Origin of the sequence: Sorangium sp. So ce406, assembly GCF_051474675.1 — a bacterium.
In the GTDB taxonomy this organism is placed as follows: domain Bacteria; phylum Myxococcota_A; class Polyangia; order Polyangiales; family Polyangiaceae; genus Sorangium; species Sorangium cellulosum_G.
The window spans coordinates 8105890-8162636 of the sequence record NZ_CP150340.1 but is presented as its reverse complement, the minus strand read 5'-3'; the positions used below and the strand labels follow the sequence as shown (position 1 = coordinate 8162636).

Genomic DNA, 56747 nt, shown 5'->3' with positions numbered 1-56747 from the left:
TGCGTGGGTGTTACTCTTCTGGTGAAGAGGGCAGGTTGTGACCCTGCGAAGACGGGTTCGATCCCCGTACGCCCACCCAGGACGGGTCGACAGCGCTCGGTTATCTTTGGCAGATGGACCCGAGCGCGCAGCTCTTATCCGTCCTCTTTTTGCCCGGTTCATCGGGCCGGAGGTGGTGTCATGGCCAATTATCTGAAGCACTTCGCCGCGCTGCTCACGCCGCAGCGGCAGAGGGCCCGCGCCGACCAGGTGAAGAACAGCGCCGGTGGCTACGCCTTCGCCCTCGACGAGTGGGCGAGGCTCGACCGCTGGCTCATCCTCGGCGCCGAGGGGGGGACTTACTACGCGAGCGAGCGGAAGCTCACGGTGGAGAACGCCCGCGCCGTCGAGGCCTGCCTCGCCGCGGACGGGCCTCGCGCCGTGCAGCGCATCGTCGATGTCAGCCGCTCGGGGCGAGCGCCGAAGAACGCGCCTGCGATCTTCGCCCTCGCGATCGCCGCGGCTGACGCGAAGGTCGAGACCCGGAAGGCCGCCCTCGGGGCCTTGCCCGAGGTGTGCCGCACGGGGACGGATCTCTTCCACTTCGCCCGCGACGTGCAGGGGTTCCGGAGGTGGGGCCGCGCGCTCCGGTCCGCGGTCGCTGCCTGGTACAACGAGAAGCCCGCCGACAGGCTCGCCTATCAGGCGATCAAGTACCGGCAGCGCGACGGCTTCAGCCACCGCGATCTCCTGCGGCTCGCGCATCCGGTCGCGCCGAGCCCGCAGCATGACGCCCTGTACCGCTGGATGGTCGGCGGCGTCGAGGCGCTCGGCAAGGCGTCGGCGCGCGGCAAGGCGCTGCGTCCGGAGGCGCTGCCGGACGCGGTGCGCGCGTTCGAGTCGCTCCGCGCGGCGACGAACCGGAAGCAGGTGACGGCGCTGATCCGGCAGCATCGCTTCACGCACGAGATGCTCCAGACCGAGTGGAAGAACGACCCCGCGGTCTGGGAGGCGTTGCTCGAGCACATGCCCCAGACGGCGCTGATCCGGAACCTGGGCAAGATGACCGCGATCGGCCTGCTCTCGCCGATGAGCGACGCGTCCCGCAGGGCGGCGCGGCAGCTCACCGACGCCGCGCGCCTCGCCGCGGCGCGGGTCCACCCGGTCGCCGTGCTCTCGGCCCTCAAGGTCTACGAGCAGGGCCACGGCGAGCGCGCCCGCCGGCGCGACGGCGCGCTCTCGTGGAAGCCGGTCCGCGAGATCGTCGACGCGCTCGACGAGGCGTTCTACCTCGCGTTCCGGGCCGTCGAGCCGACCGGGAAGAAGCACCTCCTGGCGCTCGACGTCTCCGGATCGATGACCAGCGGCCAGATCGCTGGCGTCCCTGGCCTGACGCCGCGCGTGGCGAGCGCGGCCATGGCCATGGCGACGGCGAGGCTCGAGCGCGAGGTCGCCGTGGTCGCCTTCACGACGGCCGCGTCGGGCGGGTACGGCGGCAGGTGGGGCGGGGGAGCTCCCGGCCTCACGCCGCTGTCGGTCTCGCCGAAGCAGCGGCTCGACGACGTGCTGCGCGTGGTCAATGGCCTGCCCTTCGGCGGCACCGACTGCGCGCTGCCGATGCTCTGGGCGAAGCGGAACCGGGTGGAGGTCGACACGTTCGTCGTCTACACGGACAACGAGACCTGGGCGGGGGAAGTGCACCCGTTTCAGGCGCTCAGGGACTACCGGCAGGCGATGGGCCGACCGGCCAGGCTGGTCGTCGTCGGCATGACGTCGACCGGCTTCTCGATCGCCGACCCCACGGACCCCGGCATGCTCGATGTCGTGGGCTTCGACGGGGCGGCCCCCCAGGTGATGGCGGATTTCACCCGGGGTGCTGCGTGACAGACAACGTGACGGACGGGCTCCGCCGGCCCGTCCGTCACGCGCGGGGCGCCGTGAGGGGCCCCTCTCGCGGGACATCGTCATGATGTCCCCACCTTGCCGCTGTAGCTCAGCCGGGAGAGCACCTGACGCCGTTCTCCGCCCCTTTGCCCGTTCCGGGCCGCAGGAGGACGGTTATCCTAATTGGGATGTCGCGGGTTCGAACCCCGCCAGCGGCGCTGTCGTTGCCCTCGTATGCATCTGGTGAGGCAGCCTGATTGTCGATCAGGTGAGGGGAGTTCGATCCTCCTCGGGGGCGCCAGGGTTGTTCCTGTTTCGTGGGGAGAGAGATTTGAACCACAGAGGCACAGAGGGCACAGAGGGGAGAGAAAAGAGAAGAATAAAAAAATTTCTTCTCTCTCTCTCTCTCCTCTGTGCCCTCTGTGCCTCTGTGGTTCATTCTCTCTTTCTCCTCTCATTCTCATGGGTCAGGGGTAACCCTTTGCGCAGTGCCAAGGCGATCGCACCAACGGAGAAAAATGTAAAATGAAGCCAATGCTATCGGTGGAAGGCCGTCCAAGGGACGAGGAGACCGCGATGAAGATCTGACGCGAGCATCATGGGTCGGGGCGATGGTTCAACCGGGAGAATACTGCCCTCGCCGGGCAGGGATCGAGGTTCGACCCCTCGTCGCTCCACCGAACGGGCCGAAGTCCGTGGGTTACCGCTCTCAATGGACTCCCACGGCGCAACTTGCCCGTTCGTTCGTCTCGTTGCCGAGGCGGGCCGCCGTCCGGCGAGCCGCACGTCGTGCGGCCGCGCGGCGCCCGGCGGCCCGCCTCCTTTTTTTCACGTCCCCATCTCGCTAGCGGCCCAGGCGGCCGGATTTTCGCTCCGGAGACGCGGGTTCGAATCCCGCTGGGGACACCGGGCCGCTCCGCTCGCCTGCGTGCACCTTCGGGTGCCCGCGCCCGAGCGGGCGAGCCTGCCATCATTCACCAGAATCCTGGGTGTGGCTCAACCTGGTAGAGCACCGGCTTCGGGAGCCGGGGACTGGGGGTTCGAATCCCTCCACCCAGACCGCGGCGAGGCGACGCCTCGACCGCGACGCGCGGACGTCACCGTGACGGAACGGCATACGTGGCAGGCTGAGATCCTGCGCCCTTCGGGGTATGTGGGTTCGAGTCCCACCGGTGACACCCTGCCCGGGTGGCGAAACGGCAAACGCTGCTGGCTTAGAACCAGCTGACTGGGGGTTCGAGTCCCTCCCCGGGCACCGATCGAATGTGCGCGTCGAACGCACCCGTCGCGCCGTTCGAACGTACGAATTGCACGCAACGTGGAGTCACATCATGAAGAGAAAGAGACGATCGAGGTGAGCCATGACCGCGCAGACGCTGCTCCTGACGCCATGGATGGTGCCCCATAAGGTCATCCCCTGGCAGACCGCTGTCACGATGAGCTTCCTGGGCAAGGTGGAGATCCTCGAGGAATATGACGACGTCATCCGGTCGCCCTCGCTCTCCATCAAGGCGCCCGCGGTGGTGCGGCTGAAGCGGCCGACGCTGCAGATGAAGCGCGGCGTGCGGTTCACGAGGACCAACGTCCTCCTGCGCGACGGATTCCGCTGCCAGTACTGCGGCGTGAAGAAGGAGCCCCGCGAGCTCAACTACGATCACGTCATCCCGCGCGTGCAGGGCGGCAAGACCGTCTGGGACAACATCGTTGCCTCCTGCTACGCGTGCAACTCGACCAAGCGAGGACGGACGCCGGAGCAGGCAGGCATGAAGCTGCTCCGCGCCCCGGTGAAGCCGAAGTGGCTGCCGCCGGCGCCCGTCTTCGGCCTGAGCGAGCGGCGTATCCCGGAGGCGTGGGCAGGCTACTGCGCGAGCCAGGGATGAGCTGAGCGCCGCACGCCGGCGCGCCGCGGACCCGCCACCGCGCGGGTGGGGGTGGCGCGCCGGCGCGCGTCGGGGCTTCCGCCGGCAAACCGGCGGGTGCAGGATGGACGGGCATGGAGATGCGCCCGGCCAGCGACCGCGTCGAGGACGAGCCCGCGCCGGTCCCCGCGGCCCTGCGCGGGTGGCTGATCGAGGGCGAGCTCGGGCGGGGCGGCATGGGGCGGGTGTTCCGGGCGCGGCACGCGAAGACGCGCGCGCGGGCGGCGATCAAGGTGCTGCTCGGCGACTACGCCCGCCGGCCGGACGTCGTGGCCCGCTTCCGGCAGGAGGCGATCGCCGTCAACATCATCAACCACCCGGGCATCGTCCGTGTCTTCGACTCCGGCGAGCTCGAGGACGGCTCGCCGTACATCGTGATGGAGTACCTCGATGGGCGCGGCCTGCGCGACTGGGTGCAGGCGGTGCCGCCCGCGGATCGGCCCCGGCAGGTCGTGCGGCTCGGCTACCAGATCGCGTCGGCCATGGCCGCGGCCCACGCGTCCAGGGTCGTCCACCGCGATCTCAAGCCGGAGAACATCATGGTGGTCGACGACGAGCTCGCGCCCGGGGGCAGCCGCGTCAAGATCCTCGATTTCGGCATCGCCAAGGTCCTCTGGGGCGGTCTCCCCGAGGTCGTGGAGCTCGACGGGACCGGCCCCGTCGCCTCGGTGTCCGCGCCCGCGATCCGCACCGAGCTCTCCGCGCAGCCGGCGCCCACGCTGGTGGCCACGACAGGCGCCGGGAGCGCCGCCGCAGACCTCGACGCGCGCGAGGAGGACGCGCTCCGGAGCCTCCCGCTCGTGAGCCTCGGCAGGCCCGCGATCCTCCCCGCGCCGGTGGAGATCCAGCCCGAGGCGGCGTCCGCGGCGCCGGTGGAGATCCCGCCCGCGGCGGCGTCCGCCGCGCCGGCGGAGCTCCCGCCGGAGGCGGCGTCGTTCGGGGGGGCGCGCGCGTCCATCGAGCCCTGCGCGCCGCGCAGCGGGGGCGCGGGGCAGCCCACGATGCCGTTCACGCAGGAGGGCGTGTGGGGCCTCGGGACGAGGAGCTACATGGCGCCCGAGCAGGAGCGCCACTCCGGCAGCGTCGACGTCAAGGCGGACGTCTACTCGCTCGGCGTCATCCTCTACGAGCTGCTCGAGGGCCAGACGCCCGACGCGTCCACCGGGGCGTGGCCGCCGCCGATGGGCGCCGCGACGCCGCCGGACCTCGTGGCCCTCGTCCACACGGTGCTGTCGTTCGATCCCGAGGCGCGGCCACGGATGGCGGCGGTCGCGGCCGCGCTGCACCGGCTCGGCCGGGCGAAGCGGGAGTTCGACGAGGCGCTCTCGAGGTGGGTCGCCGGCGGGAAGGCGCCGAGGCTCCTGCCGCGCGGCAAGGCGCTGCACGAGCTGGCCGCGTGGGCGCGCGACATCGACGACCTCTCCGGCCCGGAGCGCGGCTTCCTGGACGCGGCCACCGCGGCGGAGGCGCGCCGCGAGCGCCTCACGCGGGCGCTGCTCGCCCTCGGCGTGGTCGTGCTGATGGGCATGGTCGCGACGACCACCGTGTTCTGGATGCACGCGACGCGGGCGCGGAAGACGGCCGAGGCCGCGGAGCGCGCCGCGCGGGAGCACAGCCGGCTCGAGGCGGCCGCGAACGCGTCCGCGCAGGAGGCGCTCGCGAAGATGACCGAGGCGCAGCGCGCCACCGAGGAGGCGCTCGCCCTCGCGATGGAGGCGAGCGACGCCGCGCGGAGCGCCAACTCCGCGAGGGACGCCATGACCGAGGCGAAGCTCCTGGCCGAGCACGCCGAGCTCCGCGCGAGGCGCGCGGCCCAGGCCGCGTCCGCCGCGAAGGCGGAGGCCGACGCGCGCTACGAGCAGTCGAAGAGCGCCCTGGAGCGCGAGATCGCCGGCCTCGAGATCGACCGCGAGCGCCTCCTCGGGCGGCTCGAGCGGACCGAGGCCGACGGCGAGCGGGCGAGGGCGGCGCTCCGGTCGAGGGAGCAGGAGCTCAGGGCCGTGCTCTCGGAGCTGCGGCGCGAATCGGCGCGCGTGGGCTCGCTCGAGCGCAGGCTCGAGGAGGCCGCCGAGCGGATCGACGCGCTGAGGGAGGCGCGGGAGGAGTGCATCGCGAGGCAGCGCAGGGCGCCGCCGCCGCAGCCCGATGTCCCGGCGGACGAGAGCGGCGTCGCTCCTCGGGGAGAGCCTCGGGGAGAGGAGGAGAGCGCGACGCCGCCGGCCGCGCCCCCGCGTGACTCGATGCCCATGCCGTCGCCGCTCCCGAGGTTGCCGCGCGGCACGACGATATGAGCGCGGCGCCGCGCTCGTTCCCGTGCGCGGCGCCGCGCCTCGTTCACGAGGCCGGCTGGACTAGCTGAGGGTCGGTATCTCCTCGCGGCCGCGGTTGCCGCCGCGCGCGTCCACGATCCGCACCGTGCTCGCCTGAGGGCCCTTGTCGCCGTCCTCCTCGGTGTAGGCGACGCCCATGCCGATCTTCAGCTCGGAGAACGGGGCCGAGAGGATGCTGCGCTCGTGGAAATAGATCTCCCGGCCGTCGATCGTCGTGATGAAGCCGTAGTCGCCGAACAGCTTCGTGATCACGCCGGACGTGTCCTGCGCCGGGTGCGCCTTCACCTCGCTCCGCTGCTCGCTCGCGAGCTTCTTGAGCTGCCGACCCGCGCGCTGGAACACGTCGCGCACCGCCGTCGGCAGCAGGTTCCTGGCGGCCCGCTCCTCGCTCACGATCTCCTGCTTGCCGGCCACGTGGAGGTCGACGCGCACGCGGTACTCTCCTCCCGTGCCCTGGCTCGCGTGGTCGCGCTCCACCACCACCGCGCAGCTGTTGATGTGGTCGTTGAAGCGCTGAATCTTGGTCGCTTGCTCCCGGATCAGCTCCTCGAGAGAAGGGCTTTTGTCGATATGTCGGAACGTGAGCTCCAGTTGCATTATCGCTCCTTTCATCCCGCGTCGATGGGACGCGTCACGGCAAGTCGCTGTGGGTCGCTGCGCCGCACCCGCCGATTCCAGGCCACGCGCGGTGCGTCGGACCTGGGCACCAGGGAATGTACCGACCTCGCGACCCGCCGCGCGGTAGCCCGGGGCGGGCGCCGCTCCGGGGCCGCCAGGTCGACGTGGACGGCATCGTGCAGCAGCCGGGCCCCCTCACTTCTGCTTCGCCTGCTGCGCAGGGCCCGCGTGATGGTTCTTTGCGACCATGAAACCCTCGTGTGTGCTCAAACCACACGGGTGCAAGTTCGCTGCCACGGTCGCTCAGCCGTGAGACAGCGCGCTGGCAGCGGGCTCCGCCGTTGACCGACGCCGGGCGCGGTCCTGGCGGCGCAAGCTCTGCGTGACAGGAGCAGGTTCTTGCGTCCCTCGTGAATCTCCAGGCCGGCGCCGGGGATGCGGCGAGCGCGACGGCGCGCGTGCTCCCCTGGGGCAGTTTGCGACACACGGGGCGTCTCGCGCCATTCCGTTGCATTTCATCGCGTTCCACGCGCCCGTCCGGTCCAGGAGCGCGGGGCAAGCGCTCGGCGGACGAGCTCCGCCACGCGGGGCAGCGAGGACCGGCCCCACCGCGGCGCGCCGCCCCAGGACGCCGGCGACGCGGCGGTCCGCCTGCCGTGCCGGGATGCCGTGCCGATCGGGAGCAGTGCGCACGGCGCGTCGTCGGCCCGGCGCCGGGGGGCGAGCACGAGGGCGATCGCTCGCAGCGTCGCCTGGCCCCGGGCGGAGCAGCTGGCGCGTGGGGCATAGCGCCCCGCTCGCCCGGCGTCAGCCGAACCGAGGCGCAACCGAGGCGTGGCTTCAGCGGATATCGAAGACGTAATCCGTATCGTATGTGCGGACGAAGAGCTTGCCTTCCTTTTCGACGAGGTATTCAGGCCCGCTCTTGAGCGGGAGCTTCGAGACCACCTTGCCGGTGGCGCGCTCGAGGACATAGAGGAAGTCCGGCTCCGCCGTGAAGCCGTATCCGCAGAGGAGGTGATCTCCGTGGAGCACGAAGTTCTCGGCGTTGCAGACGAGCGGCGCGCTCTGCCAGAGGAGCTGCCCCGAGGCGAGATCGATCGCCGAGAGGAATGCGTTCTTGCCCTTCGACGAGGCCGCGTACGTCCTGTGGCCCGACGAGACGTAGAGCACACCGTCCCTGGCCACGGCCCAGCCGACGTGACCCTGGACGAACTCGGCCTCCCCGGGCGCGATCTCGGGGGGCGTGAGGTAGCTCTCGAAGTCGAGGAAGGCGACGACCTTGCGCGCGGCGTCGACGATCGCGACGAGGCGCGCGTCGTTGAAGCTCGGGCCGTAGAGCAGCGCGAGGTGGTCTCCGTGATCGATCGCCTTAACGAGCGCATGTTTGCGGTAGCGGGCGGGAACGAAGGAGGGGAGGGCGCCGGCGTCGCTCTGGGGGGCGCTCGGCACCTGCAGGGTCGGCAGCGAGAGGCCATTCCTGGTGAACCATGCCGCCGCGTCCGTGATCGCGTTCTTCTGCTCGGCGACCTTCACGAGGCGCGGCGCGGCGGAGCCTCCGGCCGGCGCGGGCCGCACGAGCGTCTGGCCGAACGGCGGCGGCGCGAGCTTCACGGGAGACCTGCCGTCGAGCGCGATCTCGGCGGCGCCGTCGCCCGCGGCCGCCGCAGGAGGCTGCGCGGCGCCGTCGCCGCCTGGCGGCGGCGCGGGCTGCGGCGCCGGGCCGGCGGCGTCGTGAGCCGCGGGCGGGGCGTCGGCCGCGCTGGAGGGGGCCGGCGCGGCCTCCGGGGGGCGCGCGGGCGCCGGCTGACAGGCGCATGCGGCGAGCGCCGCGGCGGCGAGCAGGAGCTTGCGGGGAGATGACCGGGCTGAACGGAGGGGGGCGAGCACGCGCGCAGCGTAGCTCATCCGCCCCGACGCGAGGGCGCTCCGGGCGCGCCCGTGGCGCGGCGCCGGGGATCAGCGGGCGGGCGTGAACGCGAGGTTGAGCGTGTACCGCCCGGCGTCCGCCACGCTGTACGTGTCGACGAAGATGAAGAGGGGCGCGCCGCCGTCGACATCGAGCTCGAGCCTCTCGACGCGGCCGGCGGCCGCGCTGTCCTCGCACCGGATCTGGGAGTCCGCGTCCGCGCAGCTCGTCCGCACGTAGAGCCCGAGGTCGGTCGCGGAGGACAGCGCCAGCGTCAGCGTGCCGTCGCTCGGCGGCATGTACGTGTGGATCTTCTCCGGCATCCCGCGCGTGAAGCAGGTGCCGTTGAACAGCCTCGTGCCGGTCGACGTGTCGCCCTGGTTGTCGCCGAGGACGGCCGGGAGCGCGTCGGCGCAGGCATCGTCGAGCTCCAGGGTGCACTCGGCCGAGCAGCCGTCGCCGCTCGTGGTGTTGCGGTCGTCGCACTCCTCGGGCTGGCTGATGATCCCGTCGCCGCAGATGGCCGGAGAGAACACGAAGTCGAGCGTGTACGGCCCAGCGTCGTCCGGGGAGTAGGCGTCGACGAAGATCGGGACCGCCTCGTCCCTGTGCACGACGAGCTCGAGCTCCTCCTCCTCGAGACGGGTGTCCGTGGCGGCGTACTCGTCATTGCAGTCGATCTCGGCGAAGCTGTTCGTGCACACCGTGCGGGCATAGAGCCCGTGATCGCTCTCCGACTGGAGCACGACGAGGAGCGTGCCGGACTGGCCTGCGGGCGGCCTGAACAGGTGGAGCTGCTCAGGCCCGCCGCCCGTGCAGCTCGCCTGGAACACGCTCGTGCCGGTCGACGTGTCGCCCTCGATTGTCGTCGTCGTCGTCACGGCCGCGGCGTCCGCGCAGGCTGCGTCGGCGATCGGGCCGCAGGTCGCGCTGCAGTCGTGGTCCGCGCAGTCGGTCAGGCCGTCGCCCTCGTCGTCCACGCCGTCGGCGCACGCCGCCTCGCCCGGCTTGCAGGTGCTGTCGAACGGGTCGCACATGCCGACCTCCGTGCACTGCGCGTGGTCGGTGCACGCCGGGGTGCACGCGGTGATTCCGTCGACAATCTCGCTGCATGTGTAGCCGTCACGGCACGCGTCCGGTCCGCTGCACCTGAGGACGCACAGGCCCACGCCCTCGCCGAAATCGACGCAGACGCCGCCCTCGGAGCACGCGCCCACGGCGGGATCGCACGGGCTCGCGCAGGAGCCGGACGGCCATCCCCATTCGGTCTCCGTGATGCAGTACTCGCCGGCGCAGGCCTCGTGGTCGGCGCACGCGGCGCCGTAGATGGTGGAGGGACCTCCGCCGGTGCCGCCGGTGGGCTCGGCGCCACCAGCGCCGGTGGGCTCAGCGCCGCCAGAGCCGGTGGCGCCGCCGGTTCCCGTGGGCTCGGCGCCGCCAGAGCCGGTGACGCCGCCGGTTCCCGTGGGCTCAGCGCCGCCAGAGCCGGTGACGCCGCCGGTTCCCGTGGGCTCAGCGCCGCCAGAGCCGGTGACGCCGGTTCCCGTGGGCTCAGCGCCACCAGAGCCGGTGGCGCCGGTGGGCTCGGCGCCGCCAGTGCCCGTGGCGCCAGTGGGCTCGGCGCCACCAGTGCCCGTGGCGCCGGTGGGCTCAGCGCCACCAGTGCCGGTGGCGCTACCGGTGCCGGTGGGCTCAGCGCCGCCAGAGCCGGTGGCGCCGCCGGTGCCGCCGGTGGGCTCGGCGCCGCCAGAGCCGGTGGCGCTACCGGTGCCGGTGGGCTCGGCGCCGCCAGAGCCGGTGGTGCCGCCGGTGGGCTCGGCGCCGCCAGAGCCGGTGGCGCTACCGGTGCCGGTGGGCTCGGCGCCGCCAGAGCCGGTGGCGCTACCGGTGCCGGTGGGCTCGGCGCCGCCAGAGCCGGTGGCGCTACCGGTGCCGGTGGGCCCGGCGCCACCGCTGCTGCCGGTGCTGGTCGCGTCCGACCCGCCGGTGCCGCTGCCTGTCACGTCGATGCCACCGGCACCACCGGAGCCGCCACTGCCACCTTCACCGTCATCGTCGCCACACCCGGCGGTCGTCGAGAGCGCGAGCACAAAGAGACCTGCCACGAGTCGTATGTTCATCCACCCGCTCCACCAGAAACAGATTGTCGGGACGCGAGGTGAACCGCACCCCACGCCGCAGCGCCACGCCATCTTCGGCGCAACAGCATCGCCTGCCAACCCCTCTGTCGTGTCCTCCGCAATCTCATCCGCGCTCCCGGACGCGGCGTGTGCGCCGAGCTGCGCCGTGACCCCCGCGGAGAGGCGGCGCGCCGAGCGTGCCAGCGCGCCCATCCGCGGCCGGATCGCGTGCGTTCGGCGGAGCGCTGGCGTACGTTCGCGCACGATGACGCCCGAGAAAACACTGCTCCTCTCCCAGTCCGATGTGGCCTCCCTCCTCTCCATGGAGGCGGCCATCACCGCCGTGGAGGCGGCGTTCGCGGCGTACGGCCGAGGCGAGGCCGCGATGCCGCCGAAGGTGTACCTGGGGCTCCCGGCCCACGACGGCGATCTCCGTGCGATGCCGGCCTACGTCGACGGATCGGCCGGGGTGAAGTGGGTCAATTCCCACCCGAAGAACCCCGCGCGCTTCGGCCTGCCGTGCGTCAGGGGGCTTTATCTCCTCAGCGACCCGGCCACGGCGACGCCCCTCGCGGTGATGGACGCGACCCGCCTCACGGCGGTGCGGACCGGCGCGGCGGCGGCGATCGCGTCGAAGCACCTCGCGCGGCCGAACCCCCGGACCCTCGGCTTCATCGGCTGCGGCGTGCAGGCGCGCTTCCTCCTCGACGCCCACCGCGCCGTTTACGGCGATCGGCTGGAGGTGCTCACCGCGGACGTGTCGCGCGAGGCGAGCGAGCGGTTCGCGGCCGAGGCGGGCGGGCGCGCCGTCTCGACGGAAGAGGCCTCGGGCTGCGACATCCTCTGCACCTCGACGCCGGCGCGCGCGCCGGTCGTGCAGCGCGCGTGGGTCCGGTCGGGGGCGCACATCAACGCGATGGGCGCCGACGCGCCCGGCAAGCAGGAGCTCGATCCGGAGATCCTCCGGGACGCGCGCGTGATCATCGACGACTGGGCGCAGGCGACCGAGAGCGGCGAGGTCAACGTGCCGCTGCACGCGGGCGCCCTGCACCGCGAGCACATCCAGGGCACGATCGGCGAGATCGTCGCGGGCAAGCTCGCCGGGCGCGGCGACGCGGCCATCACGGTGTTCGACTCGACAGGGCTCGCGATCCAGGACGTCGCGCTCGCCCGCGTCGTCTACGCCGCCGCGCGCAGCAAGGGCGCGGGCACGTCGTTCGACTTCTTCGCCTGAGCGCGGCGCGCTACGGCGTCCGCGCGCACCGGACGCCGATGCTGTAGTAGACGGTCGCGGGCGCGACGTTGACGCGCTCGGACGACAGCAGGAAGTTCGGCTTGCCGAACGCGCTCCCGCCGCGGACCACCCGCTCCGCGGTGTCGGTCAAGTTCGCGCAATCGACGCACGGGGACGGGTAGTCGCCGAACCCGTCCAGCACCCACTCCCGCATGCTCCCGCCGAGATCGGCCTGCGTCCACCGCCCGTCGCCCCTCGGCGAGAAGGACCCGACAGGCACGATGTCCGAGAGATCGCTCTGGAACGTGCAGCCCGGCGCCGCGCTCTCGCGGCAATCATACGACGCATAGCTCGCGTCGATGTCCGTCGACTCCGGCGGGCTCGACCACGGATACTGCCGCTGCTCGCTCCCTCCGGCTGCCGCGTAGTTCCACTCGGCTTCCGTCGGCAGCCGGCCCCCGTCCCACGCGCAAAACGCGGCGGCGACGTACCAGCTCACGCAGTTCATCGGCAGGTGATCGTACGCGCCGGGAGCATCGGTCCACGTGGGCATGTCCGGGTTGTCCGGAGCGCACGTCACCGCGGCCCTCAGCGCCGCCGCGTCCGCGGGCAGCTCGCTGCTCCAGGCGGGATTCCACCCGCTGCCCTGGATGCCCGGGTGCGCCCCCGCGTCGGCGACTGGCTGGCTCCCGGGATACGCCTCCACGAACTTCCGGAACCTCCCCACCGTCACCTCGAAGCGATCCAGCAAGAAGCCGCCCACCGTGGCCGGAAACTCCGGATTGTTGCTGCGATCGAAGCTCCCCGCGGGGATCATCGCGGTCGCGCAGCAGCTCTCGGCGCTCCCTGGCCCGCACGTGGAGGGCAGCCCGTCGCAGCTCGGCGGCGCCGTGCACGTCCCCCCGCGGCACACGGGCGCTTCTGCAGGGCACGCCTCCGGTGTGCCCCACTGCCCGAGATCGCTGCACCGCTGCACCCGGTTGTCCGTGCACCGCGCGTTGCTGGGGGTGCACTCTCCGCTGCCGCCATGGCCGCCGCCGCCTGGGCCCGCGCTGTCGTCGCCGCCGTGGCCTGTGTCTCCGCCGCCGGAGCCGGTATCCTGGCCGCCGGAGCCTGCGTCGCCGGTCTCCACCGGGTGATAGTCCGCATCGAGCCCCAAAAGCGCCGTACAACCGCTGGCCATGAAGGCCGACGCCGCCCACCATCGTGCAGCGCGCTTGCTTCTCATCGCTTCTCCTTAGCTCCCTCGGCGTCGATCGCGGGCACCCTCAGCAGGCGAGTCGACGAGATGGGGACGAGCCGCGACGACCGCGCGGCGGCCGCCGGCCTCAGTAACGACCGAAGAGGGAGCTCTGGGGTGTCTTCTTGGGCGGCGTCGATGTCCTGGCGCTCGCGACCGGCTTCGGCGCCGGGGTCGCCGTCTTGCTCGGGCGCGCCGCGGGAGGCGCGCTCGCCGTGGGCGCAGCCGCGACGCGCGCGCTGGGCGCCGGCGTCACCGTCGGCGCCGCGACGGCGACCGGCGTCGGCAGCGCCGCCGCGCCCGGTTCGAGCGCCGCCGCGCCCGGTTCGAGCGCCGCCGCGCCCTGCTCCAGCGCGGTGCCGGGCTCGCGCGCCGCCGCGCTCGGCGCGAGGGCCGGCGCAGCCCCTGCGGGCGCGGCCGTGGCTTGCTCCGGCGTGGTCGTGCTCGCGGCGGCGACCTCCGGGACCGCCGGCACCTCGCCGCCCCCCGAGCGCACCGAGAGCCAGACCCCCGCGGCCACGAGCGCGCCGAGGCCCAGCGCGGCCATCCCGGCGATGAGCGGCGCCCGGCGCGGCCTCGGTGGCAGCGAGCCCATCGCGGCCCCGGTCGACGTCGCCGCCAGCCGCAGGGCCGGCGAGCCGGCGCCGAGCTCGGGCGACGGGGTCATCCCCAGCGCCGACTCGGTCCGCTGGAGGGGCGGCGGCAGATCGGGGTGCGACGGCGCGCTCTGTCGCGCCCCGGGCGAGGGCGGCGAGCTCGGGTTCAGCCCGGGCGGCAGCGCGCTCGCGTACAGCCCGGGCGACGACGGCGAGCTCGCGAACGCCGCGCGCCGCCCGCCCACCGGGATGCCGAACACCTCGCCCAGGGCCTGCACCGCCTCGGTCGCCCTGCGAAACCGCGCCGCGGGATCGACCGCCGTGGCCCGGGCGAACCACGCGTCGAAGCCCGGCGGCAACGCCGCGCCCATCGCGCGCGCGCGCTGCACCGGCGGCTCCTGCGGGCCGCGGATGGCCAGCATCGCGAAGGCGATCACGTCGCCCGCCTCGTTCGCCTCGGGGTCCCAGTACGGCAGCCCCACCAGCAACGTGAACGCCATCATGCCCAGGGCGTGGATATCCGCTGCTCCGGTAAGCTTCTTTCCGACCTGGAATTGCTCGGGCGCCATGTAGAGCGGCGTGCCGAGGCTGCGCGTGGCCCCGGCCGCGGTGGCGCCCTCCGCGACGAGCTTCGCCACGCCGAAGTCGAGGATCTTCACGAGGAACGAGCCGTCCTCGCGCTGCGACAGGAAGAGGTTCGCGGGCTTGAGGTCCCGGTGCACGATGTTCGCCGCGTGGGTCCGGTCGAGGGCCAGCGCAGCCTGGTGGAGGTACGTCACCGCCTCGTCGGGCGGCAGGCGGCCGACGCGCTGGAGCCGATGGCCGAGCTCCTCGCCGCGGAGCAGCTCCATGACCAGGAAGGGCATCCCGGTCGCCTCGTCGACGCCCGCGTCGAAGACATCGACGATGTGCTCGCTCTCGATGTGCGCCGCGATGCGCGCCTCGCGCTTGAAGCGCTCGCGCATTTCCTCGCTCTGGAAGAGGTGCGCGTGCATGACCTTGAGCGCGCGGCGGCGCTCGGTCTCGAGGTGCACCACCTCGTGGACGGCCCCCATCGCGCCAGAGGCGATGAGGCGCACGACGCGATAGCGGCGCGCGAAGACGGTCCCTTCCGCCAGTGTAGTCGACACGATCGGGGAGGGTCGCGTGGCGCGCGGGCGGCGTCAAGGATGCGCGGCCGCGCGCCACGAGGATCGCCCGTGCGCAGCGGACCGTGCGCAGCGGACCCCGATGCTGTCGACGGGCGTCGACGGGTCGTTGTTGCCACGGACATACGTGGACAGGTTCGCCGCCGCGTGGTCCGAGCGAGCTCCCGTCCGCTGGCCTCCCGCCCGGGGGGCCACCGCGCGGAGATCGCGGCGCTTCAAGCTCCCGGGAGCGCCGACGACGGGCGGTTCCGGAGGGCGCCGCCGTCTCTCAGAAGCTCCCTCGCGCGCCGACGACAGCGCCCGTCGGCCCGACCTGCAGCACCCCCGCGCCGACCCACCTCGGGGCCGCGCCGGTCGCCGGGCCCGGCGGCTTCGGCTCGGTCCAGTACAGCACCGCCGCCGCGCCCAGCCCGGCCAGCCCCACCCCGAATCCGATCGTGCTGATCAGGGCCATCGTGTTCCCGCTGCTCGCGGCGTCGACGCCTGTCGCGTCACAGGCCTTCTCGTCGCTCGCGCCGATCGCGCTGCCGCAGTGCTCGTCGACGGCCGCCTTCTTCCCGAGCACGAGCACGCCCATGATCCCGCCGAGCACGATCCCCGCCGCGCCGACCCCGCCCGCCACGTAAGCGGCAGTCCGCCGGCCCCCCGGGGTCGTCGACGCGTCCGGGGCAGCCGGCGTATCCGGCGTCGTCGGCTGCGTCCCGGACTCCAGCGCTCGCGGCGTGGACGTCGGCGGCGGCGGCGCGGAGGCATCGGGCGCCGGCGCTTCCTTGATCTCGAGCGTCAGCGTCTTCGTCTCGCCCTCGGCGAGCGTGATGGTCTGTTCCCACACGGGCCCTCCGGGGGCCTGCGTCGACAGCCGGTGCTCCCCCGGATCCACCGGCAGCGCGACGCCCAGCGCGGCCGCGCCCAGCGTGTTGCCGTTGCGCTTCACGACCGTGCCGGCCGGGGCGCTTGCCGGCAGCGACAGCGCGAGCCTCGGCACGCGCGGAGATAGCCGATCGCGCTCCGCCCTCGCCGCCTCGGGCCGCTTTCCTTGGCGGGCCTTCAGCGCCGGCGTCATCCGGTCGACCCAGGCCAGGTAGTTCCCGAGCTGCGTCACCGCGGTGGCGACGCGCCCCCACCGCGCCTCGCACATGGCCAGCGTGAACAGGGTGCCAGGCTGCGGATCGAGCTGCTCGCTCTCGGCGAGCGCCTTGCAGCCCGTCTCGTAGCGGCCTGCCTCCATGTCGGCGAGCCCTCGGTTGAAGAGCTCCTCCGCGGCCGCGACGTCCTGCGCCCGGGCGGGCGCGGAGAGCGAGAGCGAGCCGAGGACGACGAGGAGCGGCGTGGACCGGCGGAGCCAGGGCGTCATGTTCTAGGGTGTCCTCACGCAGCGGAATCCGATGTAACGGGTGAAGTCATTCTCGGGGTGATAGGCGCGCTCGAACTGTGTCGCCCGATCCTGATTCCAGCCCCCGCCCCGGATCACCCGATTGAGGGTCGCCCCCGGCTCGTCCAGCTCGGCGCAGTTCACGCATGGATTCACGTAATGGTCCCTGCTGATGAACGCGTCGAGCGTCCATTCGCCCATGCTCCCCGCCAGGTCCGCGTGCCTCCACCGTCCATCGCCTTTCGGCGATCTCGACCCGACAGGCGGCATGTCCGCGAACTCGCACGTGCCGGTCCCCGCCCCGAGGCAAGCATACGCCGCGTAGGTGCTGTCGATCGTCGTCGAGCCCGGCGGGACCGACCACGGATAGGCTCGCTGCTCGCTCCCGCCGGCTGCCGCGTAGTTCCACTCCGCCTCGGTCGGCAGCCGGCCCCCGTCCCACGCGCAGAACGCGAACGCGAGGTGCCAGAGGGTGCAGTTCATCGGCAGGCGCTCGTTGGCGCCGGGCGCATCGGTCCACGTGCTGTACTCGGATTCGCACCGGACCGCCGCGCTCAACCTGGCTCGGTCCGCGGGCAGGATCGCGTCCCAGTCCGGGTTCCACCCGCTCCCCGGGATCAGCGGGTGCGCGCCCGCTCCCGCCATCGGCGCGCTCTCGGGGTAGGCGTCCGCGAACATCCGGAACCTCGCCACCGTCACCTCGAACCGATCCATCTCGAAGCTGCTCACCGTGGCCGGAAGCTCGGGGTTGTTCTCCCGGTTGAAGGTCCCCCCGGGCACCTGCAACGCTGCGCAGCAGTTCTCGTTGCCGGTCGGCCCGCACGTCGCGGCGAGCCCGCCGCAGCGCGGCCGGCAGGTGCCGTCGATGCACACGGGCATCGTTCCCGTGCACGGCGAGGTGCTCTGCCACTCGCCGCTGGCGCAGCGTTGCGGTGTGTTCCCGGTGCATCGCCGCTCATCCGTAGTGCACGTCCCGCCGCCGCCGGAGCTGGTCGTCGTGGTGGTGGCGGAGGACGTGGTGGTGGCGGAGGTCGTGGTGGTGGCGGAGGTCGTGGTGGTGGCGGAGGACGTGGTGGTGGCGGAGGACGTGGAGCTGGTTGCTATCGGGCCGCCCCCGCTCGCGTCTCCGCCGCTGGTGCTGGTGCTGGCGGGGCCGCCGCCGCTCGCATCGCCCCCTGTGGTGCCGGAGCTCGTCGTCGCGGTGCCGCCGCTGCCGCCGTCCCCGCCGGAGCCGGTCGTCGTCGGGCTGCCGCCGGTGCCCGCGCCGCCGTCCCCGCCGGTTCCGGTCGCCGTTGCGTCGCCGCCGGTCCCGGTCGCGGCGCCGCCGGTCCCGGTCGCGGTGCCACTGTTCAGGTAGTAGTCGTCGTCCAGCCCGACGAGCGTGCCACACCCGCCGGCCATGAAGACCGATGCTGCCCACCACCACCCCGCGCGCCTGCTGAGCATGTCGCCCATTCCTACAGCCGGCGGACGGGCGCTGTCCACAGCGGTGCGACCGCGGGCGCCCTCCACCCTGGCCGTCCGGGCGTCGGCCCAGTATGGACATACCCATCCGCGCTTGCGCCGCGGCTGGAATGCGCGATGCGGTCGCGCCGTCGCGCCTGGTAAACCATGAACAACGCAGTCTGCGCCAGATCAGCCCCGGAGCTGGATGGCTGACGGATTGCCGGTGATCCTGTCGCGAGGCTGCTCGTGATTCCACCGCCCCCTCGTGTCGAGCGAACCGAGGGCTGCGATGATGCCCGCCGATCAACCCCGGAAGCAGCGCAGGTCGGGCGCGCCGCCCGGCAGCAGGACACGCAGGCTCACGCCATTACGCGCAAGCTGTCACAATGACGTCTCTATTTCTGCTACGCAGTGTCGATTGTTCGAATGCACTCCTTCTGGAGCGCTGATATCACCTCCGCCGTGGGCAACCTCGACGGGGCACGAAGCAGTCCTTCGCCGAGGACACCCCGCGCACTCCGGAACTCGACCGCCTGCGAGTGCTCTCCGCCCTGGCGTATGGCAGCAGCGAGCAGGGCGCGGCGATCGGCGCCGCGGTGCTGCCCGCGATCCGGGAGCTCGAGGAGGACAGGGCCAGGTTCTACGGCGGTCTCCTGCTAAATTCCCTGAACGAGGCGGCCCGCCGGGCGCTGGAGGTGATCATGAAGGGCTATGAGTACCAGAGCGATTTCGCCAAGAAGTACGTCGCGCTGGGACGCCAGGAAGGAGAGCGTGTCATGCTGCTGCGGCTTTTGCGCGCTCGCTTTGGCGAGCTGCCAGACGCCGCCGTGGCCCGGGTCGAAGGCGCCGAGACCGCCGCCCTCGAGCGGTGGGCCGAGCGGGTGCTCAGCGCGAAGACCCTCGCCGAAGTGCTGGACGAACCGAGCTGAGGAAGCAGTCGGGCCGGCCGGCACGCCGGCTCGGCCCAGGGGAGCCCGCGGCGCGCGCCGCAGCCGCTCTTCGCGCCCGCTCGTTCGCGTCGAGCGGACCGAGCGCCGGGATGGTACTCGCCGAGCAACGCCGGAAGCGCCGCAGGTCGAGCGAGCCGCCCGGCAGCAGGACGCGAAGACTCACGCCCTTACGCGCGAGCTGCCACAAGGGTGTCTCTAATTCTGCCGTGCAGCGTCGATTGTTGGAGTGCACTCCTCCCGGAGCGCTGAGTTCACCTCCGCCGTGGGCAAGCTCGACGGAGGCGCGAAGCAGACCGCCCGCCGGACGCCGGAGGCGAGCTCTGCCGGTAACGTGGTCATCGCGGGGCAACCTGGCGCCCACCCCGCCTCGGTGCGCGGTCGCGCGGCTCCGCGGCCGCCCCGACCGCGCGGCGCAGTATCGCCCCGGGCTCCGGGCCACGGTCATCCGCTCTCGCGCACTTGCGCGCATGTGCGCGAATTAATCTCTCTTTATCTGCCATGCAGAGCGCTTGTTCGAAGTGTACGGTCATTCGCTCTCGCGCGCTTGCGCGCAGGCACGCGAATTGATCTCTCTTTATCTGCCATCCCGAACACTTATTCGAAGTGCATCTCCGCAGGTGCGCTGTTATCAACGCCGCCGTGGGCAAGCTGGACGGGTTCGCGAAGCTGACCTTCGCCGAGGTGACCCCGAGCGTCACCGCCGGCTCCGCCGTATGGCACCGGCCGCCCGAGGTCCAGCTCGAGCGCGTCCAGGCTGATGGCTACCTCCGCGTGCTGCGGTCCGATGGCCTTGCTCCCCTCGCAGCGCCCTGGCCGGCGGCGCGCTTCCATGACGAGGTGGTCGTCGAGATCAAGATGGCCGGCGACCACGTCGACATCGTGGAGCTCCAGCGTGCGCTGCTACGCCGTCAGGTGCGCCAGGTCGAGCGCGTCGAGGAGCGCTCGCCGCCTTGGATGGGCGAGGAGCCGCTCTGGGTCGTCGCTCCCCGCCTGCCGTCGTGGCTACACACCGTCCGGGCGCTGAAGCGGTTCGCCCCTGGCTGTTACCGCGTCGGCTCCTCGCCGTTTCAGTTCCTCTGGATCGCGGCCAACGAGCTGCCGCTGCGGGACGAGCTCGTGCCGTTCCTTACTGCCCGCTCCGGAAAGGCCCTCGACGAATTCGCCCGGTGGGTCGCGCCGCGGCGGGATGTGGAATGGGTGATCTCCATGCTAGAATACCTGCCGATGTCACCGAAGACCCGTGAGGACTTGCTGCGACGGTTCGCCCGCGTCGACGACCCGGAGATCGAGGCGCGCAGGCAGTGGATCCTCCAGGCCCTGCTCGCCCACAGCCCGGAGGTCAGCGAGCAGCTCATCGAGCAGGGGATCGAGAAGGGGATCGAGCAGGGGATCGAGCAGGGGATCGAGAAGGGCCAGCTCACCGAAGCGCGCGCGCTGCTGCGCAGGGTGCTGGCTCGTCGCGGCTTCGCGCCGACCGCGGCGATGGAGACCCAGATCGACGCCTGCTCCGAGCTGGGCACCCTGCACCGATGGCTGGATCAGGCCATGACCGCGGACAGCGCAGAAGAGGCGCTGGCGTAGACGCGACGCGCGGCCGGCAGGGCCTCCCTGCCGTCGATCCGTCGCCGTCCGGCGGGCCGACCACGCCTTCGCCACGGGCTCGCCCGGGGGGGCATGAGCCTGCCGTCCTCGGCGCAGCGCCCGGCCATGGCCGCGCCGCCGCCGCGGCGGTCGCGTCATTGCGAGCATGCCGCCGGAATCGTGTCTGTATATCTGCCAGGCAGAGCGGTTATTGGCCATGCATCGCTGCTGGCGAGCTGATACCAGAGCGGCATGGGAAAGCTGGACGGGTTTCTGAAGCGGGCGTTCGCCGCGGCGACACCGCACGTGGACGCCAGTCACGCCGCTCGGCAGGATGCGCTCGCGCTGTGGCGTGAGCGCATGCAGGCCACCGGCTATCTGCGGGTGTCGCGGCCCGAGGGCCTGGCGCACCTGGCGGCGCCCTGGCCGGAGGCTCGGGATCACGAGGAAGTGCTGGTCGAGCTGAAGGTCGCCGGCGATCTCGTCGACGTGGTGGCGGTCAAGAGGGCCCTGCTCCGGCGGCAGGTGCGCGAGGTCGAGCGCGTCGAGGAGCGCTCGCCGGCCTGGATGGGCGAGGAGCCGCTGTGGTTCGTCGCTCCCGACGTGCCGTCGTGGCTGCACGGTGTACGGGTGCTGGAGCGCTTCGCGCCTGGTTGCTACCGAGTCGGGCCCTCGCCGTTTCCATTTCTGTGGATCGCCGCCAACGAGCTGCCGTTGTGCGACGACCTGGTGGTCGGCGCGGCTTGTCGGTCGCATGCCTGCGGACGTGCCGCCCCCTCAGACCGCCAGAAACTCCCTTGCGATCTCGTCGTCGAACTCCTCCACCTTCCCCCGCCGCACGATCCCCCCGTTATCCATGATGAAGTACTCGCTCGCCGTCGCGAGCGCGAAATCCAGGAACTGCTCCACGAGCAGGATCGCCATGTCCCCCTGCTTCCCGAGCCCTTTGATCACCTCGCCGATCTCCTGCATGATCGACGGCTGGATCCCCTCCGTCGGCTCATCCAGCAAGAGGAGCTTCGGCTTCCTCAGCAGCACGCGCGCGAGCGAGAGCTGCTGTTGCTGACCGCCGCTCAGCGTCCCCGCCGCCCGCGCCTGGAACTTCTTGAGGATGGGGAACATCTCCATCATCTCCTCCAGCGCCGCCGGGCTCGGCGTGGGATCGCTCTTCGCCTCGAAGCCCATCAGCAGGTTCTCTCGCACCGTCAGGTAGGGAAAGATCCCTCGCCCCTGCGGCACATAGCCGATCCCCGCGCGCGCCCTGTCGCTCGACGACCTCGTCGTCAGGTCCGTCCCGTCGAGCGCCACCTTCCCGCGCCGCGGCTTCAGCACGCCCATGATCGCCTTGAGCAGCGTCGTCTTGCCGACCCCGTTGCGGCCCAGCAGGCACGACACCCGGCCGGGCGCGACGTCCAGGCTGACCTGCGACAGGATGCAGCTCTCCTCGTAATAGACAGCGAGATCCTCGACAACCAGCATGCTCTTTACCGCTCCTCCGCCGCAGCCGTGGCCGCCGCGCCTCTGCCCGCGCGCGCCGCGTCGTGCGCCCGACCGAGGTACACCTCGATCACCTTCGCGTTGCCCTGGACCTCCTCGACAGGCCCCTCGCACAGCCTCCTGCCGGCGTGCAGCACCGTCACCGTGCTCGCGTAGCGCCGCACGAACTCCATGTCATGCTCCACCACCAGCACCGACCGGTGCCTCGCGATCTCCTGCACGAGCTCCCCCGTGCGGTCCCGCTCGCGCCGCGTCATCCCCGCCACCGGCTCGTCGAGCAGGAGCAGCTTCGGCTGCTGCACGAGCAGCATGCCGATCTCCAGCCACTGCCGCTCCCCGTGCGCCAGCACCGCGGCCCGCACGTCCGCGCGCCGCCGGAGCCCGATCCGGTCGAGCGTCTCGGAGATCTCCTTCTCCTGCGCCGCCGAGAGCCCGCGGAGCAGCCCCGGCGCGCTCTCCCGGAAGCCCAGCGCCGCCTCGAGGTTCTCGAGCACCGTGAGGCTGCCGAACACCGCCGGCGTCTGGAACTTCCTCCCGATGCCGAGCCGGACCAGGGCGTGCTCCGGCTGGCGCTGCACCTCGACGGCCTCTCGCCCCGACTCCCCACCTCCGAAGAACACCACCCGTCCGCTCGACGGCCGCGTCCTGCCGGTGAGGATGTCGAGCAGCGTCGTCTTCCCCGCGCCGTTCGGCCCGATAAGGAACCTGAGCTCCCCGCGCTGGATCGAGAAATCGAGCCCGTCCAGCACCTTGAAGCCGTCGAAGCTCACCGTCACCTGCTGGACCTCGACGATGTTGCCGCGGCTCATCACATCGCTCCTCGCTTGATCCCCGCTCATCTCGGCGTTTCTCCGCATGTTCCCCGTGTCCCGCTCAGCGCCCGGTCGTCGCCGGCGCCTCGGCGCGCGCCGCCTCGACCTCGTCCGCGCTCTCCACCCCGGCCGCCGCGGCGTCGCCCCGCGCGCCCGCCTCGCCGCGCGCGTCGCGGCGCCCGAGCCTCGCCGCGTGGCGCCGCAGGAAGCCCGCCACGCCCGTCGGGAGCAGCATGACCGACGCCGCGAACAGCGCGCCGAAGCCGAGCTGCCACACCTCGGGGTACGACTCGCTCAGCGCGCTCTTGCCCAGGCTCACCAGGATCGCCCCGAGGATCGCCCCGATCAGCGTGCCGCGCCCGCCGACCGCCACCCAGGTCACCATCTCGACCGACGGCATCACCCCCATCGACGACGGCGAGATGAGCCCGACCTGGCAGACGAACAGCGCCCCCGCGACGCCGGCCATGCCCGCCGACAGCGCGAACACCAGCGTCTTCAAGGTGACCGGGTTGTAGCCGAGGAAGCGCACCCGGTTCTCGTCGTCGCGCATCGCCACGAGCAGCCGACCGAAGCGCGACTGCGTGAGCCGCCGGCAGAGGAGATAGAGCGCCCCCAGGCAGAACAGCGTCACGAAGTAGAGCACCGTCTGCGTCCCGGCCGCCCCCCGCGCGAACCCGAAGATCGTCTTCAGGTTCGTGATCCCGTTCGTGCCGCCGGTGATCGCCTGCTGGCCGATGAAGAGGATCGACGCGATCAGCGTGAGCCCCTGGGTGATCAGCGAGAAATACACCCCCTGGACGCGGCTCCGGAACACGAGGTATCCGACCGCCGCCGCGATCGCCATCGGCACGATCACCACGGCGCAGAGCGCCACGACCGGCGACCGGAACGGCTCCCAGAAGAGCGGCAGCGCCGTGAGGCCGCTCCAGCTCATGAAGTCGGGCAGCTTCGCGCCGGACGTCTCCAGCTTGAGGTACATCGCCATCGCGTAGCCGCCGAGCCCGAAGAAGAGCCCCTGCCCGAGGCTCAGCATGCCGCCGTAGCCCCAGATGAGGTCGAGCCCGAGCGCGACGATGGCGAACGTGAGGAACTTGCCGAGCAGGTTCAGACGGAAATCCGAGAGCACGAGCGGCGCGGCGAGCAGCGGGAGCGCCAGGGCGAGCGGCGCTCCCCAGGTCCAGATGAACGTGCGAAGGGTGGAGTCTCGAGGGGCCATGTCCGTGTCCTCTTCTATCGGGTGCGCAGGGCGAGCAGGCCTGTCGGCCGCCACTGCAAAAAGGCGATCACCAGCGCGAACACGAGCGCCTTGCCGAGCGACGCGGTCGTCGAGAGCTCGAGCAGCGTGTTCGCCACGCCGATGACGAGCGCCGCCACCACCGTGCCGGGCAGCCGCCCGAGGCCCCCGAGGATGACCACCATGAAGGCGTCGACGATGTAGTTCGTCCCGAGCGACGGCCCGATCGAGCCGAGCTGCGTCAGCGCGCAGCCCGCGACCCCGGCGAGCCCCGCCCCGAGCGCGAACGTCGCGGCGTCGACCCGGCGCGCGCGCACGCCGAGGCACGCGGCCATCTCCCGGTTCTGCATCACGGCCCGCAGCCGCCGGCCGCCGGCCGAGCGGTGCAGGTACGTGTAGACCGCGGCGATGCACGCGATCACGAGCGCGATGAGGAAGACGCGCTTGTAGGGGAACTGCACCCCGTCCGAGAGCGCGACGCCGCCGCTCAGCCACGACGGGCTGGAGACCTGCACGTTGGACGCGCCGAACAGGCTGCGCGCCGCCTGCTGCAGGACGAGCCCGACGCCCCACGTGGCGAGCAGCGTGTCGAGCGGCCTGCCGTAGAGGAAGCGCACGATCGAGAGCTCGAGCGCCAGCCCGAGCACGCCGGCCACGAGGAACGAGGCCGGCAGCGCGAGCAGGAACCAGACCCCGGCCTCCGTCCCCCCGGCGAGCGGCGCAAGGTGCTGCCCGATGACGTACGTCGTGTAGGCCCCTGCCATGATGAACTCGCCATGGGCCATGTTGATCACGTTCATCAGCCCGAACGAGAACGCGAGGCCCATCGAGATGAGCAGGAGGATCGAGCCCAGGCTGAGGCCGTTGAAGGCGTGGAGAAGGACTTCGTTCATCGGGAGCACCAGAGAGGTTGAGGCCGCGCCGCCGCGCTACTTCGCGGCCAGCTCCTTCGCCCAGGGGAACGCGGTGAGGTACGGGTCCGGCTGGACCGGCTTGCCCGTGCTCCACACCTCGTCGATGAGGCCGTCCTGCCGCACCTTGCCGATGCGCACCGTCTTCCAGGTGTGCTGGGTCTTCCCGTCGAGCCGGACCGGGCCTTCGGGCGCGGCGTACTCGATGCTTCCGGCCTGCACGGCCTCCTTCACCTTGGCGACGTCGGTCGACTTCGCCTTCTCGACGGCCATCTTCCACAGGAAGACCCCGAAATAGCCCGCCTCGATGGGATCGTCCGTGACGCGCGCGGCGCCGTACTTGGCCTTGTACGCCTCGACGAACTTCTTGTTCTCGGGGGTGTCGGTGGTCTGGTAGTAGTTCCACGAGACGAGGTGTCCGGCGATGTTGTCGGCGCCGATGCCGCGCACCTCCTCCTCGGCGACGCTCACCGAGAGCACCGGGAGCTTCTCGGCGGTGTAGCCGGCGTCCTTGAACTGCTTGAAGAACGCCACGTTGCTGTCGCCGTTCAGCGTGTTGAAGATCGCGTCCGGCTTCGCCGCGCCGATCTTGCTGATGATCGTGCTGACCTCGGTCCCGCCGAGCGGCAGGTACTCCTCGCCGGCGAGCTCGCCGCCCTTCGCCGCGAGCTGCGCCTTGATGATCTTGTTGGCCGTGCGCGGGAAGACGTAGTCGGAGCCGAGCAGGTAAATGCGCTTCTTGCCCTTTTCGAGCAGGTAGTCGACCGCGGGGACGATCTGCTGGCTCGGCTCGGCGCCGGTGTAGAAGATGTTCGGCGACTGCTCCAGGCCCTCGTACTGGACGGGGTAGAACAGGAGGCCGTTCAGCTCCTCGAACGAGGGGAGCATCGCCTTGCGGCTCGCGCTGGTCCACCCGCCGAACACGACCGCCACGCCGTCCTGCTGGACGAGCTTCCTGGCCTTCTCGTTGAACGTCGGCCAATCGCTGGCGCCGTCCTCGATGACGGGCGTGAGCTGCTTGCCGAGGACGCCGCCCGCCTTGTTGATCTCCTCGATGGCGAGGAGCGTCGCGTCCTTCACCGCCACCTCGCTGATCGACATGGTGCCGCTCAGCGAGTGGAGCACGCCGACCTTGATGGTGGCGCCGTCCGACGCGGCCGCCGCGGGCGTCCCGGGCGAGGCCCCCGGCGCGGGCGCCTCCTCGCCCTCCTTCTCGCACGCGGAGAGCAGGGCCGCGCCGGCGAGGGCCGCCGCCGCGATGCAGAGCGCCCGCCGCCTCGAGGGGCCCGCCGCCGGCCGCTCCTCAACAACGTCCATCCCAGACGTGAACTTGTTCAACGCATCCTCCTTGGGTGCCGGGAGCCCGTTCAATGCCCTGCATCGACGCGGCGCGGCGAATCGACTGCACAAGAGCCGTTGTGAAGCTCGGGAGTCAGCGACTGCGCTGTGAGACTCCCGGCTGAGCGCCGAAGGCCCGCCCTGCCCAGCAAGGATCGGCCCTCGGACAGGGGGCCAACGACACGACGTCGTGGTGAAATGTCTTATGCCGAGCGCCATGTTTCCTCGAGGTTTCGCCGAGGTGAAATGTCGACCGGCCCGGCGACGCCGCGCGCTTTCCGGAGGCTGTTTGGATTCTCGATCACAAATCGAGTCTCGCGCTCCGTCATCGTCACCGCTCGTCACCGCTCGTCATCGCCTCCGGTTCCGTCGCGAGCGGGGCGCGCGTGGGCGGGGCGGGGAGGGGGCCGCGCGCCCCGCGCCCGGACAGGCCCAGCGGAACAACGGTGTCGCTCGCCGCGCGCCGGTGTGCCGCTGTGGGGAGCTCTGGCCGCCGCGCGCACGAGCGCTGAGCCCTCCGGCGCTGTCGTGATGAGGTGTGCTCTCCAGTGCAGCGAAAAACTTGTATCAAGAGCGGTAGAGGCCGAGTACACTGATGGACGCTGTCTGTGCCCTGTGCTCGGTCGACACGGAGGGCAGGCGGGGTGGAGCGTATGAGAAGCACGAGTCAACTGCCCGGTGAGACGGATCGACGATCTGCGGGCCACGGCGGCGGCGCCGCCGCGGCGCCGAGCAGCGCCGCGTCCGGGCCGCGGGACGAGAATTCGGTGGTGATCTCGCTGAGCGCGCTGCTCGCCGTGGAGGAGGCGGCCGCCGACAAGGCCGCCGGCGCGCGGGCCCATCACGGGGCGAAGGGCTCCGGGATGGTGGATATCCACGGCATGGAGGCCGGCGAGGAACAGCAGCGCAGCAGCTACCTGGATCTCTTTCCGTTCGGCGCCCCCGCCGAGCTGCCGGCGTTCAGGCCGCCGGATCTCACGCCCGTGCCGTCCGAGGTCCCGATCGACCTGCGCTCCCCGCGTCCGAGGCGCGCGGCGATCGTGCGTCTGGGCGCCATGGGCCTTGTCGGCGCCGCCGTCGTCGCCAGCGCGGTGTGGCTCGGCGCCCCGCGCGAGACGCTCCGCGCCGCCGCGCAGCCCGGCGTGCGGCACGCGGCGGGCGCGGCGCTGGCGCAGCTGCCCAGGGTGGAGGAGAAGCCCGCTGCCGCGCCGGCGCCCCCGGTCAGGCAGGCCGACAAGGCGCGCGATCGCGCCGCGCGCGGCGCCAAGGCGCGGCCCGCCGCCCCGTCCGGCGGAGACAGGGCGACGGCGAAGCGCCCCGCCGAGACCCGCGCCCCGGCGGCCGCGGCCGCCGCGCCGCCGCCGAGTCAGGGCGGCGCGCGCACGGCGGGCGACCCCTGCAGGGGCGATCTCGACTGCGCCATGCGGCGCGCCCTCGGCGGCTCGTAGCCGCGCCAGCGGCTCTCGGCGGCTCGTCGCCTCGCCGCCCCATGCTCTCCACGCCCGCCCGAGTTCACACCAGCGACGCCCGATACCGCACCAGCGAGCTCTGCTGCCCCGCTCCTGAGGAATCCCCTCAAATTCTGCGGAGAAATTCACAGGGAGGCGGGGAGGCGGGAAGGAAAACTCTCAAATACTCCCCGCCTCCCCGCCTCCCTGTTGAATTTCTCCTCTGGAAACGGCTGCAAAATAAGGGGATTCCTTGGCCCCCTTCTGTCGTGCCCTCTCGGCTGTCGAGCTCGCCTGAGCTCGCCAGTCCTCTGGAGAGCAGGTCATCCACGCCGTGGCGCTCGATCCCCCGCGAAACGACGGTGCTGACGTGTGTCTCTGCTGGAAAATACCGTTGATGGCCGAATTGTGCGCACGCGCGCCTACCTCACGCACAGCTTGCGTGAACGTGCGCACCTCGCGTGTTCCGAGCGGCGCATGGGCGCAGCGGTGAGCACGCGGCAGATACCATCACGAAAATTTATGGTGTAGGAACAGAACCCGGCGCCCACGGCGGCGCTGAAGTGCAGAGGAAGGGCTGCCGGGCGGCGTCGCGCGGCGTGTCCTTCATCACGAGCAGCGCAAATCTTCTTGGTTGGAGGATGAACTCATGAAGACCCTTGGTTTTGCGGCGATCCTGGTCAGCGTGTGCGCGATGGCGGCTTGTACGGTCAATGGCGGCAGCGGTTCGGGCGGCGCCGGCGGCGACGACGGCGAGGGCGGCTCGGATGCCTCCTCGACCACCTCTTCCACCACCACGGGCGGTGGTGAGGGCGGTGAGGGGGGCGGGGATGCGACCAACGAGTGCACCCCTCTCGCGTTCGACGAGTGCGTGACGTGCTGTCAGGACGCGAACTCCGCTGAGGTGGAGGCCCTCACCACGCTGACCTTCTGGCATTGCGGTTGCGAGGCGACCAGCCGGTGCGCCCAGTACTGCGACACAACGGATGAAGCGACCGACGTCTGCGGGGAAGACGGTGTGGTGAACATGGAGGTGGACAACCTCGACTGCGAGACGTGCGTCATCGAGGAGTCGTCGCCGGAGGACTCCGAGTGCTACGACGCCGCCTACACGGCCTGCGGCGAGGCCGACGACTGCCAGGCGCTCACCGCGTGCTCCGACACCTGCGAGTGATCTCCCGCGCTCCGGCGTGACCTGGCACGACAGGCGGCCTCTCCCAGGTCGCCTGTCGTGTTTTGTGGGCCTCACGCGACGTGGGCTCCGGCCCCGGTCGCGCTCTCCCGCGAGTTGCCGGCGCCGCGCGGCGCTCCGGGCGCGCTACGGCGCCATCCGGACCAGCAGGATGTCGGCCGCCGCCGACGTCGCGGCGGCGCCGTCGAGATCGACGCTCCCCTCCACCGTCCCCGCGAGCAGGACGTGGCCGCGGTCCGCGAAGGCCGTGACGCCCGCCGCGGACCGGCTCCCGCCGCTCGCCCCCGCGCCCGGGCGGAGCCGCTTGCTCCACACGTGGCGCCCCTCGGCGTCGAGCCGCGCCACCACGATGTCGCTGCCGCTGCTGCCGTCGCCGTCGAGCGGCCCGCCGCCGAGGTCGGCCGGCCCGCCGACGTCGCCGGCGAAGACGAGCCCGCCGTCCGCCGCGAGCGCGACGCGCGGCGGCCGCTCCGCCCGGTAGGACCGGCTGAAGCGGTGCTCCCGCGCGACCCCGAGCTCGACCACGAACGCCGACGCGCCCTCCGAGAACAGCGTGCTGCTGCCCAGATCGAGCAGCCCCTCGAACGTCCCGCTCAGCGCGAGCTCGCCGCCCGGCCCGACCTCGACGTCGCCCCCGTGCTGCTGGCGGCCGTCGCCGAACGAGAGCGACGCGATGTGATCGCCGCGCTCGTCGAGCTTGGCCAGGAACACGTCGCTCATCCCCGCCGACGAGAGCCGGGGCGCCTCCTCGCCGAACTGGACCTCGCCCTCGAAGCTCCCCGTCAGGACCACGTCCCCGCGCGCATCCACGGCCACGCCGGTCGGCTCCTGCGTCCCCGGGCCCCCGAACACCCGGGTCCAGAGCGGCAGGCCCCCCACGCTGAGCCGGGTCACCGCCACGTCGCTCCCGCCCGGCTCCGTCACCGCCAGCGCGACGACGACCTCGCCCGCCGCCGACACCGCGATGTCCTGCGGCCTGCCGAGGGGGAGCACCGCCCCCCAGCGCACCGCGCCCGCCGCGTCGAGCTTCACCACGAACCCGCGCGGCGCGGACGTGGTGAGCCCGGCGGCGCCCAGCACCCCGTCGAGCTCGCCGGTGATCACGATCCCGCCCGCCGGGTCCACCGCGAGCCCCTGGAGCGAGCCTTGCCCCTCGTCGATGAGCCGCTTCGTCCACACGACGGCGCCGTCCGCCGCGATCTGCGCGACGAAGACGTCGCGCTCGGCGCCGGTCGCGATCGGGCCGGCGCCGAGGTCGAGCGAGCCCTCGAACTCGCCGCCGAGGATCGCGAAGCCGCCGCTGCCCGCGGCGAGCGCGCGCGCCCGCTCCTGGCCGACGCCGCCGAGGAGCCCGCCCGGCGCGCCGGGGAGCAGCGCGCCGCAGTCCCCTCCGCCGCTGCAGTCCTCGTCGGCCGGCGTCGTGCAGTCCTCGGCGCGCGGCGTGACCTCGCCGGCGCACGCGCCCCACAGGCCGTCGGCCCCGCACGTGCGCTGGCCGGCGCTGCACGCGCCGACCCCCGCGGTCCCCGGCGGCCCCCCGTAGGGGCACGCCTCGACCGCCCCGGGAGCGCAGGTGCAGGCGTCGCCGGCCGCGGAGCCGCCCGGGCCGTCGCCGCTCCCGTCCGGCTCGTCGACCGCGCCGTCGCAGTCGTCGTCGGCGGCGTTGCCGCAGCGCTCGGGCGCGGGCGTGACCTCGCCCTCGCACGGGCCGTAGCCGTCGCCGGCGGCGTTGCAGCGCCGGAGGCCGGTCAGGCAGGCGCCGACGCCCTCGGTCGCCGGCGGCCCGCTGTAGCAGACGACGGCGGAGAGCGGCTCGCAGCGCTCCTCGACGAGGATGCCGTCCTCCAGCCCGAGCAGCGTGTTGCACCCGGCGCAGCCGAGCGCCACGAGCGAGAGCTGCTTGCCGATCCCGAGCGGTCCGCGCGCGCGCATGTCAGTACCTCCCGCCCACGACGAGCGAAAACGCGCCGGGGCCGACCGAGGCGGCGGCCGTGGTCGGGGCCGCCGCGCTGCGGCGCGCGGGCGCGGTCGCCGGCGCGGGCCGGGACGGCGCGGTCCAGAGCAGCACGCCGGCCGCGAGCAGCGCGGCCGCGCCGGCCGAGAACGCGATCGTCGACGCGGTGCCGGCCTCCTGCGCGTCCGCCCGCAGCGCGACCCCGGCCGCGTCGCAGCGGTTCCGCGCGTCGCAGTGGCCCTTGTTCGAGGCGTCCCGGCGGGCGATCGCCTGCGCGCCGAACACGGCGCCGAGGCCGAGCCCGACGAGGCCCGCGCCGCCGGTCGTGAACGCGAGCACCCGCTGGGCGCGCCCGACGCCGTCGCCGCCGTCGCTGCCGTCGCCGCCGCGCTGGCCGGCGACCGAGACGGCCGGGAGCGCCTGCTTCCGGGGGCCCGGCGGCGGCGCGGCGAGCGCGCGCGCAGGCGGCTCCGGCTCCAGGGCGGGCACGTCGACGACCACGCGCGCGCCGTCCGGCGGCACGGCGCGCGCGAGCGACCAGCGCCTCCTGCCGGGCGCGCGGGCCTCGATCGTGTGCGTACCCGGGTCGACCGGGAGCGCCTGCCCCCACTGCGCGGGCAGGACGAGCACGCCGTCGCGCCGGATCTCCAGCCCCGGCGCGGCGCCCGCCGCGGGCACCGCGATCTCCATCCGCGAGAGCCGCGGCTCGAGCGCCCCCGCGAGCGCCGCCGCGCGCGCCGCGCGGGGATCGCCCGCGCTCTTCGCGATGGCCGCGGCCTCGCTGAAGACGTTCCAGGCGCTCGCGGTCCTGTCCGCGCGCGCGAGGCACTCGCCGAGCCGCAGGAGGAGGTTGATCGCCGTCGGATCGAGCGTCCGCCCCTGCTCGAGCACGGCGCACGCCTCGGCGGTGCGCCCCGCATCGAGGAGCTGCGTCGCGACCTGGTACAGCGCGAGCACCTGCTCCTTGTGCCCGGCGCCGGGCTCGCCGGCGGCGCCGGGCTCGCCGGCGGCGCCGCTCGCCGGCGCGACGGACAGCGACAGCGCCGCGAGCGCGCAGGCGACCCCGCGCTGGAGCGAGCGGCGGACCTTCGTTCGAGCTCGTCGGCGCATGGCGATCACCAGGGGCTGTCCGACGCGCCTGCCGGCGCGCCCTCCGCGCTGCGGCCGGGCGCTTCGACGGGCGCCGGGGCGCCGCCGCCGGCCCGCGGCGCCGCGGCCGCCGGTGCCGCCCCGGCAGCCGCGGTGGCGACGGGCGCTGGCGAGGGCGCTTCCTGCGGAGCCGCGTCCTGGCGCGCCGCGGAGGCCGCCCTGGGCGCGCCGCCCGCGGGCGCGGGGCGCTCCTGTCGATCAGGCCGCCCCGGCCGCCCCTGCGGCTCCCCGGTGTCGCCCGTGGGCCCCGACGCGACCGCCGCGCGCGCGGGCGTGCGCTGCGTCCGCTCGGAGCCCGCCCGCGCAGGCTGCGCGGCCCTCGCCGGCAGGACGAGGCCGACCGCGTCGCACGCGGCCGCGGGCGCCTCCCTGGCGGCGTCCCCGAGCGGCGCGCCGGCCGCGCTCCCGGCGCCGCCGTGCAGCGCGCCGTCGGCCGCGTGCGACGCCAGCGGCCCGGCGGCCATCGCGGTCGCCTGCGGCGCCTCGGCGAGCCCCTGCGGCACGCCGGCGAGCCGCTGCGCGCCGGCGCCGTCGGCCCAGGTGGACCCCGCCGCGCCCGGCCACCCGGACGGCAGCACCGCCGCGGCCAGCGCGGCGCTCGCGGAGAACGCGCCGGCCGCGGCCGCGATCCACGCCCGCCTCGGGCGGCGTGGCTCGGGCCTCTTCGTCTCGGGCGCCCGCACGGCGGTCGTGGGCGGCCCCTCGTCCAGCCACGTGAACGTCGGCTGGCTCCGGTGCACCGCCGTGGGCAGCGTCGCGTCGGGCGGCCCGCACAGCGCGAACGGCGCGAGCGCCACGGCCAGCTCGCGGGCCGACGCCGGGCGGCGGGCCCGGTTCTTCTCGAGGCAGCGCATCACGATCTCCTCGAACCCCTCGGGCAGATCGGCGCGCGCGCTCCGGAGCGGCCGCGGCGCCTGCTCCGACACGACCAGGACGAGCTGCTCCAGCGTCTCCGCGCCGAACGGCAGCGTGCCGCTCACGAGCTGGTAGAGCACGACCCCGAGCGCCCAGAGATCCGCGCGCAGGTCGACCTCCTTGGGCGTGAGCATCTGCTCGGGCGCCATGTAGCGGCGCGAGCCCATGACCGACCGCGCGGTCGTCATCTCGAGCCCGTCGTCCTCGGGCTTGGCGCACGTGAACTTCGCGACGCCGAAGTCGAGCACCTTGACGAGCGGCGTGCCGTCGGTTCGGTACGTCAGGAACAGGTTCGCGGGCTTCAGGTCCCGGTGCACCATCCCGAGCGCGTGCGCCTCGGTGAGGGCGACGCAGGCCTGACGGACGTACTCCGCCGCCTCCTCGACCGGGAGCCGCCCGCGGCGCTCCACGATCGACCGGAGATCGTTGCCCGACAGGTGCTCCATCACGATGAACGGCACCGGCAGCCCGGTCCCCTGCCGCGGCGCGAGCGAGCCCAGGTCGTAGACCCGCGGCACGTGCTCGGTCTTCAGCCGGAACATCCCGCGCGCCTCGCGCTGGAACCTCCTCAGGAGCGCCGCGTTGTTGCAGTACTCCGGCCGCATGAACTTGATGGCCACGAGCTCGCCCAGCGACAGGTGCCGCGCCGCGACCACGGCCCCCATCCCGCCGATCCCGAGCAGCCGCTCGACCCGGTAGCGGTCCGCGATGACCTCGCCGCAGTGCACCGGCACCACTCCCTCTTCATCGCTCACCACGCGCCCCCCAACTCCGTCGCTCTGAGATTGCAGATCGGCCAGGCCACGATCTCGAACCGGATGTTCCTTGCAGGGCCACGCTCGACGCGCTTGCCGCAGGTGTCTGGCGAGATTCGATTCTCCGGAGAGGCAAGGCGTCGCGTCGTCTGTCGAATTTTCCGGCGCACCTGTGGGCGCGTGGAGGTGCCCTTCATTCGTCGAGGGCGCTCCGCGGCGCGCCTCCGCCCCGCGCGCGCCGTTCCCTCCAGGCTGCCTCCGCCCCGCGCGCGAGGCCGCGTCGAGGACGCCCGCGCGGCGCCTCGATCGAGGGCGCGGGTTCCTTTTCGCCATGCGCTGCGATACACGCGTGCCGTGTCCGCCTCTCCCGCCCTGGTCTGCCGCGGTCTGGTCAAGCGCTACGGCGACGTCGTGGCCGTGAACGGGCTCGACCTCGAGGTGCGGCGCGGCGAGTGCTTCGGCCTGCTCGGCCCGAACGGCGCGGGCAAGACGACCACGGTGGAGATCCTCGAGGGGCTGACCCGCCCGGACGCCGGCGACGTCGAGGTGCTGGGCGAGCGCTGGGTCGGGGACGGCATCGCGCTGCGCCGGCGGCTCGGCATCCAGCTCCAGGAGACGCGCTTCCCGGACAAGCTCCGCGTGGGCGAGGTGATCGCGCTGTTCCGCAGCTTCTACCCGCGCGGGCTCGATCCGGCCGAGGCGCTGCGCCGCGTGTCCTTGCAGGAGAAGGCGGGCGCGTACGTGCGCGGGCTGTCGGGCGGGCAGAAGCAGCGGCTGTCGCTCGCGTGCGCGCTCGCGGGCGACCCGGAGGTGCTCTTCCTCGACGAGCCGAGCACCGGCCTCGACCCGGCGTCGCGCCGCGAGATCTGGGCCGTCGTCGAGGATCTGAAGGCGCGCGGCCGCACCGTCCTGCTGACCACGCACTACATGGAAGAAGCCGCGCGCCTCTGCGATCGGGTGGCGATCGTCGATCGCGGGCGGCTGCTCTCGCTCGGCACGCCGGCGGCGCTCGTCGCGTCGCTGGGCGCCGAGCACGTCGTGGAGGTCGAGGTGAACGGGGAGCTCGCCGAGGAGGAGCTCGGGGCGCTGCCCGGGGTGGAGGCCGTGCGCGCCGCGCACGGGATGCTGCGGCTGACGGTGCGCGACGTGGCGCGCGTGCTCCCGCCGCTGCTCGCGCTGTGCGCGGCGGGCGGGGTCGAGGTGCGGCGGCTCACGACCCAGCACGCGAGCCTCGAGGACGTGTTCATGGCGCTCGCCGGGCGGAAGCTCGCGGGCGAGGAGGCGGCGTGATGGCGTGGCTCCGCTCGCTGCGCGGCGCGCCGCTCGCGCTCCTCATCCGGGCGCGGGTGGCGGAGTTCCTGCGCGAGCCCGAGGCGATCTTCTGGATGCTCGTGTTCCCGATCCTGATGTCGTCGGCGCTGGCCGTCGCGTTCAGGAGCCAGCCGGCGGAGCCGGTGCTGGTGGGCGTCGAGGCGGGCGTCCACGCCGAGCCGCGACGCGCGGCGCTCGAGGCCGCGGGGCAGGTCGTGGCGACGGTGGTCCCGCGGGAGCAGGGGCGGCAGGCGCTCCGGGCCGGCAAGGTGTCGCTGGTCGTGCTCGCCACGGATCCGCCCACGTACTGGTACGATCCGACGCGGCCGGAGAGCCGCATGGCGCGGCTCGAGGTGGACCAGGCGCTCCAGCGCGCGGCGGGGCGCGCGGACGCGTTCCAGCCGGCGGCGCTCGAGATGACCGAGCGGGGGTCGCGCTACATCGACTTCCTCGTGCCCGGGCTGCTCGGCATGAACCTGATGATGACCGGGCTCTGGGCGATCGGCTTCGCGATCGTGCAGCAGCGCATCGGCAAGCTCATGAAGCTGTTCGCCGCGGCGCCGGTGCGGCGCTGGCACCTGCTCGTGACCCACCTCGGGGCGCGGCTCGTGTTCCTGGCGATCGAGGTCGTGGCGCTGCTCCTGTTCGCGTGCCTCGTGCTCGACGTCCCGATCGCCGGCTCGCTCGCCGCGCTGGCGCTGGTCGTCGTGGTCGGCGCGCTGTCGTTCGTCGGCATGGGCCTGCTCATCGGGGCGCGGCCGCGGACCCTCGAGGGCGTCTCGGGCCTGACGAACCTGGCGCAGTTTCCGATGTGGATCTTCTCCGGCATCTTCTTCTCGACCGAGCGCTTCCCCGACGCGATCCAGCCCTTCATCCAGGCGCTGCCCCTCACCGCGCTGAACGACGCGCTCCGCGGCGTGATGCTCGAGGGCGCGACGCTCGCCGCGCTCGCGCCCGAGCTCGCGGTGATGGCCGCCTGGGGCGTTGTCTCCTTCGCGCTGGCCCTGAAGCTCTTCCGCTGGCAGTAGCCCGGGCGCGGCGCCCGGGGAGCGCGCGTGCGCCCGGCGGGTGTTTCCCTGCCAGCACTGCGCCCGCAGCGCTGTCGGTCCGCTGCTGCCCTCGCAGCACGCCGCCGCGCGGAAAGAGGGGCGCGCCGCCGCGCGGGCAGGGGAGATGCCTCGCTCCTGGCCGCTGCGGCCCGCGGCTCCGCCGCCGGGCACGGGGCTTGCGGTCAGGGACGCGCGCGGCGAGCGGCGATGATCGCCGGCGAGCCATGGCGAGCAGCGGCGAGCGCCCTCGCGAGGACCGAGACCGAGGACATCCATGAGCGACAAGCAGCGGAAGATCCGTCTGGGCGCCTTCTTGCCCGGCGCAGGACACCACGTGGCGGCCTGGCGGCACCCGGAGGCGCAGGCCGACGGCGGCATCAACTTCGGGCACTACCGGCGCATCACCCAGACGGCGGAGCGGGCCGGGTTCGACGCCGTGTTCCTCGCGGACGGGCTCGCGCTGCAGAGCCGGCCGGGGGCGAAGGGCCGTACGGCGTACGGCGCCAGCTTCGAGCCGGTCACGCTGTTCTCCGCGCTCGCGGCCGTCACGGAGCGCATCGGCTTCATCGCCACGGCGTCCACCACGTACGAGGAGCCCTACCTGCTGGCGCGCAAGTTCGCCTCGCTGGACCACCTCAGCCAGGGGCGGGCGGGGTGGAACGTGGTCACCACCGGCGGGGGCGAGGCGGCGGGGAACTTCGGGCTCGACGCCCACCCCGACCATGCGCAGCGGTACGCCCGGGCGCGCGAGTTCGTCGACGTTGTCACCGGCCTCTGGGACAGCTGGGAAGACGACGCCTTCCTCCGCGACAAGGCGTCGGGGGCCTATTACGACCCGGAGAAGCTGCACACGCTCGATCACAAGGGGAAGTTCTTCTCCGTCCGGGGGCCGCTCAACATCCCGCGTCCGCCGCAGGGTCACCCGGTGATCGTGCAGGCGGGGTCGTCGGAGGCGGGCCGGGACCTCGCGGCCGAGACGGCGGAGGTGATCTTCACCGCGCAGCAGACGCTCGAGGACGCACAGGCGTTCTACGCCGACGTCAAGGGCCGGATGGCGAGGTACGGTCGCCACCCCGACCAGCTCAAGATCATGCCGGGGGTGTTCCCCGTTGTCGCGAGGACCGAGTCGGAGGCCAAGGCGAAGTACCAGCAGCTCCAGGACCTCATCTTGCCGGAGGTCGGCCTGTCGCTGCTCTCGGGCCTGTCGGGCGGGATCGACCTGTCGGCGTATCCGGTGGACGGGCCGCTCCCCGATCTGCCGGAGACCAACAACAACAAGAGCCGTCAGGCGCTGATGTTCGACATCGCCCGCAAGCGCAACTTCACCATCCGGGAGCTCTACCTCTGGGTGGCGGGGGCGCGCGGCCACTGGACGATCGTGGGCTCGGCGGAGCAGATCGCGGACGAGCTCGAGGCCTGGTTCACGCAGGGCGGCGCCGACGGCTTCAACGTGATGCCGCCGTGGCTCCCGGGCGGGCTGGACGACTTCGTGGAGCTGGTGATCCCGGAGCTGCGGCGGCGCGGCCTGTTCCGAACGGAGTACGAGGGCCGCACGCTCCGGGAGAACCTCGGGCTGGCCCGGCCGGAGAACCGCCACGCGCGCAAGGCGAAGCCGCAGGCGTCGGCGGCCTGACGCCGCGCGCGCTGCGCGGCGCCCGGCGCACGGCAGAGGTCTGGACCCGGCGGGCGAGGCCCGGCAGGCGCCTTGCGCGCTTGCCGCCCGCGGGCGGCGGAGTAGCGTCCGTGAGGGCACTCCGCCCCTCCCGAAGGCGCCATGAGCATCCAGGTCCCCATCGGCATCGACGACTTCCGCCGGCTGCGCGAGCTGGGGCTCGAGTACGTCGACAAGTCCCACCTGATCCAGGAGCTCCTGGACCGGCCCGGCACCGAGGTCGTCCTGCTCCCGCGCCCGCGCCGCTTCGGCAAGACGCTCAACCTCTCCATGCTGCGCTGCTTCTTCGAGCGGCACGCGGAGGATCTCTCCCCGCTGTTCCGTGATCTTCGCATCTGGCAGGCCGGCGAGGGCTACCGCGAGCACTTCCAGCGCTACCCCGTCATCCACCTGACCTTCAAGGGCACGAAGGCCGAGGGCCTCGACGCGTTCTGGGAGGCCGTACAGGACAGGATCGCGCGTCTCTTCGATGAGCACCGCGAGCTGCTCGACAGCGGCACGCTGAGCGAGCGGGAGGCCCGGCGGTATCGCGCCGTGCTCGACGGCACGGCCAGCAGGATCGCCTACGAGACGGCGCTGCTCGATCTGTCGAGCTACCTCCGACGCCGTCACGGCGAGCGCGTGGTGATCCTGATCGACGAGTACGACGAGCCCCTCCACGCCGGGTATCTCCACGGCTACGCCGCGCAGGTGATCGGGTTCTTCCGTGCGTTCCTCACCGAGGGGCTCAAGGGCAACCCGCACCTGTTCAAGGCGGTGCTCACGGGCGTCCTGCGCGTGGCCCGGGAGAGCATCTTTTCCGGGCTCAACAACGTGGCTGTCTACTCGCTGCTCGCGCCGGAGTTCGACACCTGCTTCGGCTTCACCGAGCCGGAGGTCGAGGCGCTGCTCGCGCGAGCCGGGCGGCCCGAGCGGCTCCTGTCGCTGCGAGCCTGGTACAACGGGTATCTCTTCGGCAACACGGTCGTCTACAACCCCTGGAGCGTCCTGAACTTCCTCTCCCGTGAGGACGGGGAGCCCCAGCCCTACTGGGTGAACACGAGCTCCAACGATCTGGTGCGCGAGCAGCTCGAGCGGCGCGCGCTCGCGCTCGAGCCGGCGTTCGCGGCGCTGCTCGACGGGGGGAGCGTCGAGCGGATGCTCGACGAGAGCGTCCCGCTCGGGGAGCTCGACCGGAGCGACGAGGTGCTGTGGAGCCTCCTCACCTTCACGGGGTACCTCAGGGCCGAGAAGCGCTCGCGCGGGTTGATGGAGCAGCCGTCCCACCTGCTCTCGATCCCGAACCGTGAGGTGCGCGGCGTGTACACGACGACGTTCCGGCGGTGGCTCGGTGCGCGTCTGGAGCGGCAGAGCGGCGGCCTCGACCGGCTCCTCGGCGCCCTGCTCGCGGGCGACGCCGAGCGCTTCGAAGCGCAGCTCCAGGCGTTCGCGACCGACGTGCTTTCGTACCACGACACGGGCCGGCCCGATCCCGAGCAGGTGATGCAGGGCTTCGTGCTGGGGCTCCTCGCGGCGCTGGAGCCGGATCATCAGGTGCGATCGAACCGCGAGTCGGGGCGCGGCCGGCCGGACGTGATCATCCGGCCCTCGCGGCCAGGGCGACCGGGCGTGGTGCTGGAGCTGAAGGTGGCCCGAGGGGGCAAGACGCTGGAGCAGGCGCTCGAGGAGGCGATCGAGCAGATCCGGCGGAATGACTATACGGCGGAGCTGCGGGCGGCGGGGGCGGCGCCGATTCACGCGCTGGCCGTCGCGTTCGACGGGAAGGTAGTGCGGGCGGCGCGCGTCCCTGGAGCGTTCGCGCCGTGAGGCGTAGACTGCGCCCATGAAGATTACCTTGCACACCACCACCATGCTCCTCGCCTGCTGTCTCTCGGCGCTCGCGTCGTCCTGCGGCAGCGTTGACACCGGCGCCGAGGCCGGTCCCGACGGCGCGGCGGGCGGCGATTCCGTTCCGGGCACGGGTGAGACTGCGGCGCTCGACGTGTCCGGGCGCTGGACCAGCGCGGAGTTCGAGGATCCCTTCGAGGCGCAGCTGACCCAGGCAGCGGACGGGGCGCTGAGCGGGACCGTCTGCGGGCCTGGAGTTCCTGCGGGCGATCCGGAAACGAACTGCGGAGCCGTGACGGACGGCAGCGTGTCGGGCGACACGGTGCGGTTCAGCTATCGTCTCCCGTGGCCGGGGCTCGGGGTGGGGCCGATCGATTACAGCTTCGAAGGGACGGCGTCGCCGGAAGGCTCTGCCGAGCGTTTCGAGGGGCAGCTGTCCGCCAGTTACAACGGCGGCGGCCACATCGCCTGGGCCGCCTGCCCCGGCACCGGACGCTGCCCCTGAGCGCGCCACGGGCGCCAGGCCGAGCGCTCCGGAGCTCACCGAGATCGTCGAACGCCCCCTCGGCGCCCATTTCGATGTCGCTGAAGACGATGAGCAGGCGGCCCCGCAGGCCGCCCGGCCCGCGGCGCCTCAGCCGCCATCGATGATCTCGAGGCGATTGCCGAACGGATCGTCCGTGTGAAACCGCCTCACCTCGGGTAGCTCGTCGCTCCAGCGCACGTCGTGGCCCGCGGCCCTGAGCGCGGCCGCGAGGTCGTCGATGCCCTTCACCACGAGGCCAGGGTGGGCCTTGCGCGCCGGCTGGAAGTCGCGCTCCACGCCGAGGTGCACCACCACCGTATCCGCGCGGAACCACGCGCCGCCGCGCGACGCGAGCGGCTCGGGCTTGGGGACCTCCTCCATCCCGAGCACGTCCCGGTAGAACGCCGCCGCCCGCGGCTCCTGCCCCGGCGGCATCGCGAGCTGCACATGATCGATGCGGACGAAGGTGAACGGCATGGGTGCCGTATAGGGAAGGACAGCGCAGCTCACAAGGCGGCCGGAGAGGCCGCCGTGCGCGCCGTTTCAGCCTCTGCCGGCCTGGCCCGCCGCATCCGCGGCCGCCGTGCGCAGGCGCTCCTTGATGTCGTCGGACAGGCACATCCGCGAGACCATGTCCTCGAAGGTGTCGCGCCGCCGGATCAGCCGGCTCCGGCCGCCGTCGACGAGCACCTCGGCGGGCCGCAGCCTGCCGTTGTAATCGTAGCTCATCACGTGGCCATACGCGCCGGCGTCCATCAGCACGACCACATCCCCCTCGGCGACGTCCGCGGGGAACTCGCGCTCGCTGATCCACATATCGGTGTTCTCACAGACCTGGCCCGTCATCGCCATCGGGGCGGTCCGGCCGCGGCGGCCGTTGATCCGCACCTCGTGGTAAGCGCCGTACATCACCGGGCGCGCCATCGTGTTCATCGAGATGTCCGTGCCGATGATCGTCCTGTATCCCTGCTTGATCGAGATCACCCGCCCGAGCACGTAGCCCGCGTCGCCGACGAAGTAGCGCCCCGGCTCCATGACCAGGCGGGGCGCCTTCAGGCCGTGCTCGGCGCACTTCTTCTGGACCACCGCCGCGATCTCGCGGGCGACGGCCTCCACGTCGAGCGGCGGCTGCTCCCGGCGGTACGGGATGCCGAGCCCGCCGCCGATGTCCAGGAACGCGAGGTCGAAGCCGAGCTTCCGCGCGACCGGCCCGATCAGGTCGAGCAGCTTGCCGGTGACGTGCGCGAAGTTCTCCGGCTTGTTCGCCTGCGAGTGGGGCATCATGTGCACCCCGAGCCGCTCGACCCCGTTCTCGAGCGCGGTGCGGTAGGCCTCCTCCACGTACTTCGGGTGGATCCCGAACTTCGCCGACGGCCCCGCGAACGGCTTCAGATCGGGCGTGGCGATGTCCTCGCCGCTCGGGTTGATCCGGAACGACATACAGCGCGGTCGCCCGAGCGCGAACAGGCGCTTCAGGATCCCGTGATCATCCACGTTGAAGATGACCCCGGCGCGCAGCCCCGCGGCCAGGTCCTCGTCCGAGAGGCTGTTGCCCGTGTAGATGATCTGCTCGCCCGACAGCCCGAGCGCCTGCGCCAGGCGGATCTCGTTCGGGCTCGCGGCGTCCACGCCCGAGCCCTGCTCGACCAGGAGCTTCGCGATCTCCAGGTTGTTGCACGCCTTGATGGCGTAAAAGACGGAGACCTCCGGATAGCTGCTGCGGAGCGCCCGCGTGAGGCGACGGAAGTTATCCCGGATGCGCTCGGCGTCGTAGGCATAGAGCGGCGTCCCGTACTGCTCCGCGAGGTCGCGGACCGAAATGCCCCCGATCGTGATCTCTGGCTCTTGCATACTCCTCGTCGCTTCAACGCTCCAGCGTGAGAGACAACCTGGAGGAGCCGTCCTCGCTCGCCCTCGGTCGTCCTCGGTTATTCTCAATCATTCCGAGCCGTTCTCGGTCGTGCCGAGTGCACCAGCGTACCATGTGCCACCGTCGTCCCGCAACGGCGCGGGCGGCGGGGCGCGGCGCGCCTTCAACGCGCCGCGCGCCGCGTGATGGGAGCGCCCTCTGCGGCGCTACTTCTCGACGGCGCGGCTGCTGCTGCTGAAGAGGTGGCGCCAGAGCACGCCGAGGCCGCCCACGAAGAGCGAGCCGTGGCGCTTGTCGATGTCCTCGACCGCGGCGGGGTCGAACGGGAGCGCCTGCGGGTCGATCACCTCGAGCAGGACGCGCTCGTCCGCGGTGGGCGAGGGGTGGAGCCGCAGCCGGCACGAGCTCCCGGGCGTGCGCGGGCCGGTCGGCGGGCTCGCCACCGCGTCGAGGTGCGCGACGAGGTCGTCCGCCCGATCGAAGTCGAAGTCGCCCAGGTGCTCGCCGATGAGCGACGCGCGCGCCCGGCGGATCGAGCGGCCCAGCGCGTCGTCCGGGTCGTCGGTCTCGACCGAGGCGTTGATCTCCGTGTCGATCGAGAGGCTGCGATTCGTCAGGTTGGCCGAGCCGACCGTGAGGAAGCGGTCGTCGACGATCATCACCTTCGAGTGGATGTACGTGGCGCGCTCGGCCGTCTCGTCCTCGCCGCACGCCGGCAGGGTGTAGTAGACGCCGAGGCGGTGGCCCGTCTCGGCCGCCGCCGCGCGTAGCTTGCCGAGCATCTGGGCCTGGGAGAGGCCGACGGCGATCTGCTCCTTCATGGTCTCGGCCTCCATGTTCAGCACGAGCACCACGTCGAGCAGCGGCCGGCCTTCGGCGCGCATGCGCCGCTCGATCCCGTCGGTGATGGCCTGGGAGCTGAAATACTGTGTCTCGATGTAGATGAAGCGCTCGGCCGCGTCGATCGCGTCGAGGTAGAGGTCGCGGATCTCCGTGCAGTGCTCGGCGCCGGTGGGCGAGCCGTGCGGATCGGTGCGGCTCAGCGTGACGTGCTTCGTCTCGAGCAGGATGCCGCCCTCGGGCCGGTAGTCGGCGAACGTCGGTTCGAGCCCGTCGACGTCCGGCAGCGTCATGGGCGCGCCGCCGGCGCGCCGCCAGCGATCGGTGAAGATCTCGGTCAGCGCCCGCGCGACCTCGCGGCCCCGCAGGTAGGCCTGCACGTCGTGGAACGGCTTGTGCGGCTCACCGCGGCTGACGCGGAAGGGGTTCTTGTTCGCGTGGCTGCGATCGTCCCAGCGGTGGTCGCAGAGGTCGAGCCCGCCGAGGAACGAGAGCTCGCCGTCCGCGACCACGAACTTCTGGTGGTGCGAGGCGCGCTCGACGTGCGTCGAGTCGAACAGGAAGTGCAGGCGGTGGTTCGTCCACTCGAAGACGAGCTGCTGGAGCCACTCGCGCTCGAGCGCGAACACGAGGTGGAAATCCCAGGCGAGGATGTAGATATGGAGATCCGGGTTGATCTCGCAGAGGTGGTCCAGGAACTTGAGCAGCGTGATCGGGCTCGACACCTGCTCCTCCCGCCCGCCCCGGAGCAGGGCGACGTCGCTGTCGAACTGCCAGCCGGCGAGGAGCAGATATCGCCGCGCCATCGACGCGACCCGGTAGAACTCGGGGTAATACTCGTCGGCGTCGATCAGCAGGCCGATGCTGTCCACCGGGGTGTCGCGCCACGTGTGGCGCCGAGGGTCGATGATCTTCGCCATCCCTTTGCGGTCGTGTAGATGCGTGGTTGTGGCGTCTGTGTCGGTCGTTCGCGTCAGGCGGATCCCCGGGACGCCTGCGGCCTCGCGTGCTCCTCGATGAGCCGCTTCAGGCTGACCACGTCCGGCCGGACGTCGCTCGCCTCACCGATCGTGGCGAGCCGCTCCGCCTCGTCGGGCGAGAGATCGGGGCATATCCACTCCAGCAGCGCCGCCCAGTCCGGCGCACCGTCGCAGCTATAGCAGTCATCGGGGATGGGTGTATTGTCGGGGAAATCCCGGAAAACAAGGTACGGCATCGGTTCTACCTCGAGCTCGAGGCCTCCATCGCGGTCACGCCCTCGGCGCGGCGCCTGATGGCTGCTGGCGTCTCTCTTCTGGCTGCTCACGGTTCACTTCTCACGTGCGTTTCAGGTGCGCGCCACGGCTGCGCTGGCGCGCGCGGCGCCCACGCCGGCGGCGCGCTGACCGCCTCGGCTATGGAGCCGGCGGCGCGAGGGGGCAAGGGCGCCCGTCACCGCCGCCGCGCTCCGCCGGCGGTCGTGCCGGAGGGCGGCGGCGGAGCGGGCCCGTCGCGCCGCGGCGTCCGGGGGCGCCGCCGGCCGGCGCGGGCGCGTCGGGGGGCCGTGAATGATCGCGCCGCGCGCGGCATCTCAGGTCGAGATGCCTCCGCGCCGGCGGCGCGCTGGCGCGCTGCCCGGCGCGCGGCTCCGGTGGACCCGGAGAAGAAAATTCCACCGGGTGCGTCTGGCGGCTCCGGCCGCGATTTCCGAGCTTGTCCGCCGCGCTGCGCTGGGCTGAACTCTCCGCCAGATGAACCTTCTTGACTTGGGCCTGAGGAGACTTGTTGCTGGCGCCGCGCTGACGCTCGGCGCGAGCCTCGCGGCGGCGAGCTGTCAGCTCGTCTCGGGCATCGACGGGATGAGCGTCGATGACACGGTGGGCGGCGTCCTCGCCGCGTGCGGTCCGGTGGGCACCCCGTGCGGCGGCACGTGTGAGCACGGCAAGGAGACGCCTCCGGGCCTCTGCACGGACGACGGCAGGTGCAGCGCCGAGCCGAGGGAGTGCGGGCTCTACGACTGCGACCCGAGCGGCACGGCGTGCGCCACGAGCTGCTTGCCGTCCGGCGCCGGCTGCATCGATCGGGCGGTCTGCCAGTCGCCCTCCGCGACGTGCACGGCGTGCGGGTCGGACCCGGAGCAGGCCGGGGACTGCGGCGTCAACTTCCTCATCAACAGCAGCGGCGTCAGGACCCCTTGCAACTGCAACGGGGAGACGTGCGAGCTGACGTGCGACGACGAGGGCGGGTGCGCCGGGTCCGTGCTGCTCGACACGATGAAGTCCCCCGTGGTGCTCGAGTGCGGCGACCAGTGCAACGGCGCTGTCGTGACCTGCATGGGTCCCTATTCGTGCGAGGTCGTCTGCAACAGCGGCGGGTGCCAGGACCTGACCTTGCGGTGCAGCCAAGACGGCAAATGCACGCTCAAGTGCACAGGCACCGGGTGCGCGGGCAACGTGACGGTTGAATGTGGGACGAATTATTGCACTGTCGCTTGCGCGGTCCCGAACGACTCCATCCACCGGGAGTGCGGGAGCGCCTGCTCGTGCCCGCTGATCGGCTGCGAGCGCCCGGGATCGGGGTAGCCAGGACCACGCGATCTCGATATTCTCGCGCTTTGCATGACGACTTGCCCCGCGTGGGGCAGCCAGGACCACGCGACCCCTAGCTTCATTGGCTTCGTATGGCGACCTGCCCCCGGTGTGGTGCGGTGTACAGTGAGGACGTCACGTCGTGCGCGGCCGATGGAAGTCCGCTGCTGCCGGCGGAGATGTGCCTCCCCGCCGAGCCGCTCCTCGAGACGAACACGATGGTCGGCGAGTACCGCATCGACCGGAAGCTCGGCGCGGGCACGTTCGGTGAGGTGTATGCGGGCGAGCACCCGCTGATCGGCAAGAAGGTCGCGATCAAGGTGCTGAACCGGCGGTTCGCCGCGCAGCCGGAGGCGGTCGCGCGGTTCGTCGCCGAGGCGCGCGCGGTGAACAGGATCCGCCAGCGCAACATCATCGATATCTTCTCCTTCGGCCTGCTCCCTGGGCTCCAGCGGCACTACTTCGTGATGGAGCTGCTCGACGGCATGACGCTCGGCGAGCTGTGCCGGCAGCGGCGGCGGCTGCCCTTTCCGACCCTCGTCCCCATCGTGCGCGGCATCGCCGACGCGCTCGACGCCGTCCACGAGGCGGGGATCACGCACCGCGATCTGAAGCCCGACAACGTCTTCCTCGCGGCGGAGCGCGACGGGACGTGGTTCCCGAAGCTGCTCGACTTCGGCATCGCGAAGCTCGCGGACGGCGAGGGGTCGGAGGTGACGAGCACGGGTGTCGTGCTGGGCACGCCGCAGTACATGGCGCCGGAGCAGGCGCGCGGCCAGAGGACGGGGCCGCCCGCGGACATCTACGCGCTGGGCGTGATGATCCACAGGATGCTGACCGGGAAGTCGCTGTTCACCGGGGAGTCCGCGGTGGATGTGATGTGCAAGCACGCGTCCGACCCGCCGCCGCGGATGTCGAGCGTCTGCCCCGATCTGCCGCGCGAGCTCGACCTGCCGGTGCTCGCGATGCTCGAGAAGCGCGCGGGCGACAGGCCCCAGAGCGCGAGCAAGGCGGTGGCCGACCTGCTGGAGGTCGCCCGGCGGATCGGCCTCGCGCGGGGCGGCGCGCGGGAGGAGCCCGGCGCGGCGCCCGCGAGCACGAGCGCGACGTGGGCCTCGGGGCAGATGCCGGCGGCGACGGGCGATGCGGGGCGCGCGAGCGGGGCGCAGTCCCCGGGGAGCGCGGCCTCAGGGAGGGGCGGTGGGGGGCCGGTGAGCGCGACGTGGACCCCGACCCCGTGGAGCGCGACGCCGTCGACGGGCGACGAGGGGCGCGTGAGCGCGACGTGGACCCCGACCCCGTGGAGCGCGACGTCGTCGACGGGCGACGAGGGGCGCGTGAGCGCGACGTGGACCCCGCGGACGGGGATACCGGCCCGCGAGGACACGGCCACGCTGACGACGGGCTCGGCCGTCGCCACGGGGCCCGAGCCGACCGAGGAGAGCTGGGATCCGGACCGCCGCTCGGATGCCGGCGCGGGCCCCGCGTCGGAGCCGTCGGCCGCGCCTGCGAGCTCCACGCTGCCGAGCTCCACGCTGCCGAGCTCCGCGCTGCCGAGCTCCGCGCTGCCGAGCTCCGCGCTGCCGAGCTCCACGCTCCCGGACACCGAGCGCGCCCCCGGGCCGACGGCGAGCGCCGCCGACGCGTCGACCGTGCCGTGGTCGGGGCCGCCCGCGAGCGCCGTGGCCGCGCGCCGCGGAGCGGACCTGGGCGGCCGGACGCCGTCGTCGTCCGAGGTTGCGGCGATCGAGGCGCCCAGCGCGCCCGTCGCGCGGCCGGCAGCGGTGAGGCGCCGGAACCTCGTCGCGGCGGCTGCCGCGGGGCTCGTCGCCGCGACGTCGATGTGGGTCATCGGGCGCCCCTCGGGGCTCCCGCTGCTCGGTGGCAAGAGCGCCATGGCGCTCGCCTCCGCCCCCGCCGCGCCGCAGGAGGCGCGCGAGCCGCCGGAGCCGCCCGTGGCCCCCGCGCCGCCCCCCGCCGCGACGGCGGAGCCGCTGAGGGCCGCGCCGGCGGATACGGCCACGGTGCGGCTCACGACCCGGCCCGCGGACGCCAGCGTCTGGATCGGCGACACGAGGGTCGGGAGCGCCGGCGCGCCGATCGCGCTGCCCCGCGGGAGCGAGCCTGTCGAGCTGGTCCTGAGGAAGCCGGGCTTCAAGGACGCGAGCGTGCAGCTCATCCCGGACCGAGATCGCGCGATGGACGTGAGCCTGTCGGCGCTGCCGGCGCCGCGGCGGGGCGCCGGGGCCCCGCGCGATGGAGCCCCGCGCCAGGGCCACCTGGACAGGATCCTCGATCAGCGGGATTGAGTCGGACGTGGCTGGGTCAGAGAGATGAAGAGAGGGCTCCTGTTCCTCGGCTCGGGCGCGCTGCTCGGGGCCGTCACGCTCTCCGGCGCGGCGTCCGCCCAGCGCGCGCAGGGCGCGGTCAAGCCCATGGCGGAGGCGCTCTTCTGGCAGGGGCGAGACCTCTTCAAACAGGGGCAGTACCCCGAGGCCTGCGCGAAGTTCGAGGAGAGCCATCGCCTCGAGCCGAAGCCCGGGACGCTCCTCAACCTCGCCGTCTGTCACGAGAAGGTGGGGATGCTCGCGACGGCGTGGGCCGAGCTCGGCTCGGTGGAGGAGATCGCGCGGCGCGAGGGCCCGGAGGAGCGCGCGGCGTTCGCGCGCGCCGAGCGGGCGGCGCTGGAGCGGCGGATCGCGCGGATCGAGATCAGGATGGATGCGCCGCCCGCGAGCCTGCGCCTCACGCTCGACGGCGAGCCGCTGAGCGGCGCCGCCCTGAACGCGCCGTTCCCCATCGATCCGGGCCGACACCGCGTCGCCGCGGCGGCGCCGGGGAAGAAGGCGTGGTCCACGGCGGTGGACGTGCCGCCCGAGCGCGCGTCGATCGTCGTCACCATCCCGGCGCTGGAGGACGCGCCGGCGGCGCCGCCGTCGCGCGCGCCGCGGGCCGCGCTCGCGCCGCGCGCGACGGCGGCGGCGCCGGAGGCGCCGGCGGACGGCGTCGGGAGGACGCTGATGGCGATGGGGTTCAGCGTCGGCGCGGCCGGCCTGATGGTCGGCGCGGTCGCGGGCGCCCTGACGCTCGCGAGGTCCGGCGCGCTCGCCGAGGTGTGCGCGGACGATCGCTGCCCCCCGAGCCGGGGCGGCGATCTGAGCACGGCCAGGACGCTGGCCAACGTCTCCAACGCCGGCTTCGCGGTCCTCGCCGTCGGCGCCGGCGTCGGCCTCGCCGGCCTGCTGATGCTGCCCTCACAGGACGCGACCGCGAGCCCGCGCGCGGCGCTGACCCCCGTGCTCGGCGCGGGGGCCATCGGCCTGCGCGTCAGCTTCTGATGCGGTGATCAGGAGAGACAGGGATTGAACCGCCGGGGCGCCGTCGGCGCCCCGGCGCCGGGCGCGTCAGGGGGCGCAGCCGATCCGCTCCGGCGCGACCGCCACGTCGTCGTACCACATGGACCGCGAAGGGCCGTGGAAGCCGAGGTAGCCGAAGCTGAACGTCTTGAAGTCGAGCTTTTTCCAGCCGGTCTTGTCGATGATCTTGGTGCCGTTGGCGTAGACCTGGACGTCGCCCTGGGCGCCGTCGAAATAGGCCTCCATGCAGTGCCACTGGTCCTTCGGGAGGTTCGCGCCGCCGCTGCCGCACCGGAAGTCGCCGCCCTCGGGCAGGACGACATCGTCGTGCAGGTTCAGGACGATCTGGCAGTACTGCTCGGCGACCTCGACGTTGTCGCCCGCGTTCGGATCGCCGTCGCCCGTCATCGCCTGGAAGTAGGCGTTGTGCTCGGACTGGCCGATATCCACGCTGCTGCGCACGTAGAGCCGCACCCAGAACTTCGACCCGGGCGCCGGGACAGAGAGCATCCGCCAGTCGTAGCCGCTCATGCCGGGCTTCACGTGCAGCGAGCTCGATCCGGAGTGGAAGATCGACGAGTCGATCTCCATGTTCTTCAGCGCATCTGCCGCCTGGTACGACGGGCGGTACGTCGCGCCCGCGGGGAGCCCTGTCCCCTCGAAGTCGGAGCAGAACGTCGCGCTCGGCGGGCACGCGCCCGTCGGCGTCCCGGCGCCGGTGCTCGCCGTGGTGCTCGTCGTGCCGGGCGTCCCCGTGGACGTGCTGGTGGCGGTGCCGGGGTCGACGCTGCCGGTGGTCGTGGTGCTGCCGGGGTTGCCGCTGCTGGCGCTGCCGGAGGAGGGGTTGCCAGCGCCCGAGCTCACGCTCGAGGCGCCGCCGGTCCCCGCGCCGCTGCCGCCGGCGCCTCCCGTATCCGAGCCGCCGTCCGAGCTGCCCACGCAGCCCGCGGCCGCGGCGGCGAGCGCCAGGCAGGAGATCCCGACCAGGGTGAAGCGCGCTGTCTCACGATGAAAAGTCATGTTGACACTCGAGGGTAATCGGCCCGTTCACGGGGGCTGCGCGCTGCCGCAGCGCGGTGAAATGGCCAGTAATTCTAAGGACTTGCTGCTCGCGCCGGGGTGTCATGACGAGCGCTCGGCGCGGCCGACTCCTTCTAGCAGAACTCGCCGCGTCCCGGGAGCCGTTCTTCCGGGGCCAGGCTCCCTGCAGGCTGGTCGGCTGTCAGCGCGGCGGGACCTCGTGTCGGCCGCTCACGCGAACGCGGCGGCGTGGCCTGCGTGCGTCGCGATGATGGCGTCGATCCAGCGGAGCAGCGCGGCGACGGGCGGCACGGTCCGCGCCTCGCGGTGCCAGAGCTGGAGCGTCGTCGGGCCTGCAGCTGTGGCCGCGGTGATGTGGAGCATGCTCTCGTCGGGGATGCCCATGCGGGTCGAGCGTCGGGAAGGCACCGAGGAGAGGCCATCGAGGAGGCTCGCGAGCGCCTGCCGCTCGCCGGGCGAGAGCGCCGCGGAGCGAGGCGTCACGTCGCGCCCGAGCACCTGACCGCCTATCGTCAGCGCGCCCGCCGCGTCGACCGTGACAGTCCACGCGCCGAATACCCCGTTGGGGCCGTGGGCAGAGCCTCCTTCGAACAGGAGGACGCACGCTTCCGGAGGTGTGTCGTGCACGCCGGCCAGCCTAGCAGGTCCGAGCGGGCCCCTGCCGATCCGCGCGCGGTGAGCCGGTCAGGGGAGCAGCGGCCGAGGCAGGGCGCGGCTGCGCGCGTCGCGCAGCGCCTCGCGGACGCGCGCGATCGTGCGCTCCTGCTCGGGCGAGGGCGCGCGAGGCGCGCGCCGCTCTGCCCCGGGATCGCCCTCCCAGGCGTCCTCGGTGCCGAGGTATGCGGCGCTCACCCCCGGAGCGACGCTGAAATCGATGGGCAGGACCTCTTCCGTGCACGATGTGTCCAGGGGCGCCTCGGGAGCGGCGAGGAACTGGAACAGGAGATCCATGTCGCACGAGCCGCCCATGAGATCGGTCGGGCTCTCGACGCCGTGGGGGGCCCGCGGCAGCATCACCAGGGTCTGGTTCGGGCCGGTGAAGTGGCTCTTGACGGCCTCCGGTACCGCGCTCGGGATGAAGTCGAGCTCCCCGTGGAGCAGCAGCAGGGGCGCGCTCGTCGTGGCCCACTGCCCTGCGTACGCGTCGGGGGTGTAGCGCGGCCAGCTCTCGTGGAGCGCGGCGGCGTCGTCCGTCACCCCGATGGCCACGTTGGCCTGCGCGAGGAACTCCTGCATCTCGGACACGGGCGGAGGCGGGTCGGCCCAGAGCTCCGACAGCATGATGTTGTTGCGGAGCACCGGGGAGAAGAACCGCATGCTCGCCGAGAGCGGCTCGGGGAGGGGCGCGAGAACGACCCCCGCGAGGTGGGTGAACGCGGCGACGTCGGCGGGAGAGCACCGACCCAGCCGGTACGTCAGCGCCGGGATGAGCGGCCGCGGCGCCCATTGATAGAGGAACTGCGCGAACAGCGCCTGGAAGATCTGCCGGTCATAGCCGAGCGCGGCCACCTCCGGGCAGGCCCCCTCATCGAACGCATCCAGGGTCTCGGTCATCGTCGCCCACGGGTCGGCGCCGAGCTTGTCCGAGCAGGACGGGTCGGCGCCGCAGAGGTCCATGAACCGCTGGCCGAGGTCGTTGAGCCAGACATCGATGTCCGAGAGTTTCGCGTTGACGGCCAGCGCGGTGAGCGACACGGCCGTCGGCTGGTCGGGGTAGAGCTGGAGATAGCGGTGACCCCAGATCGTCCCGTAGGAGCCGCCTACGACGAGGACCTCGCCGCCCGGGGCGCGCGTCCGCGCGATGATCTCGCCGACGTCGCGCGCGGCGTTCGTGACGGTGAATCCCTTGATGTCGTCGCCCAGCTCGGCCTCGATCGCCGGTAGACAGGCGGCCATCTCGGCGTCGGTGAGATAGCTGCCGCCCTCGCTCTCCGGCGTCTCCCCTGCCGCGCAGCCGAGGCGGCTCGAGCGGCCCGTGCCGCGGTGGTCCGGCATGTACATGTCGAGTGTCGGATCGATGCCGGCGAGGAGCTGCACGAGGGGCTCGAAGTCGGCGCCTGAGCCCCCCGGCCCGCCGTTCAGGAGCCAGAGCTGCCTGCGGCTCGGCTGCGTCGCGGCGAGCTTCCGCTTGACGAAGAAGGTGATGGCCTTGCCTTCCGGCTGGTCCCAGTGGAGCGGGACGGGGATCTCGGCGCACTCGGCGTCCTCGCCGGTGCCGTCGGTGAGGAGCGGGCAGGGAGTCCACGCGATGGCGTCGCCTCCGCCGTTGCCGCCGTCGCCGCCGCCGTCGCCGCCATTGCCGCCGTCGCCGCTGTCGCCGCCATTGCCGCCGTCGCCGCCATTGCCGCCGTCGCCGCCGCCACCGCTACTGCCCGTCGAGGAGCTCGACGACGCCGTGCCACCGGGAGCCGCATCGTCACCGCATCCCAGCATGCACTGGGCAAGCAAGATGACCATCGCTCCGCGAGCCAGATTCCCTCTCATGCTCGACACTCCTGAAGAATGAATAATGAATGCAGCCCCGCACTTCACGCGAAGGGCAACCGTTAACTTCTCGACACGTCACTGCGGCGCTACCGGCCCGCGGCCGCGTGGCAAGCAAGAACCGGTGCATCCGGTGTGGCGCCGCGCTTGCGGCCGTCCGCGCCCCGGATCTTCCGCAGCGACAGCGCGCTGACGCGCGGCGTGTGAACAGCGACGACCAACGACGCGTGACTGGATGACGACACCACGGGCGCGCCGTCGACGTGGCATGTACGCTGGGGCTCCGCCGCGGCCGATCCCGGGCGGCACACAGCGAACCAAGGCACCCTCGTGCGAGCCCAACGCCCAAGCCTCACCGCCTCCCTCGTCGCTGCCCTGCGGGCGCTCTACACCGAGATGCCCGAGCCCTACCGCGTGGCGCCCGACCCGCTCGCGGCCCGCCTCGTCCCGTGGCCGCTCGCGCTCCCGGCGCGCGCGCTCGCGCGGGCGGCCGGCGTCCCCGCCGCCGCCCGCGCCGTCCACCACGGCCTCGGCCGCGCCCTGTTCGGCCTGAGCTACCACGTCGCGCTCCGCACCCGCGCCATCGACGACGCCCTCCGCGACGCCGTCGCGGAGGGCGCGTCCCAGCTCGTCGTGCTCGGGGCGGGCCTGGACAGCCGTGCGATGCGCCTCCCGGAGCTCGCGGGCGTCCAGGTCTTCGAGGTCGATCACCCGGCCACGCAGCGCTACAAGGTCGAGCGGCTGGCGTCGCTCGCGCGCCCCGGCGGCGGCGCGACCGCGCCGGGCGCCGCGGCCGCGCCGGAGCTCAAGGCTGGCGGGCTCGCGCACGTCGGGGTGGACTTCGAGCGAGACCGGCTCGACGAGGCGCTCCTCTCGGCCGGCTTCCGGCCCGCCGAGCCCGCGTTCTGGATCTGGGAAGGCGTGACTCCGTACCTCACGCGCGAGGCCGTCGAGGGCACCTTGCGCCTCACGGCGGCGCTCTCGGCGCCCGGCAGCCGCATCGCGGTCACCTACGGGATGTTCCCTGACGACCCTGTCCCCGCGTGGAAACAGGGCCTGCTCCGGGGCGGCTTTCGCTCGCTGGGCGAGGCCATCCGCGCGCCGCTCACCCGGGACGCCATGCACGAGCTCCTCGCGCGCGCCGGCTTCCGCGTGCTCTCCGACGAGTCGGCGGTGGACTGGGCCGCGCGCCACTGGCCCCCGCAGCGCGGCGTGCGCGCCATCGAGCGGCTCGCCGTCGCCGAGCGCTGAGGCGGCCGTATCGAGGAGCGTCCGGTCGCTCGATGCCCGGGTGCGCCGGCGTCGCGTCAGCCCTTGTCGCCGCCCTCCCTCCGGATCCCGAGCTTCCGCATCTTGCTCTGCAGCGTCGTCGGCTTCAGCCCGAGCGCCGCGGCCGCCCCGTCTTCTCCGTAGATCTTGCCGCCCGAGGCCCGCAGCGCCTCCTCGATGCAGCGCTGCGCCGCCTCCCGGTACGTCAGCGCGCGCCCTGCCGCGCGCGGCGCCGCGGCGAGCGGCGCGGACAGGATGAGCTCGTCCCCGGTCGACATCACCATCGACCGCTCGATCACGTTCTCCAGCTCCCGCACGTTGCCCGGCCAGTCGTGCGCCCCGAGGCGCGCCATCGCCTCCGCGCTCACCCGCGGCGGCGCCCGGCCGAAGCTCGCCGCGACCTTGTCCACGATGACGCGCGTGAGCGCCTCCAGGTCCCCGGGCCGCTCCCGCAGCGGCGGGACGACGATCGGAAACACCTGCAGCCGGTAATACAGGTCCTCCCGGAACGCCCCGCTCGCGACCATGTCCTCGAGCGGCCGGTGCGTCGCGGCGATCACCCGCACCGAGACGCGCACCGTGCCCTCGCCGCCGACGCGCTCGACCTCGCCCTCCTGGAGCACGCGCAGGAGCTTCGCCTGCGCCGGCTTGGGCAGCTCGCCGACCTCGTCGAGCAGCAGCGTCCCGCCGCTCGCGCGCTCGAACAGCCCGAGGTGCCGCGCCGCCGCGCCCGTGAACGCGCCGCGCTCGTGGCCGAAGAGCGCGCTCTCGACGAGCCCCTCGGGCAGCGCGCCGCAGTTCACCGCGAGGAACTGCCGCTCTGCGCGGCGCGACAGCGCGTGGATGCGGCGCGCGATCACCTCCTTGCCGGTCCCGGTCTCGCCGCGCACCAGCACGGTCGTGTCCTGCCGGGCGACGAGCGGCACCATCTCCTGGAAGATCGCCCGCATCGCCGGGCTCGCCGCGACCACCTCCCTCGGCAGCGCGACGCGATCGAGCTCCTCCCGCAGCGCCCGCTTCTCGCCCTGCGCGCGGCGCGCGATCGCCGCGACGCGCCCGAGGACCTGCACCTGCCGGAGCGCCACGGCGAGCAGCCGGCCGATCGCCTCGAGCAGGGCCGGCGAGAGGTCGAGCGCCGCGCCCTCGCCGATCGCCATCGTGGCGCAGCCGACGGCGCCCTCCGCGTCGCGGAGCGCGAAGACGGCGACAGCGTCGCCGCCCGCGCCGCGCCGGACCTCCGGCGCGCCCGGCGCGCCCGCGCCGCGGCGGAGCTCGAGCCGCCGGAGCGGGAGGTGGCGCGCGAGCACGGCGCTGACCGCGGGGACGAGCGTCGCCTCCGTGTGCGCGCGCGCCGAGGCCTCGCCGAGGTCGGCGAGCAGGAGCAGGGCGCGATCGGCGGGGGCGGTCATCGTGCGCGGAGCGAGGCCACCGAGATGGCGTTGCGCGGCACCGTAGGAGCGTTGCCCGGGCCGCACAAGGGCCGCGCGGGCGCCGGAAACGCCGCTCCGGCCGCGGGCATGCGCCGTGCTGAGGTCTCGGTGACGACCGGACGCTGAACGCCGAAGCCCGTAGAGGCGGCGCGGCGACGACCGCGTCGCGAAAGGAACCCTCATGGCCCATGTCATCGCCGAGCCGTGCGTCGCCACCTGCGACACCGCCTGCGTCTCCGTCTGCCCTGTGGAGTGCATCCACGGGCCGCTCTCGCCCGACGAGATCGCGCGCATCCCGCAGGAAGAGCGGAAGACGCGGCTCGCGCGGCTCCAGCTCTACATCGATCCGGAGTCGTGCATCGGCTGCGGCGCCTGCGAGGACGAGTGCCCGGTGAACGCCATCTTCGACGAGGACGAGCTGCCGCCCGAGTGGCGCCACTACCGCGAGATCAACGCCCGCTTCTTCGCGCAGCCCGGCTGAGACGCCGGCGACCTCCTCGCGACAGCGCGCCTCGGGCGAGCGGACGGGTGACGTGCGCGGGGTGGTGGCTTTGCGTAGCCGTGTCCCGTGGGTCGAGCGCTGCTGCGCCACGGAGCGCGCGCCGGAGAGGGCCTGACCGCGGCCCGGGAACAGCGGAGTTCGATGCGCGAGGGGCGGAGGCAGGGCTGCGGTCCTTGACAGCCCGGAGTCCCCCGGATCTCATGATCCACCTTCCTCGTGCTCCGCATCCCTGTCAGCTTCCAGGCGCGCGCGATGTTCATCGGGCTCGCCTGTGCGGCCCTCGCGTGCATGACGCCGCCCGGACCGAAGGGCGTCCTTTCCTTCCTCGCCTCTCCGGCGGGGCCGGGCGTCGCCGCGCTGGCGGTCATGGCGGTGGGGACCTCGGTCGAGGAGCTCGGCACGATCCGGCGCATCCGGATCGGCGCGGGCCTTTGCGTCGTGGCCGCCGCGCTCGTCGCGGCCGGCGGGCTGTGGGGGGCTGCGCTCGCCGCGCTCGGCGCGCCGAGCGTGTGGCCTGCCTGGCTCCTCTATGGCGCCGGCGCGTCCGGCGTCGCCCTCGCGCTCCGGCGTGACGTCGCCGTCTTCCGCGATCCCCGACACGGCCAGTCCGTCCGCCTCGAGGGGATCTCGGCAGATGCCGTTCGCCTCACCGCCAACGGGGCTCCGGTCACCATCCCCGCCGCCCTGATTCGCGGCGTGTCCCTCGCGACGGGCCCTGACGGGCGAGGCGTCTTCATCCTCCTTGGCAGCCGGGGCAAGGTGATCGGCGACGCGCGCGCGCTGCCCTGGGTCGCCGCCCACCGGGACGGCGACACGCTGCTCTTGACCGAGCACCAGGCGGCCCTCGACGCGGAGCTGCTCGCTGCGCGGCTGCTCGAGGCGGCCTCCGCCGGCGAAGGGGAGTATCGATGAAGCCGAGCCATGAAGCGGGGGGCGATGCCCTGGAGATACCGCTCCGCCGTCCCTACGGGGTGCTCCTCCTGAGCGCCCTCTTCTTCGCGGCCTGCGCGGCGGTCCTCGCCCACCGGGCCCTGACGAACGACAGGGGCCTGATCCTGAACGGGATCATCCCTCTCGAGCGCGGGGGCGCCGACGTCTTCTACGCGGTGCTGGCGCTCCTGTCAGGGGCCCTGTGCGCGCTCGGGTTCGTCGGCGCCGCGCGCCTCGCCGCCTTGAAAGAGTTCCGGATCCTCCTTGGCCCTCGGTCGATCTCCTTCCCGTCGATTCATCCGTTCCGGGCTGCGCGGGAGGTCACCGTGCTGCTCGATCGCGTCGAGGCCGTGGAGATGCAGCCCCCGGCCAGGCCGGTCGCGCTGTCGATCCGCGAGGACGACCGCGCCCACAGCATCCCTCTGCGCTGGCTGGCGGAGGGCTGGTCGGCCCAGGAGGTCGGCGGCGCGATCATCGCGCGGGTGCGGGAGGCGCATGCGAGCCCGCGCGCCGGCGGGTAGCGCGCCGCGAGGCTCGTG

General features: G+C 72.8%; 45 protein-coding genes and 8 tRNA genes. 30 read left to right on the top strand and 23 right to left on the bottom strand.

Annotated elements, in window-relative coordinates; genetic code table 11:
• The first annotated feature begins 4 nt into the window (after window positions 1-4).
• From WME96_RS30335 to WME96_RS30285, 11 genes are all read left to right on the top strand, one after another.
• Window positions 5-79, top strand: a tRNA-His gene (locus WME96_RS30335).
• Window positions 80-180: 101 nt separating this feature from the next.
• On the top strand, window positions 181-1863 hold the full coding sequence (locus WME96_RS30330; protein ID WP_437285078.1) for a TROVE domain-containing protein: 1683 nt from the start codon (window positions 181-183) through the stop codon (window positions 1861-1863).
• Between the two features lie 98 nt (window positions 1864-1961).
• A tRNA-OTHER gene (locus tag WME96_RS30325) sits at window positions 1962-2081 on the top strand.
• An 8-nt stretch (window positions 2082-2089) separates the two neighbouring features.
• A tRNA-Asp gene (locus WME96_RS30320) sits at window positions 2090-2164 on the top strand.
• 304 nt (window positions 2165-2468) lie between these two features.
• Window positions 2469-2540: transfer RNA gene (locus WME96_RS30315), tRNA-Ala, on the top strand.
• 155 nt (window positions 2541-2695) lie between these two features.
• Window positions 2696-2769, top strand: a tRNA-Glu gene (locus WME96_RS30310).
• Between the two features lie 79 nt (window positions 2770-2848).
• Window positions 2849-2922, top strand: a tRNA-Pro gene (locus tag WME96_RS30305).
• A gap of 37 nt (window positions 2923-2959) precedes the next feature.
• Window positions 2960-3041: transfer RNA gene (locus tag WME96_RS30300), tRNA-Leu, on the top strand.
• Window positions 3042-3045: 4 nt separating this feature from the next.
• Window positions 3046-3118 (top strand) — tRNA-Leu (locus WME96_RS30295).
• Window positions 3119-3224: 106 nt separating this feature from the next.
• Window positions 3225-3743 (top strand): HNH endonuclease, encoded by a 519-nt coding sequence (locus tag WME96_RS30290; RefSeq protein WP_437285077.1) that lies wholly within the window; start codon window positions 3225-3227, stop codon window positions 3741-3743.
• Between the two features lie 113 nt (window positions 3744-3856).
• The gene (locus tag WME96_RS30285; RefSeq protein WP_437285076.1) at window positions 3857-6073 is read left to right on the top strand and encodes a protein kinase domain-containing protein; all 2217 of its coding nucleotides are present in this window, start codon (window positions 3857-3859) and stop codon (window positions 6071-6073) included.
• A gap of 60 nt (window positions 6074-6133) precedes the next feature.
• On the opposite strand, the gene WME96_RS30280 is transcribed toward WME96_RS30285, so the two are convergent.
• The 3 genes from WME96_RS30280 to WME96_RS30270 all read right to left on the bottom strand — a co-directional run bounded on the left by WME96_RS30280 (window position 6134) and on the right by WME96_RS30270 (window position 10744).
• Window positions 6134-6709 carry an HPF/RaiA family ribosome-associated protein gene (locus WME96_RS30280; RefSeq protein WP_437285075.1) on the bottom strand — a complete coding sequence of 192 codons (576 nt, stop codon included), beginning with the start codon at window positions 6707-6709 and terminating at the stop codon, window positions 6134-6136.
• 861 nt (window positions 6710-7570) lie between these two features.
• Window positions 7571-8620 carry a hypothetical protein gene (locus WME96_RS30275; protein WP_437285074.1) on the bottom strand — a complete coding sequence of 350 codons (1050 nt, stop codon included), beginning with the start codon at window positions 8618-8620 and terminating at the stop codon, window positions 7571-7573.
• A gap of 69 nt (window positions 8621-8689) precedes the next feature.
• Complete coding sequence (locus WME96_RS30270) at window positions 8690-10744, bottom strand: DUF4215 domain-containing protein (RefSeq protein WP_437285073.1); 2055 nt, start codon at window positions 10742-10744, stop codon at window positions 8690-8692.
• A gap of 280 nt (window positions 10745-11024) precedes the next feature.
• Between WME96_RS30270 and WME96_RS30265 the strand changes: the two genes are divergently transcribed.
• A complete protein-coding gene (locus tag WME96_RS30265) occupies window positions 11025-11993 on the top strand; it encodes an ornithine cyclodeaminase family protein (protein WP_437285072.1) in 969 nt (322 codons plus the stop codon).
• A gap of 10 nt (window positions 11994-12003) precedes the next feature.
• Here the strand turns inward: WME96_RS30265 and WME96_RS30260 are convergent, their stop codons facing one another.
• The 4 genes from WME96_RS30260 to WME96_RS30245 all read right to left on the bottom strand — a co-directional run bounded on the left by WME96_RS30260 (window position 12004) and on the right by WME96_RS30245 (window position 17228).
• Complete coding sequence (locus WME96_RS30260) at window positions 12004-13221, bottom strand: formylglycine-generating enzyme family protein (protein ID WP_437285071.1); 1218 nt, start codon at window positions 13219-13221, stop codon at window positions 12004-12006.
• A gap of 100 nt (window positions 13222-13321) precedes the next feature.
• Window positions 13322-14959, bottom strand: coding sequence for a protein kinase domain-containing protein (locus WME96_RS30255; protein WP_437285070.1), 1638 nt, complete (start codon window positions 14957-14959; stop codon window positions 13322-13324).
• Window positions 14960-15245: 286 nt separating this feature from the next.
• The gene (locus WME96_RS30250) at window positions 15246-16331 is read right to left on the bottom strand and encodes a hypothetical protein (protein WP_437285069.1); all 1086 of its coding nucleotides are present in this window, start codon (window positions 16329-16331) and stop codon (window positions 15246-15248) included.
• A gap of 3 nt (window positions 16332-16334) precedes the next feature.
• Complete coding sequence (locus tag WME96_RS30245) at window positions 16335-17228, bottom strand: formylglycine-generating enzyme family protein (protein ID WP_437285068.1); 894 nt, start codon at window positions 17226-17228, stop codon at window positions 16335-16337.
• Between WME96_RS30245 and WME96_RS30240 the strand changes: the two genes are divergently transcribed.
• From WME96_RS30240 to WME96_RS30230, 3 genes are all read left to right on the top strand, one after another.
• A complete protein-coding gene (locus WME96_RS30240; protein WP_437285067.1) occupies window positions 17215-17706 on the top strand; it encodes a hypothetical protein in 492 nt (163 codons plus the stop codon). The two genes, WME96_RS30245 and WME96_RS30240, sit on opposite strands and share 14 nt — an antisense overlap.
• 628 nt (window positions 17707-18334) lie before the next feature.
• Entirely contained in the window at window positions 18335-18724 is a 390-nt protein-coding gene (locus WME96_RS30235) for a DUF4351 domain-containing protein (RefSeq protein WP_437285066.1), read from the top strand.
• A gap of 624 nt (window positions 18725-19348) precedes the next feature.
• Window positions 19349-20326 (top strand): hypothetical protein, encoded by a 978-nt coding sequence (locus WME96_RS30230; RefSeq protein ID WP_437285065.1) that lies wholly within the window; start codon window positions 19349-19351, stop codon window positions 20324-20326.
• A gap of 777 nt (window positions 20327-21103) precedes the next feature.
• On the opposite strand, the gene urtE is transcribed toward WME96_RS30230, so the two are convergent.
• The 5 genes from urtE to urtA all read right to left on the bottom strand — a co-directional run bounded on the left by urtE (window position 21104) and on the right by urtA (window position 26100).
• Window positions 21104-21805, bottom strand: coding sequence for an urea ABC transporter ATP-binding subunit UrtE (gene urtE, locus WME96_RS30225; RefSeq protein WP_437285064.1), 702 nt, complete (start codon window positions 21803-21805; stop codon window positions 21104-21106).
• 5 nt (window positions 21806-21810) lie between these two features.
• Entirely contained in the window at window positions 21811-22632 is an 822-nt protein-coding gene (urtD, locus tag WME96_RS30220) for an urea ABC transporter ATP-binding protein UrtD (RefSeq protein ID WP_061620085.1), read from the bottom strand.
• 64 nt (window positions 22633-22696) lie between these two features.
• Window positions 22697-23854, bottom strand: coding sequence for an urea ABC transporter permease subunit UrtC (urtC, locus tag WME96_RS30215; RefSeq protein ID WP_437285063.1), 1158 nt, complete (start codon window positions 23852-23854; stop codon window positions 22697-22699).
• Between the two features lie 14 nt (window positions 23855-23868).
• Window positions 23869-24765, bottom strand: a complete 897-nt coding sequence (gene urtB, locus WME96_RS30210; protein ID WP_437285062.1) for an urea ABC transporter permease subunit UrtB — start codon at window positions 24763-24765, stop codon at window positions 23869-23871.
• Between the two features lie 36 nt (window positions 24766-24801).
• The gene (gene urtA / locus WME96_RS30205) at window positions 24802-26100 is read right to left on the bottom strand and encodes an urea ABC transporter substrate-binding protein (RefSeq protein WP_437285061.1); all 1299 of its coding nucleotides are present in this window, start codon (window positions 26098-26100) and stop codon (window positions 24802-24804) included.
• Between the two features lie 791 nt (window positions 26101-26891).
• Here urtA and WME96_RS30200 point away from each other — a divergent pair.
• Window positions 26892-27569, top strand: a complete 678-nt coding sequence (locus tag WME96_RS30200; protein WP_437285060.1) for a hypothetical protein — start codon at window positions 26892-26894, stop codon at window positions 27567-27569.
• A 649-nt stretch (window positions 27570-28218) separates the two neighbouring features.
• The gene (locus WME96_RS30195; RefSeq protein WP_437285059.1) at window positions 28219-28743 is read left to right on the top strand and encodes a hypothetical protein; all 525 of its coding nucleotides are present in this window, start codon (window positions 28219-28221) and stop codon (window positions 28741-28743) included.
• A 144-nt stretch (window positions 28744-28887) separates the two neighbouring features.
• On the opposite strand, the gene WME96_RS30190 is transcribed toward WME96_RS30195, so the two are convergent.
• Genes WME96_RS30190 through WME96_RS30180 form a run of 3 tightly spaced genes read right to left on the bottom strand, consistent with a single transcriptional unit; the run spans window position 28888 to window position 33534 of the window.
• The gene (locus WME96_RS30190; RefSeq protein ID WP_437285058.1) at window positions 28888-30693 is read right to left on the bottom strand and encodes a hypothetical protein; all 1806 of its coding nucleotides are present in this window, start codon (window positions 30691-30693) and stop codon (window positions 28888-28890) included.
• A gap of 1 nt (window position 30694) precedes the next feature.
• Window positions 30695-31825 (bottom strand): tetratricopeptide repeat protein, encoded by a 1131-nt coding sequence (locus WME96_RS30185; protein ID WP_437285057.1) that lies wholly within the window; start codon window positions 31823-31825, stop codon window positions 30695-30697.
• Between the two features lie 5 nt (window positions 31826-31830).
• Complete coding sequence (locus tag WME96_RS30180) at window positions 31831-33534, bottom strand: protein kinase domain-containing protein (RefSeq protein WP_437285056.1); 1704 nt, start codon at window positions 33532-33534, stop codon at window positions 31831-31833.
• Window positions 33535-33888: 354 nt separating this feature from the next.
• Between WME96_RS30180 and WME96_RS30175 the strand changes: the two genes are divergently transcribed.
• The 5 genes from WME96_RS30175 to WME96_RS30155 all read left to right on the top strand — a co-directional run bounded on the left by WME96_RS30175 (window position 33889) and on the right by WME96_RS30155 (window position 39898).
• Window positions 33889-34824: an ATP-binding cassette domain-containing protein gene (locus tag WME96_RS30175; protein WP_437285055.1), complete on the top strand. Its 936-nt coding sequence runs from the start codon at window positions 33889-33891 to the stop codon at window positions 34822-34824.
• Window positions 34824-35873 (top strand): ABC transporter permease, encoded by a 1050-nt coding sequence (locus WME96_RS30170; protein ID WP_437285054.1) that lies wholly within the window; start codon window positions 34824-34826, stop codon window positions 35871-35873. The genes WME96_RS30175 and WME96_RS30170 overlap by 1 nt, the downstream gene beginning before the upstream one ends.
• 295 nt (window positions 35874-36168) lie before the next feature.
• Entirely contained in the window at window positions 36169-37527 is a 1359-nt protein-coding gene (locus tag WME96_RS30165) for an LLM class flavin-dependent oxidoreductase (protein WP_437285053.1), read from the top strand.
• A 141-nt stretch (window positions 37528-37668) separates the two neighbouring features.
• Window positions 37669-39372 carry an AAA family ATPase gene (locus WME96_RS30160; protein WP_437285052.1) on the top strand — a complete coding sequence of 568 codons (1704 nt, stop codon included), beginning with the start codon at window positions 37669-37671 and terminating at the stop codon, window positions 39370-39372.
• Window positions 39373-39388: 16 nt separating this feature from the next.
• A complete protein-coding gene (locus WME96_RS30155) occupies window positions 39389-39898 on the top strand; it encodes a hypothetical protein (RefSeq protein ID WP_437285051.1) in 510 nt (169 codons plus the stop codon).
• A 129-nt stretch (window positions 39899-40027) separates the two neighbouring features.
• Here the strand turns inward: WME96_RS30155 and WME96_RS30150 are convergent, their stop codons facing one another.
• From WME96_RS30150 to WME96_RS30135, 4 genes are all read right to left on the bottom strand, one after another.
• Window positions 40028-40396, bottom strand: coding sequence for a VOC family protein (locus WME96_RS30150; RefSeq protein WP_437285050.1), 369 nt, complete (start codon window positions 40394-40396; stop codon window positions 40028-40030).
• Window positions 40397-40462: 66 nt separating this feature from the next.
• The gene (gene lysA, locus WME96_RS30145) at window positions 40463-41770 is read right to left on the bottom strand and encodes a diaminopimelate decarboxylase (RefSeq protein WP_437285049.1); all 1308 of its coding nucleotides are present in this window, start codon (window positions 41768-41770) and stop codon (window positions 40463-40465) included.
• A gap of 225 nt (window positions 41771-41995) precedes the next feature.
• Window positions 41996-43549, bottom strand: a complete 1554-nt coding sequence (locus tag WME96_RS30140; RefSeq protein ID WP_437285048.1) for a phospholipase D-like domain-containing protein — start codon at window positions 43547-43549, stop codon at window positions 41996-41998.
• A 53-nt stretch (window positions 43550-43602) separates the two neighbouring features.
• On the bottom strand, window positions 43603-43845 hold the full coding sequence (locus WME96_RS30135) for a hypothetical protein (RefSeq protein ID WP_437285047.1): 243 nt from the start codon (window positions 43843-43845) through the stop codon (window positions 43603-43605).
• A gap of 514 nt (window positions 43846-44359) precedes the next feature.
• On the opposite strand from WME96_RS30135, the gene WME96_RS30130 reads away from it, so the two are divergent.
• From WME96_RS30130 to WME96_RS30120, 3 genes are all read left to right on the top strand, one after another.
• Window positions 44360-45190 (top strand): hypothetical protein, encoded by an 831-nt coding sequence (locus tag WME96_RS30130; RefSeq protein ID WP_437285046.1) that lies wholly within the window; start codon window positions 44360-44362, stop codon window positions 45188-45190.
• Window positions 45191-45288: 98 nt separating this feature from the next.
• Complete coding sequence (locus WME96_RS30125) at window positions 45289-47505, top strand: protein kinase domain-containing protein (protein ID WP_437285045.1); 2217 nt, start codon at window positions 45289-45291, stop codon at window positions 47503-47505.
• A gap of 24 nt (window positions 47506-47529) precedes the next feature.
• A complete protein-coding gene (locus WME96_RS30120) occupies window positions 47530-48534 on the top strand; it encodes a tetratricopeptide repeat protein (RefSeq protein ID WP_437285044.1) in 1005 nt (334 codons plus the stop codon).
• Window positions 48535-48600: 66 nt separating this feature from the next.
• Here WME96_RS30120 and WME96_RS30115 read toward each other — a convergent pair whose 3' ends face one another.
• On the bottom strand, window positions 48601-49143 hold the full coding sequence (locus WME96_RS30115) for a hypothetical protein (protein ID WP_437285043.1): 543 nt from the start codon (window positions 49141-49143) through the stop codon (window positions 48601-48603).
• On the opposite strand from WME96_RS30115, the gene WME96_RS30110 reads away from it, so the two are divergent.
• On the top strand, window positions 49142-49564 hold the full coding sequence (locus WME96_RS30110) for a hypothetical protein (protein ID WP_437285042.1): 423 nt from the start codon (window positions 49142-49144) through the stop codon (window positions 49562-49564). The two genes, WME96_RS30115 and WME96_RS30110, sit on opposite strands and share 2 nt — an antisense overlap.
• A 239-nt stretch (window positions 49565-49803) precedes the next feature.
• Here the strand turns inward: WME96_RS30110 and WME96_RS30105 are convergent, their stop codons facing one another.
• A complete protein-coding gene (locus tag WME96_RS30105) occupies window positions 49804-50220 on the bottom strand; it encodes a hypothetical protein (protein WP_437285041.1) in 417 nt (138 codons plus the stop codon).
• Between the two features lie 57 nt (window positions 50221-50277).
• Window positions 50278-52050 carry an alpha/beta hydrolase gene (locus tag WME96_RS30100; protein WP_437285040.1) on the bottom strand — a complete coding sequence of 591 codons (1773 nt, stop codon included), beginning with the start codon at window positions 52048-52050 and terminating at the stop codon, window positions 50278-50280.
• Between the two features lie 357 nt (window positions 52051-52407).
• Here WME96_RS30100 and WME96_RS30095 point away from each other — a divergent pair, with 357 nt between their 5' ends.
• Window positions 52408-53328, top strand: coding sequence for a class I SAM-dependent methyltransferase (locus tag WME96_RS30095; protein ID WP_437285039.1), 921 nt, complete (start codon window positions 52408-52410; stop codon window positions 53326-53328).
• A gap of 56 nt (window positions 53329-53384) precedes the next feature.
• On the opposite strand, the gene WME96_RS30090 is transcribed toward WME96_RS30095, so the two are convergent.
• Window positions 53385-54755, bottom strand: coding sequence for a sigma-54 interaction domain-containing protein (locus WME96_RS30090; RefSeq protein WP_437285038.1), 1371 nt, complete (start codon window positions 54753-54755; stop codon window positions 53385-53387).
• Window positions 54756-54957: 202 nt separating this feature from the next.
• Here WME96_RS30090 and WME96_RS30085 point away from each other — a divergent pair, with 202 nt between their 5' ends.
• The 3 genes from WME96_RS30085 (at window position 54958) to WME96_RS30075 (ending at window position 56729) form a co-directional block, all read left to right on the top strand.
• A complete protein-coding gene (locus tag WME96_RS30085; RefSeq protein WP_437285037.1) occupies window positions 54958-55257 on the top strand; it encodes a 4Fe-4S dicluster domain-containing protein in 300 nt (99 codons plus the stop codon).
• A gap of 237 nt (window positions 55258-55494) precedes the next feature.
• A complete protein-coding gene (locus tag WME96_RS30080; protein WP_437285036.1) occupies window positions 55495-56190 on the top strand; it encodes a hypothetical protein in 696 nt (231 codons plus the stop codon).
• A complete protein-coding gene (locus WME96_RS30075; RefSeq protein WP_437285035.1) occupies window positions 56187-56729 on the top strand; it encodes a hypothetical protein in 543 nt (180 codons plus the stop codon). Before WME96_RS30080 ends, WME96_RS30075 begins: the two co-directional genes overlap by 4 nt.
• Window positions 56730-56747 lie beyond the last annotated feature (18 nt).

Coding starts and splice junctions, on each gene's coding strand:
- WME96_RS30330 (WP_437285078.1), top strand. CDS start 181: ATGGCCAATTATCTGAAGCACTTCGCCGCGCTGCTCACGCCGCAGCGG.
- WME96_RS30290 (WP_437285077.1), top strand. CDS start 3,225: ATGACCGCGCAGACGCTGCTCCTGACGCCATGGATGGTGCCCCATAAG.
- WME96_RS30285 (WP_437285076.1), top strand. CDS start 3,857: ATGGAGATGCGCCCGGCCAGCGACCGCGTCGAGGACGAGCCCGCGCCG.
- WME96_RS30280 (WP_437285075.1), bottom strand. CDS start 6,709: ATGCAACTGGAGCTCACGTTCCGACATATCGACAAAAGCCCTTCTCTC.
- WME96_RS30265 (WP_437285072.1), top strand. CDS start 11,025: ATGACGCCCGAGAAAACACTGCTCCTCTCCCAGTCCGATGTGGCCTCC.
- WME96_RS30260 (WP_437285071.1), bottom strand. CDS start 13,221: ATGAGAAGCAAGCGCGCTGCACGATGGTGGGCGGCGTCGGCCTTCATG.
- WME96_RS30250 (WP_437285069.1), bottom strand. CDS start 16,331: ATGACGCCCTGGCTCCGCCGGTCCACGCCGCTCCTCGTCGTCCTCGGC.
- WME96_RS30240 (WP_437285067.1), top strand. CDS start 17,215: ATGCACACGGGCATCGTTCCCGTGCACGGCGAGGTGCTCTGCCACTCG.
- WME96_RS30245 (WP_437285068.1), bottom strand. CDS start 17,228: ATGCCCGTGTGCATCGACGGCACCTGCCGGCCGCGCTGCGGCGGGCTC.
- urtE (WP_437285064.1), bottom strand. CDS start 21,805: ATGCTGGTTGTCGAGGATCTCGCTGTCTATTACGAGGAGAGCTGCATC.
- urtD (WP_061620085.1), bottom strand. CDS start 22,632: ATGAGCCGCGGCAACATCGTCGAGGTCCAGCAGGTGACGGTGAGCTTC.
- urtC (WP_437285063.1), bottom strand. CDS start 23,854: ATGGCCCCTCGAGACTCCACCCTTCGCACGTTCATCTGGACCTGGGGA.
- urtB (WP_437285062.1), bottom strand. CDS start 24,765: ATGAACGAAGTCCTTCTCCACGCCTTCAACGGCCTCAGCCTGGGCTCG.
- urtA (WP_437285061.1), bottom strand. CDS start 26,100: ATGGACGTTGTTGAGGAGCGGCCGGCGGCGGGCCCCTCGAGGCGGCGG.
- WME96_RS30195 (WP_437285059.1), top strand. CDS start 28,219: ATGAAGACCCTTGGTTTTGCGGCGATCCTGGTCAGCGTGTGCGCGATG.
- WME96_RS30190 (WP_437285058.1), bottom strand. CDS start 30,693: ATGCGCGCGCGCGGACCGCTCGGGATCGGCAAGCAGCTCTCGCTCGTG.
- WME96_RS30185 (WP_437285057.1), bottom strand. CDS start 31,825: ATGCGCCGACGAGCTCGAACGAAGGTCCGCCGCTCGCTCCAGCGCGGG.
- WME96_RS30170 (WP_437285054.1), top strand. CDS start 34,824: ATGGCGTGGCTCCGCTCGCTGCGCGGCGCGCCGCTCGCGCTCCTCATC.
- WME96_RS30165 (WP_437285053.1), top strand. CDS start 36,169: ATGAGCGACAAGCAGCGGAAGATCCGTCTGGGCGCCTTCTTGCCCGGC.
- WME96_RS30160 (WP_437285052.1), top strand. CDS start 37,669: ATGAGCATCCAGGTCCCCATCGGCATCGACGACTTCCGCCGGCTGCGC.
- WME96_RS30155 (WP_437285051.1), top strand. CDS start 39,389: ATGAAGATTACCTTGCACACCACCACCATGCTCCTCGCCTGCTGTCTC.
- WME96_RS30150 (WP_437285050.1), bottom strand. CDS start 40,396: ATGCCGTTCACCTTCGTCCGCATCGATCATGTGCAGCTCGCGATGCCG.
- lysA (WP_437285049.1), bottom strand. CDS start 41,770: ATGCAAGAGCCAGAGATCACGATCGGGGGCATTTCGGTCCGCGACCTC.
- WME96_RS30140 (WP_437285048.1), bottom strand. CDS start 43,549: ATGGCGAAGATCATCGACCCTCGGCGCCACACGTGGCGCGACACCCCG.
- WME96_RS30135 (WP_437285047.1), bottom strand. CDS start 43,845: ATGCCGTACCTTGTTTTCCGGGATTTCCCCGACAATACACCCATCCCC.
- WME96_RS30130 (WP_437285046.1), top strand. CDS start 44,360: ATGAACCTTCTTGACTTGGGCCTGAGGAGACTTGTTGCTGGCGCCGCG.
- WME96_RS30125 (WP_437285045.1), top strand. CDS start 45,289: ATGGCGACCTGCCCCCGGTGTGGTGCGGTGTACAGTGAGGACGTCACG.
- WME96_RS30120 (WP_437285044.1), top strand. CDS start 47,530: ATGAAGAGAGGGCTCCTGTTCCTCGGCTCGGGCGCGCTGCTCGGGGCC.
- WME96_RS30110 (WP_437285042.1), top strand. CDS start 49,142: ATGTTCTTCAGCGCATCTGCCGCCTGGTACGACGGGCGGTACGTCGCG.
- WME96_RS30115 (WP_437285043.1), bottom strand. CDS start 49,143: ATGGAGATCGACTCGTCGATCTTCCACTCCGGATCGAGCTCGCTGCAC.
- WME96_RS30100 (WP_437285040.1), bottom strand. CDS start 52,050: ATGGTCATCTTGCTTGCCCAGTGCATGCTGGGATGCGGTGACGATGCG.
- WME96_RS30090 (WP_437285038.1), bottom strand. CDS start 54,755: ATGACCGCCCCCGCCGATCGCGCCCTGCTCCTGCTCGCCGACCTCGGC.
- WME96_RS30085 (WP_437285037.1), top strand. CDS start 54,958: ATGGCCCATGTCATCGCCGAGCCGTGCGTCGCCACCTGCGACACCGCC.
- WME96_RS30075 (WP_437285035.1), top strand. CDS start 56,187: ATGAAGCCGAGCCATGAAGCGGGGGGCGATGCCCTGGAGATACCGCTC.